Source organism: Paenibacillus sp. FSL E2-0201 (assembly GCF_037963325.1).
In the GTDB taxonomy this organism is placed as follows: Bacteria; Bacillota; Bacilli; order Paenibacillales; family Paenibacillaceae; genus Paenibacillus_AQ.
On sequence record NZ_CP150154.1, the window covers coordinates 6168832 to 6226502 of the forward strand.

General features: G+C 41.9%; 39 protein-coding genes, 1 tRNA gene and 3 rRNA genes (1 of these 43 running past the window's edge). 4 read left to right on the forward strand and 39 right to left on the reverse strand.

Features of this window, described 5'->3' with window-relative positions:
• The 10 genes from radA to NSU15_RS28005 all read right to left on the reverse strand — a co-directional run.
• Nucleotides 1-1229, reverse strand: the 5' portion of a protein-coding gene (radA, locus tag NSU15_RS27960) for a DNA repair protein RadA (RefSeq protein WP_076121175.1). It extends 139 nt beyond the left edge of the window; only the first 1229 of its 1368 coding nucleotides appear in the window; the start codon lies at nucleotides 1227-1229; the stop codon falls past the left edge of the window.
• 292 nt (nucleotides 1230-1521) lie between these two features.
• Complete coding sequence (gene clpC / locus NSU15_RS27965) at nucleotides 1522-3990, reverse strand: ATP-dependent protease ATP-binding subunit ClpC (protein ID WP_042131248.1); 2469 nt, start codon at nucleotides 3988-3990, stop codon at nucleotides 1522-1524.
• 35 nt (nucleotides 3991-4025) lie between these two features.
• On the reverse strand, nucleotides 4026-5090 hold the full coding sequence (locus NSU15_RS27970; RefSeq protein ID WP_042131249.1) for a protein arginine kinase: 1065 nt from the start codon (nucleotides 5088-5090) through the stop codon (nucleotides 4026-4028).
• 28 nt (nucleotides 5091-5118) lie between these two features.
• Nucleotides 5119-5643: a UvrB/UvrC motif-containing protein gene (locus NSU15_RS27975; RefSeq protein WP_076121176.1), complete on the reverse strand. Its 525-nt coding sequence runs from the start codon at nucleotides 5641-5643 to the stop codon at nucleotides 5119-5121.
• A gap of 30 nt (nucleotides 5644-5673) precedes the next feature.
• Entirely contained in the window at nucleotides 5674-6135 is a 462-nt protein-coding gene (locus NSU15_RS27980; RefSeq protein WP_042131251.1) for a CtsR family transcriptional regulator, read from the reverse strand.
• Between the two features lie 290 nt (nucleotides 6136-6425).
• Complete coding sequence (locus NSU15_RS27985) at nucleotides 6426-7598, reverse strand: GNAT family N-acetyltransferase (protein WP_339288297.1); 1173 nt, start codon at nucleotides 7596-7598, stop codon at nucleotides 6426-6428.
• Nucleotides 7599-8018: 420 nt separating this feature from the next.
• Nucleotides 8019-8135 (reverse strand): 5S ribosomal RNA (rrf, locus tag NSU15_RS27990).
• A gap of 133 nt (nucleotides 8136-8268) precedes the next feature.
• Nucleotides 8269-11197: ribosomal RNA gene (locus NSU15_RS27995) — 23S ribosomal RNA — on the reverse strand.
• 177 nt (nucleotides 11198-11374) lie between these two features.
• Nucleotides 11375-11450: transfer RNA gene (locus NSU15_RS28000), tRNA-Ala, on the reverse strand.
• Between the two features lie 101 nt (nucleotides 11451-11551).
• Nucleotides 11552-13109, reverse strand: a 16S ribosomal RNA gene (locus tag NSU15_RS28005).
• The 16S, 23S and 5S rRNA genes sit together here with 1 tRNA gene alongside, the layout of an rRNA operon.
• A gap of 414 nt (nucleotides 13110-13523) precedes the next feature.
• Between NSU15_RS28005 and NSU15_RS28010 the strand changes: the two genes are divergently transcribed.
• Complete coding sequence (locus NSU15_RS28010) at nucleotides 13524-14780, forward strand: MFS transporter (RefSeq protein ID WP_052414753.1); 1257 nt, start codon at nucleotides 13524-13526, stop codon at nucleotides 14778-14780.
• A 20-nt stretch (nucleotides 14781-14800) separates the two neighbouring features.
• Here NSU15_RS28010 and NSU15_RS28015 read toward each other — a convergent pair whose 3' ends face one another.
• The 24 genes from NSU15_RS28015 to NSU15_RS28130 all read right to left on the reverse strand — a co-directional run bounded on the left by NSU15_RS28015 (nucleotide 14801) and on the right by NSU15_RS28130 (nucleotide 44588).
• Entirely contained in the window at nucleotides 14801-16708 is a 1908-nt protein-coding gene (locus NSU15_RS28015) for a PBP1A family penicillin-binding protein (protein WP_339288299.1), read from the reverse strand.
• Nucleotides 16705-17304, reverse strand: a complete 600-nt coding sequence (locus NSU15_RS28020; RefSeq protein ID WP_339288301.1) for a hypothetical protein — start codon at nucleotides 17302-17304, stop codon at nucleotides 16705-16707. Before NSU15_RS28020 ends, NSU15_RS28015 begins: the two co-directional genes overlap by 4 nt.
• 64 nt (nucleotides 17305-17368) lie before the next feature.
• Entirely contained in the window at nucleotides 17369-18481 is a 1113-nt protein-coding gene (locus NSU15_RS28025; protein WP_042131254.1) for a HAMP domain-containing sensor histidine kinase, read from the reverse strand.
• Between the two features lie 19 nt (nucleotides 18482-18500).
• Complete coding sequence (locus tag NSU15_RS28030; RefSeq protein WP_042131255.1) at nucleotides 18501-19208, reverse strand: response regulator transcription factor; 708 nt, start codon at nucleotides 19206-19208, stop codon at nucleotides 18501-18503.
• Nucleotides 19209-19409: 201 nt separating this feature from the next.
• Nucleotides 19410-21422, reverse strand: a complete 2013-nt coding sequence (ligA, locus tag NSU15_RS28035) for an NAD-dependent DNA ligase LigA (protein WP_339288303.1) — start codon at nucleotides 21420-21422, stop codon at nucleotides 19410-19412.
• Nucleotides 21423-21499: 77 nt separating this feature from the next.
• Entirely contained in the window at nucleotides 21500-23839 is a 2340-nt protein-coding gene (gene pcrA / locus NSU15_RS28040) for a DNA helicase PcrA (protein WP_339288305.1), read from the reverse strand.
• Nucleotides 23840-23999: 160 nt separating this feature from the next.
• Nucleotides 24000-24719, reverse strand: a complete 720-nt coding sequence (locus NSU15_RS28045; RefSeq protein WP_231573963.1) for a heptaprenylglyceryl phosphate synthase — start codon at nucleotides 24717-24719, stop codon at nucleotides 24000-24002.
• A gap of 228 nt (nucleotides 24720-24947) precedes the next feature.
• On the reverse strand, nucleotides 24948-25814 hold the full coding sequence (locus tag NSU15_RS28050) for a phosphatidylinositol-specific phospholipase C/glycerophosphodiester phosphodiesterase family protein (protein ID WP_042131259.1): 867 nt from the start codon (nucleotides 25812-25814) through the stop codon (nucleotides 24948-24950).
• Between the two features lie 122 nt (nucleotides 25815-25936).
• On the reverse strand, nucleotides 25937-27343 hold the full coding sequence (locus NSU15_RS28055; RefSeq protein ID WP_042131261.1) for an undecaprenyl-phosphate glucose phosphotransferase: 1407 nt from the start codon (nucleotides 27341-27343) through the stop codon (nucleotides 25937-25939).
• Nucleotides 27340-28293 carry a glycosyltransferase family 2 protein gene (locus tag NSU15_RS28060; protein ID WP_081954207.1) on the reverse strand — a complete coding sequence of 318 codons (954 nt, stop codon included), beginning with the start codon at nucleotides 28291-28293 and terminating at the stop codon, nucleotides 27340-27342. Before NSU15_RS28060 ends, NSU15_RS28055 begins: the two co-directional genes overlap by 4 nt.
• Nucleotides 28294-28396: 103 nt before the next feature.
• Nucleotides 28397-29419: a glycosyltransferase family 2 protein gene (locus NSU15_RS28065; protein WP_339288306.1), complete on the reverse strand. Its 1023-nt coding sequence runs from the start codon at nucleotides 29417-29419 to the stop codon at nucleotides 28397-28399.
• 212 nt (nucleotides 29420-29631) lie between these two features.
• On the reverse strand, nucleotides 29632-30495 hold the full coding sequence (gene rfbD, locus NSU15_RS28070; protein ID WP_339291496.1) for a dTDP-4-dehydrorhamnose reductase: 864 nt from the start codon (nucleotides 30493-30495) through the stop codon (nucleotides 29632-29634).
• Between the two features lie 8 nt (nucleotides 30496-30503).
• On the reverse strand, nucleotides 30504-31526 hold the full coding sequence (gene rfbB, locus NSU15_RS28075) for a dTDP-glucose 4,6-dehydratase (RefSeq protein WP_339288308.1): 1023 nt from the start codon (nucleotides 31524-31526) through the stop codon (nucleotides 30504-30506).
• 290 nt (nucleotides 31527-31816) lie between these two features.
• Nucleotides 31817-32827 (reverse strand): glycosyltransferase family 2 protein, encoded by a 1011-nt coding sequence (locus tag NSU15_RS28080; RefSeq protein ID WP_042131264.1) that lies wholly within the window; start codon nucleotides 32825-32827, stop codon nucleotides 31817-31819.
• A complete protein-coding gene (locus NSU15_RS28085; protein ID WP_081389837.1) occupies nucleotides 32820-33806 on the reverse strand; it encodes a lysylphosphatidylglycerol synthase transmembrane domain-containing protein in 987 nt (328 codons plus the stop codon). Before NSU15_RS28085 ends, NSU15_RS28080 begins: the two co-directional genes overlap by 8 nt.
• Complete coding sequence (locus tag NSU15_RS28090) at nucleotides 33763-34170, reverse strand: DUF2304 domain-containing protein (protein WP_042131266.1); 408 nt, start codon at nucleotides 34168-34170, stop codon at nucleotides 33763-33765. The genes NSU15_RS28085 and NSU15_RS28090 overlap by 44 nt, the downstream gene beginning before the upstream one ends.
• A gap of 12 nt (nucleotides 34171-34182) precedes the next feature.
• Nucleotides 34183-34884, reverse strand: coding sequence for a glycosyltransferase family 2 protein (locus tag NSU15_RS28095; protein ID WP_042131267.1), 702 nt, complete (start codon nucleotides 34882-34884; stop codon nucleotides 34183-34185).
• Between the two features lie 54 nt (nucleotides 34885-34938).
• A complete protein-coding gene (locus tag NSU15_RS28100) occupies nucleotides 34939-36972 on the reverse strand; it encodes a DUF2142 domain-containing protein (protein WP_042131268.1) in 2034 nt (677 codons plus the stop codon).
• Nucleotides 36973-37185: 213 nt separating this feature from the next.
• Nucleotides 37186-38859: a rhamnan synthesis F family protein gene (locus NSU15_RS28105; protein ID WP_042131269.1), complete on the reverse strand. Its 1674-nt coding sequence runs from the start codon at nucleotides 38857-38859 to the stop codon at nucleotides 37186-37188.
• A gap of 6 nt (nucleotides 38860-38865) precedes the next feature.
• Nucleotides 38866-40170, reverse strand: a complete 1305-nt coding sequence (locus NSU15_RS28110) for a glycoside hydrolase family 99-like domain-containing protein (RefSeq protein ID WP_052414754.1) — start codon at nucleotides 40168-40170, stop codon at nucleotides 38866-38868.
• 176 nt (nucleotides 40171-40346) lie between these two features.
• Nucleotides 40347-41570, reverse strand: coding sequence for a class I SAM-dependent methyltransferase (locus NSU15_RS28115; RefSeq protein ID WP_052414755.1), 1224 nt, complete (start codon nucleotides 41568-41570; stop codon nucleotides 40347-40349).
• Between the two features lie 21 nt (nucleotides 41571-41591).
• Nucleotides 41592-42902, reverse strand: a complete 1311-nt coding sequence (locus tag NSU15_RS28120) for an ABC transporter ATP-binding protein (RefSeq protein ID WP_042131270.1) — start codon at nucleotides 42900-42902, stop codon at nucleotides 41592-41594.
• An 11-nt stretch (nucleotides 42903-42913) separates the two neighbouring features.
• On the reverse strand, nucleotides 42914-43666 hold the full coding sequence (locus NSU15_RS28125) for an ABC transporter permease (RefSeq protein WP_339288310.1): 753 nt from the start codon (nucleotides 43664-43666) through the stop codon (nucleotides 42914-42916).
• Between the two features lie 52 nt (nucleotides 43667-43718).
• Nucleotides 43719-44588: a hypothetical protein gene (locus NSU15_RS28130; RefSeq protein ID WP_042131272.1), complete on the reverse strand. Its 870-nt coding sequence runs from the start codon at nucleotides 44586-44588 to the stop codon at nucleotides 43719-43721.
• 622 nt (nucleotides 44589-45210) lie between these two features.
• Here NSU15_RS28130 and rfbA point away from each other — a divergent pair.
• The 3 genes from rfbA (at nucleotide 45211) to NSU15_RS28145 (ending at nucleotide 49636) form a co-directional block, all read left to right on the forward strand.
• Nucleotides 45211-46089 (forward strand): glucose-1-phosphate thymidylyltransferase RfbA, encoded by an 879-nt coding sequence (rfbA, locus tag NSU15_RS28135; RefSeq protein ID WP_042131273.1) that lies wholly within the window; start codon nucleotides 45211-45213, stop codon nucleotides 46087-46089.
• A gap of 21 nt (nucleotides 46090-46110) precedes the next feature.
• Complete coding sequence (gene rfbC, locus NSU15_RS28140; RefSeq protein WP_042131274.1) at nucleotides 46111-46674, forward strand: dTDP-4-dehydrorhamnose 3,5-epimerase; 564 nt, start codon at nucleotides 46111-46113, stop codon at nucleotides 46672-46674.
• A 208-nt stretch (nucleotides 46675-46882) separates the two neighbouring features.
• Nucleotides 46883-49636 carry an O-antigen ligase family protein gene (locus NSU15_RS28145; RefSeq protein ID WP_042131275.1) on the forward strand — a complete coding sequence of 918 codons (2754 nt, stop codon included), beginning with the start codon at nucleotides 46883-46885 and terminating at the stop codon, nucleotides 49634-49636.
• Between the two features lie 72 nt (nucleotides 49637-49708).
• Here the strand turns inward: NSU15_RS28145 and galU are convergent, their stop codons facing one another.
• The 5 genes from galU to NSU15_RS28170 form a co-directional block, all read right to left on the reverse strand.
• Entirely contained in the window at nucleotides 49709-50596 is an 888-nt protein-coding gene (galU, locus tag NSU15_RS28150; RefSeq protein WP_042131276.1) for a UTP--glucose-1-phosphate uridylyltransferase GalU, read from the reverse strand.
• Nucleotides 50597-50909: 313 nt separating this feature from the next.
• On the reverse strand, nucleotides 50910-53432 hold the full coding sequence (locus NSU15_RS28155; RefSeq protein WP_339288313.1) for a U32 family peptidase: 2523 nt from the start codon (nucleotides 53430-53432) through the stop codon (nucleotides 50910-50912).
• Nucleotides 53433-53638: 206 nt separating this feature from the next.
• A complete protein-coding gene (locus NSU15_RS28160) occupies nucleotides 53639-55552 on the reverse strand; it encodes a stalk domain-containing protein (protein WP_076119157.1) in 1914 nt (637 codons plus the stop codon).
• 28 nt (nucleotides 55553-55580) lie between these two features.
• Nucleotides 55581-56690, reverse strand: a complete 1110-nt coding sequence (locus NSU15_RS28165; protein WP_249923521.1) for a trypsin-like peptidase domain-containing protein — start codon at nucleotides 56688-56690, stop codon at nucleotides 55581-55583.
• Nucleotides 56691-56840: 150 nt separating this feature from the next.
• The gene (locus NSU15_RS28170) at nucleotides 56841-57050 is read right to left on the reverse strand and encodes a DUF2759 family protein (RefSeq protein ID WP_042131279.1); all 210 of its coding nucleotides are present in this window, start codon (nucleotides 57048-57050) and stop codon (nucleotides 56841-56843) included.
• Nucleotides 57051-57671 lie beyond the last annotated feature (621 nt).

Sequence of the window (57671 nt, forward strand, 5' to 3'; positions counted from 1 at the left end):
CGCATTTCCGCGCGTGAAACACCTCTTACTTCACCTGTAAGTCCTACTTCACCGAAGAAAACATCGTAAGGTTTTGTTGAAATATCACGAAAGCTGGAAGCGATACTAATAGCTACTGCTAAGTCAATCGCAGGTTCATCCAACTTTACTCCTCCAGCCACGTTAAGGTATGCATCCTGATTCTGTAGGAACATGCCCATTCGCTTCTCCAGTACAGCGATGATGAGTGCCATCCGTTGATGATCCATACCTGTGCACACCCGGCGCGGGGAGGGGAAATGAGTAGCAGCGACAAGAGCCTGAAGCTCAACAAGCACCGGTCTAGTCCCTTCCATACTGGCCACGACGGTGGATCCGGCTACACCGAGTGGACGTTCCGACAAGAAGAGCTCAGACGGATTTTCTACTTCTGTTAAGCCCACTTCACCCATTTCGAAAATGCCGATTTCATTCGTTGAACCGAAGCGATTCTTTACAGCCCGCAGAAGTCTATACGTATGATGCCGCTCTCCCTCAAAATACAGCACACAATCCACCATATGTTCAAGCATCCGTGGGCCTGCAATAGCGCCTTCCTTGGTGACATGCCCAACGAGAACTGTTGCAATTCCCCGAATCTTAGCGATACGCATAAATCTTGTCGTACATTCCCGAACCTGAGTCACACTGCCTGGCGCACTCGTCACTTCTGGCATAAATACAGTCTGAATCGAATCGATCACAAGAAATTGCGGCTGAATTTGTTCAATCGCTTCTTCTATGCTTTCCATATTCGTCTCACATAGTACATATAGCTCAGCTGACAACGCACCGAGGCGATCCGCACGTAGCTTAGTTTGCCTTACCGATTCTTCGCCCGAGATGTACAGCACTCGCAATCCCTGAGTTGTTAGAGCATGCGATGTCTGTAATAAGAGCGTAGATTTACCGATTCCTGGGTCTCCCCCTACTAATACCAGCGATCCTGGCACGATCCCCCCACCGAGAACACGGTTAAGCTCACCTATACCTGTCAGTATGCGCGGTTCCTTGTCACTTTCTATACTTATGATCGATTGTGCTTTTTCTTTACTATGAAAAATAGGGGCATTCATTCCCTGTGTTTTGACTACGCTTTCCGTTTCCTCCACCATGGAGTTCCAAGCTTGGCACCCGGGACATTTACCGAACCATTTTGGCGATTCGTATCCACAATCAGTGCAAAAAAATTTAGTTTTAGGTTTAGCCATTTGTTCTCCTTACGGTCCGAACTTTTAAATTGCGGATATTTTCTTCTAATGAAAGTTTACCATTTCTGCCTCTTTAACGAAAGGTCATTCGGCATTTGTACTAAATGTATATTTTTAAGTGAAAAATTTACAACAAGTATAAGCGCCTTCAGCGTCCTTATAAGGACAATAAGCGTTTAAGCAAGAGATATAAGAAATAAAGTATTGATTCAAACTTATACTTTCTTATATTAAAAAAAGCTCCCACCCCTCTAAAAAACTGAGGAGCGGAAGCCTTATTTATTCCGTTTTTTTATTCGGATTCTACTTCTTTTTCAAGCAATGGCGCTACTGGAGCATCCACTTTATTCACTACAAGTTCTCCGCCAACTTCATCAATGTTGAGGGAATCACCCTTTTGGATATTTCCTCGGAGCAATTCCTCGGAAAGACGGTCTTCAATATGCTTCTGTATCGCACGACGCAACGGACGTGCACCAAAGGCTGGGTCGTAACCTTCCTTAGCTAGGAAAGCCTTCGCTGCATCCGTGAGTACAAAATCAACATCATATTCACGCAGCCGCTTGCGCAGCTCATCAGACATCAACGTAACGATTTCAGCAATATGCTTCTCATCGAGGGAATGGAAGACGATGATTTCGTCAATCCGGTTCAAGAACTCAGGACGGAAGCTCTTCTTAAGCTCTTCCATAACCTTGCCCTTCATATTACCGTATTCTGCTCCAGCATCTTGCACAGCTGTGAATCCAAGTGTCGAATTCTTCTTGATCGCTTGTGCGCCTACGTTAGAAGTCAGAATAATTAATGTATTACGGAAATCAACTACCCGTCCTTTAGAGTCAGTCAAACGACCGTCTTCAAGAACCTGCAGTAGAATATTGAATACTTCTGGATGCGCTTTTTCAATTTCATCAAGCAGCACTACAGAATAAGGTTTACGGCGTACCTTCTCGGTTAATTGGCCGCCTTCTTCATAGCCAACATATCCAGGAGGGGCTCCGACTAAGCGGGACGTGGAGTGCTTCTCCATATATTCCGACATATCAATACGGATGACCGCATTCTCATCGCCGAACATAGCCTCAGCCAATGCACGAGCCAACTCCGTTTTACCTACACCTGTAGGACCGAGGAAGATAAAGGAACCCATTGGACGTTTCGGATCTTTAAGACCCGCACGCGCACGGCGTAGTGCCCGGCTAACTGCCTTAACAGCTTCGTCCTGACCGATCACTCGTTCATGCAGTAAAGCCTCCATGTTAAGTAGACGGTCGGTCTCCTCTTCCTTCAGCTTGCTTACAGGTATACCCGTCCAGCTAGCTACAACCTGTGCGATGTCTTCAGGTGTAACCTCTGAATCCGTGCGACCCTGTTTTTCTTTCCATTGGTTCTTAGTGGTATCAAGCTCTTCACGGATCTTTTGCTCTGTATCACGCAAGGCAGCCGCTTTTTCAAACTCTTGACTCTGCACTGCGGAATCTTTCTCTTTGCGGATATCATCCAAGCGCATTTCAAGTTCCTTCAGATTTGGCGGGATGGTGTAAGAGTGAAGCCTTACTTTAGATCCTGCTTCATCGATAAGATCAATCGCTTTATCTGGCAGGAAACGGTCCGGAATGTAACGATCGGACAACTTCACTGCTTCCACAATAGCTTCATCCGTAATCTTTACACGGTGATGTGCTTCATAACGATCGCGAAGTCCGAATAGAATTTGGACCGCTTCCTCTGGAGAAGGCTGATCCACCGTAATCGGTTGGAAACGTCGTTCGAGCGCTGCATCTTTTTCAATATATTTACGATATTCGTCAAGCGTAGTAGCGCCTATGCACTGAAGTTCTCCACGGGCCAAAGCCGGCTTAAGAATGTTAGATGCATCAATCGCACCTTCAGCGCCGCCAGCACCGATCAGCGTATGAAGCTCATCGATAAAGAGCACGATATTACCTGCTTGGCGAATCTCATCCATGATTTTCTTGAGGCGGTCTTCAAATTCACCGCGATATTTTGTTCCAGCCACTACTGAGCCCATGTCGAGCGTCATGACGCGTTTGTCGCGAAGTGTTTCTGGGATTTCATTGTTGATAATCTTTTGTGCAAGTCCTTCAGCGATAGCTGTCTTACCAACACCAGGTTCACCGATCAGTACCGGGTTATTCTTAGTCCGGCGACTCAGTACCTGAATAACACGTTCAATCTCCTTGCTACGGCCGATAACCGGGTCTAGATTGCCCTCCTTAGCATAGGCGGTCAAATCGCGCGCAAGACCATCTAGAGTCGGTGTGCTGACATTAGCCGGAGTTCCACTATGACTAGAGGCAGCCTCGCTGCTTCCCAGGAGCTGCAGCACTTGCTGACGAGCTTTATTCAAGCTGATGCCGAGGTTATTAAGCACACGTGCCGCGACACCTTCCCCTTCACGGATAAGTCCAAGCAAAATATGCTCAGTGCCGACATACGTATGTCCCAGCTTACGGGCTTCATCCATCGACAACTCAATCACTTTTTTAGCGCGAGGAGTATAAGCAATGTTCGTAGGCTGTTCTTGACCTCTGCCAATCAGTGTCTCCACTTCGTCCTGGATTTTTTCAAGACCTAGCCCTAAAGCAATTAATGCCTTAGCAGCAATGCCGTCTCCTTCACGAATAAGTCCGAGCAAAATATGTTCTGTGCCAATATTGTTGTGTCCTAAACGAACAGCTTCTTCCTGCGCCAGCGCTAGCACTTTTTGTGCGCGTTCCGTAAATCTTCCAAACATCATATCTCCTGCACCTCCATGAATAGTAAATATCTATATTAATGTTGTGTTCCCAGTGTCTCTCGGAGCAGTTTTGCCCGATACATATCTCGTTCAGTGGCGTTTAACTCATCGCCGAACATCTTTTGCAGAAATCCTGGCTGTGTCTTAACGTTAAGTTCATTTAGCACTGAAATCGAAAGACCTTCCAGAATGCCAAGATCAACCCCAAGTCTCACATCAGACAGACGTTGTGCAGATTCTTTAAGCTCCATAAGAGCTGCATAACATAAAATCCCATAAGAACGCTTCACTCGGTCGGTTATTCTCAGTGCGGAATCAACAAGCAACCGTTCACGGGCATTTCGCTCATGCTCTATGATCTGCGTAACTACACTGTGAAGGTTCTCTATAATTTCACTCTCCGTTTGACCGAGGGTGATCTGATTGGATATTTGAAAGATGTTCCCTACTGCTTCGCTGCCCTCACCGTAAATTCCTCTTACAGTCAAGCCCACTTGGTTCACTGCAGACAATATGCGATTGATCTGATGCGTCATTACAAGTGCTGGCAGATGCAGCATTACGGAAGCACGAAGCCCTGTACCCACATTAGTGGGGCAACTGGTCAAGTATCCTCTTTTATCATCAAAAGCGTAATTGACAGCTGCTTCAAATATATCATCGATCGCCGTCGCACGTTCCCATGCTTCTCTAACCTGAAGACCAGGAAACAGACATTGGATTCGCAGATGGTCCTCTTCGTTAATCATGATGCTGACCGACTCATCTTCATTTAACAAGACAGCCGCGCTGCGCGAATCATTAGCCAAGTTAGGACTGATTAGATGTTTCTCAACCAGTACCTTTTTGTCCAGTTCATTCACTTCATCAAGCTTTAGGAGTTGAAAAGATCCGAAATCTGCAGCTGCTTCCTCATGAAACACAGGAGCCAGCAGCTCTAACACTTCTTCCGATTGCTCTAAGGAAGCCAGCATTGGAAACGGAAGATGCTCTAGATTACGGGCAATACGCATACGACTGCTAATTACAATCTCGGAGTGACTACCTCCAGAGCGCATCCAATCACTAAGTGCTTGTTCAGTAAATCGGAGACTTGACATGTCATATCCCCCCTATATATCAAAGACTTTACTCTTGTGCTATTTCTTTTTCAAGTTTACGAATCTGATCCCGCAGCTCCGCTGCTTTCTCGAATTCTTCTTGCGTAATACTCTGCTGTAATTCCTGCTTGAGTTCATCAATTTGGCGTCTAAATACAATCTGAGCTCCTGCACGTTTCGGAATCTTACCTACATGTGAAGTACTGCCATGCACTCGCTTAAAAAGCGGGTCAAGTGCGCTGTTAAAATATTTATAACAGGAGCTACAGCCAAAACGGCCTAACTTGCTAAACTGGGAGTACGTCATCCCACAATTCTCACATTGCAGACTCTGCGTTGTCTTCGTTGCAGCCGACTTCTCCTTGCCGGCACCCTCTAGATCAAGCAGACCTGACAGCAGACTGTGGATCGAGAACCCTCCAGCCGTTCCGGGAATGAGTTCCCCCTTCTCCCGTGCACAGCTCTCGCAGATATGAAACTCCGTCTTCTCTCCATTCACGATCTTAGTGAAGTGGAGTGTTGCCGGCTTGACGCCACATTCCTGGCATTGCATAAGCGAAAGCCCCTCCCTTATGGTTGACAATTATTTGCCTAACAAAGAGATTAACATCGCCTTCATAATCTTGGCACGAATCTCATCCCGGTATGGAATCTTAACCGTTAGGCATTCCCGAGAAACAGCAGCGCGCATAAGGCACGCTTCACGCTTACTTAGAAAACCGGCTTCCTCCAGCTGATAAATCAGCCCTTCAGCAGCGTTCTGATCAATCCCGCCACCTATAGTATGGTTTAAATGGGCATGCAGTGCCACGTTTGGTGGCAATTCAAAACGTTGAATACGAATATATCCCCCGCCACCACGCTTACTTTCCACCACATAACCTTTTTCCAAAGTAAAGCGTGTACTGATGACATAATTGATCTGTGACGGTACGCATGAGAACTGGTCCGCCAGGTCATTTCGCTGGATTTCCACCGTACCTTCGGGACTTTCATGCAAAATATTCTTCAGATATTGTTCGATAATATCAGAGATATTGCGCATCACTCATCCTCCAGTGCTTAAATCTTTATAATACCGATTGCAACTTGCATTCCTAATGACAATGGTCTTTAATTGAACTTAAACATTTGTGGATAATTCCACGTATTCAGAGGATCGGATCAATGTCATTAAGTTTCGTTGACTTTGACTTTCTTTGACTTTTTAATATTATAACATATTCTGTGCTAATTCCAAGTGGATTCTCTTATTTTTCACTTTTTTCAGCGAATGTATTCGGAAATAAAGAGCCCTCCCAACATCTTTCGAAGGGGAGAGCCCGAATTTTTATTTTAAAAATGATCAAATAATGCAGTTTCTGCTTGCGGTAAGATTTCTTCAAACCATTCCAGTGCAGCTGAATGACCTGAGATGCGTCCATAACGAGCTAACTCTGCCGGACGTTTATATCCAAGCATTAATGCCGTCAATGTGCCGATATCACAGTTTAAGTCTGCTTCTGCCGGTTTCCCTTCCCCGCGTGTAAAAGTTGCCGATCCCTCATTAGAAATATTCCATTCCCACAATCCATCATTCCAAGGTGCGTATTTATCTTCTATATAAATAAGCTGTTTCTTTTGGCTGCTGTTTCCTCTGAAGGTATAACCTTCAATGAATGTCTTAGCATTCACAATACGACCCATAAAATAAGGATAATTCTCCTGTTCTATACGCGGATCTGGCAGCAAGAAGGGTAACATGTCGTCCGAAGGCACCAGCTTCAACGATGCACCGGTCACCATCGAATCATGGTTCGCAAGAAATGTCCACAGCCCCTGCCGAGCTTGTTCATTCAAAAAAACAAATTCATCAATGACCAGTTCTCTGTTCTCTACCTTATACAGCACGTATCCCTCTGGTTCACCACTTTTAGAGTAAAACACTGCACTTTTTCCTTCGTCATCTAAAACAGAATTCTCCCACCAGTCCAAATCACGCTTAAGTGTCCCGTTATATCTGACAGCGAATTGATTGTATAAGCCATCCAATACTTCGATATCTTTAATGTCCCGTTTAACTTTGCCCTCAACTTCAACCTTCTTGGGAAACTTCGCTACAGGAATGGAGTATTTCTTATATTCACAATAAACTTCCCAACCAAATTTACGATAAAAGGGAATCAGGAACGGATGCAGAAAAGAGAGCCTTTGACCCGCTTCATTCATCGTTTGCAGTGCATGTGTTAAAAGCTTTGCCACATGCCCTTGTCTGCGGTTCTCTGGCCATGTTGCTACTCCAGCGATACCACCCATAGGCACCACTTTCCCTTGTATGTACACTTGGAATGGCAGAAGCGTCAATTTTGCTTCGAGTGTCCCGTCTTCAAAGGCACCCCATACCCGTTCCGGCTTGAAACTTTTTTGAGCACTTTCCCGTTTGTCGCTAGGTAACTTGTATTGAAAAGCATATTCTGACAAGTTCATGCTTGCATCGAACTCATCTGGGCGTAACTGTCTTATTACCACAAACTCACCTCATCCTTTATAAAATTACTTTTAGGATAAGTATAACAAGAGCATCAATTGTGCGCTAATCTATTGCATTATTTATAACTTTATTTTTAGTTATCCACAGCTCTATGCAGTTTTAAAAATAGTCTTGAAATCTTGTCACATCCAAGTTAAAATAGTTATCCACTTATCAATAGCTCTATCCACATAATCCCGGCTATATCCACAGCAACCCGTGTACTACTTAGGTTTTCTGTTGACAGATCCATATAAATATGTATTTAATCCACACTATTTAGGGATTATTTCTCTTTCAATCATCTATCCACATGTGCGTAACTTTTCTGCAAATTCAAAATATTATCCACAAGTTTTCCACAGTCTATAATAAACGCAAAAAAGCCACTGTCGATGACTCAACAGTGGTCTAATTGTGCTTGGCAACGTCCTACTCTCCCAGGACCCTTCGGTCCAAGTACCATCGGCGCTGGAGGGCTTAACGGTCGTGTTCGGGATGGGTACGCGTGGAACCCCTCCGCTATCGCCACCAAACATGATTTTTCGAAGCTTTCGCTTCTCGAAATCGCTGCGAGAAAATATCAGTCCTTATAAAGGACATGCAGCTTATTGGTTACAGGCTTAATCGCCTGAAAACTGAATCCGAATTGAATTTGCATTTTAAGTATAGGATAAGCCCTCGACCGATTAGTATTGGTCAGCTCCATGCATTACTGCACTTCCACCTCCAACCTATCTACCTCGTCGTCTTCAAGGGGTCTTACTAATTGGGAAATCTCATCTTGAGGGGGGCTTCACGCTTAGATGCTTTCAGCGCTTATCCCGTCCGTACGTAGCTACCCAGCCATGCTTCTGGCGAAACAACTGGTGCACCAGCGGTACGTCCATCCCGGTCCTCTCGTACTAAGGACAGCTCCTCTCAAATTTCCTGCGCCCACGACAGATAGGGACCGAACTGTCTCACGACGTTCTGAACCCAGCTCGCGTACCGCTTTAATGGGCGAACAGCCCAACCCTTGGGACCTACTTCAGCCCCAGGATGCGATGAGCCGACATCGAGGTGCCAAACCTCCCCGTCGATGTGGACTCTTGGGGGAGATAAGCCTGTTATCCCCAGGGTAGCTTTTATCCGTTGAGCGATGGCCCTTCCATGCGGTACCACCGGATCACTAAGTCCGACTTTCGTCCCTGCTCGACTTGTAGGTCTCGCAGTCAAGCTCCCTTATGCCTTTGCACTCTTCGAATGATTTCCAACCATTCTGAGGGAACCTTGGAACGCCTCCGTTACTCTTTAGGAGGCGACCGCCCCAGTCAAACTGCCCGCCTGACACGGTCCCCGTACCCGATTAGGGCACTAGGTTAGAACCTAGATACGATCAGGGTGGTATCCCAACGGCGCCTCCACCGAAGCTTGCGCTCCGATTTCTACGGCTCCCACCTATCCTGTACAGATCGTACCCAAATTCAATATCAAGCTGCAGTAAAGCTCCATGGGGTCTTTCCGTCTTGTCGCGGGTAACCTGCATCTTCACAGGTATTAAAATTTCACCGGATCTCTCGTTGAGACAGCGCCCAAGTCGTTACGCCATTCGTGCGGGTCAGAATTTACCTGACAAGGAATTTCGCTACCTTAGGACCGTTATAGTTACGGCCGCCGTTTACTGGGGCTTCGGTTCATAGCTTCGGGTTACCCCTAACCACTCCCCTTAACCTTCCAGCACCGGGCAGGCGTCAGCCCGTATACTTCGCCTTGCGGCTTCGCACAGACCTGTGTTTTTGCTAAACAGTCGCTTGGGCCTTTTCACTGCGGCCCCCTCGTGCTATTCACACTACCGGGGCACCCCTTCTCCCGAAGTTACGGGGTCATTTTGCCGAGTTCCTTAACGAGAGTTCTTCCGCGCGCCTTAGAATTCTCTTCTCGCCTACCTGTGTCGGTTTGCGGTACGGGCACCTTCTCCTGGCTAGAGGCTTTTCTTGGCAGTGTGAGATCATGACCTTCGCTACTACAATTTTCGCTCCCCATCACAGCCCAGCCTTAACGATGTGCGGATTTGCCTACACATCAGCCTCACTGCTTAGACGGACATATCCATCAGTCCGCGTCACTACCCTCCTGCGTCACCCCATCGCTCATAGCGGATTACGGTGGTACAGTAATTTCAAACTGTTGTCCTTCGACTACGCCTTTCGGCCTCGCCTTAGGTCCCGACTTACCCTGAGCGGACGAGCCTTCCTCAGGAAACCTTGGGCTTTCGGCGGATCAGATTCTCACTGATCTTTTCGTTACTCATACCGGCATTCTCACTTGTATGCTGTCCAGCGCTCCTTACGGTACACCTTCAACCCACATACAACGCTCCCCTACCCCAGATACATTCGTATCTAGCCATAGCTTCGGTGGTGTGTTTAGCCCCGTTACATTTTCGGCGCAGAGTCACTCGACCAGTGAGCTATTACGCACTCTTTCAATGGTGGCTGCTTCTAAGCCAACATCCTGGTTGTCTGTGCAACTCCACATCCTTTCCCACTTAACACACACTTGGGGACCTTAGCTGATGGTCTGGGCTGTTTCCCTTTTGACAATGGATCTTAGCACTCACTGTCTGACTCCCGGCAATAAGTATATGGCATTCGGAGTTTGACTGAGCTTGGTAATCCTTGCGGACCCCGCACCCAATCAGTGCTCTACCTCCACTACTCTTATACCGAGGCTAGCCCTAAAGCTATTTCGGGGAGAACCAGCTATCTCCGAGTTCGATTGGAATTTCTCCGCTACCCCCACCTCATCCCCGCACTTTTCAACGTGCGTGGGTTCGGGCCTCCAGTGCGTGTTACCGCACCTTCACCCTGGACAGGGGTAGATCACACGGTTTCGGGTCTACGTCCACATACTGAGTCGCCCTATTCAGACTCGCTTTCGCTGCGGCTCCGTCTTCTCGACTTAACCTTGCATGTTAAACGTAACTCGCCGGTTCATTCTACAAAAGGCACGCCATCACCCATAAATAGGGCTCTGACTTTTTGTAAGCACACGGTTTCAGGTTCTATTTCACTCCCCTTCCGGGGTGCTTTTCACCTTTCCCTCACGGTACTGTTTCACTATCGGTCGCCAGGTAGTATTTAGCCTTAGCAGATGGTCCTGCTGGATTCATACGGGGTTTCACGTGCCCCGCACTACTCGGGATCCGTCTCGGAGAGAACACAGTTTAGGCTACAGGGCTTTTACCTCTATCGCGGGCCTTTCCAGACCTCTTCACCTACCATATTCCTTTGTAACTCCATGTGAGACGTCCCACAACCCCTAAGAGCAAGCTCTTAGGTTTAGGCTGTTCCGCGTTCGCTCGCCGCTACTGACGGAATCACTATTGTTTTCTCTTCCTCAGGGTACTTAGATGTTTCAGTTCCCCTGGTCTGCCTCTACATACCCTATGTATTCAGGTATGAGTAACTGCGAATTACCACAGCTGGGTTTCCCCATTCGGACACCCCCGGATCAAAGCTTGCTTACAGCTCCCCGAGGCAGTTTCGTTGTTCGCCACGTCCTTCGTCGGCTCCTGGCGCCTAGGCATCCTCCGTGTGCTCTTATTAGCTTAACCATGATTTTTCCGCAGGAAAATATCATACGATATCTCTCTTGGAATCATCTCACTAATAACATTTACTTGTTTGCACAAGTTGCTAAAAGATGTTCTAAAACGCAAATTCGTTTCGGTATCCAGTTTTCAAGGATCAAGATAAAACTATTCTAGACATAACAAATAGATGAAGTTTGTTGGTGGAGCCAAGCGGGATCGAACCGCTGACCTCCTGCTTGCAAGGCAGGCGCTCTCCCAGCTGAGCTATGGCCCCGCAAATTCCATCAAAACCGAACAAATGGATACGCGTTAAATAATTGTGGAAGTTTAACTTCCGATTTGAATGTCTTCATTGCAGAAGACGATTCTCCATAGAAAGGAGGTGATCCAGCCGCACCTTCCGATACGGCTACCTTGTTACGACTTCACCCCAATCATCTACCCCACCTTCGGCGGCTGGCTCCCTTGCGGGTTACCCCACCGACTTCGGGTGTTGTAAACTCTCGTGGTGTGACGGGCGGTGTGTACAAGACCCGGGAACGTATTCACCGCGGCATGCTGATCCGCGATTACTAGCAATTCCGACTTCATGCAGGCGAGTTGCAGCCTGCAATCCGAACTGAGACCGGCTTTGATGGGATTGGCTCCACCTCGCGGCTTCGCTTCCCGTTGTACCGGCCATTGTAGTACGTGTGTAGCCCAGGTCATAAGGGGCATGATGATTTGACGTCATCCCCACCTTCCTCCGGTTTGTCACCGGCAGTCACTCTAGAGTGCCCAACATTACTTGCTGGCAACTAAAGTTAAGGGTTGCGCTCGTTGCGGGACTTAACCCAACATCTCACGACACGAGCTGACGACAACCATGCACCACCTGTCTCCTCTGTCCCGAAGGCCGCTGCTATCTCTAGCAGATTCAGAGGGATGTCAAGACCTGGTAAGGTTCTTCGCGTTGCTTCGAATTAAACCACATACTCCACTGCTTGTGCGGGTCCCCGTCAATTCCTTTGAGTTTCAGTCTTGCGACCGTACTCCCCAGGCGGAGTGCTTACTGTGTTAACTTCGGCACCAAGGGTATCGAAACCCCTAACACCTAGCACTCATCGTTTACGGCGTGGACTACCAGGGTATCTAATCCTGTTTGCTCCCCACGCTTTCGCGCCTCAGCGTCAGTTACAGCCCAGAAAGTCGCCTTCGCCACTGGTGTTCCTCCACATATCTACGCATTTCACCGCTACACGTGGAATTCCACTTTCCTCTTCTGTACTCAAGTCACCCAGTTTCCAGTGCGACCTTAGGTTGAGCCCAAGGTTTAAACACCAGACTTAAATGACCGCCTGCGCGCGCTTTACGCCCAATAATTCCGGACAACGCTTGCCCCCTACGTATTACCGCGGCTGCTGGCACGTAGTTAGCCGGGGCTTTCTTCTCAGGTACCGTCACTCCGGTAGCAGTTACTCTACCGGACGTTCTTCCCTGGCAACAGAGCTTTACGATCCGAAAACCTTCATCACTCACGCGGCGTTGCTCCGTCAGACTTTCGTCCATTGCGGAAGATTCCCTACTGCTGCCTCCCGTAGGAGTCTGGGCCGTGTCTCAGTCCCAGTGTGGCCGTTCACCCTCTCAGGTCGGCTACGCATCGTCGCCTTGGTGGGCCGTTACCCCACCAACTAGCTAATGCGCCGCAGGCCCATCCCCAAGTGACAGATTGCTCCGTCTTTCATTCTTCCTTCAGGAGAAAAAAGAAATTATCCGGTATTAGCTACCGTTTCCGGTAGTTATCCCAGTCTAAGGGGCAGGTTGCCTACGTGTTACTCACCCGTCCGCCGCTAAGTCATTTTGAAAGCAAGCTTTCAAAATGACTCCGCTCGACTTGCATGTATTAGGCACGCCGCCAGCGTTCGTCCTGAGCCAGGATCAAACTCTCCAATTAGTATTGAAAAGAGCGATATGCTCATTTTGAAACTGACGATTCATTAAATGAATCTTTTAAAAATTAACGCGTTCCATTTGTTCAGTTTTCAAAGAACTTGCTCCCAGCATTTCGACATTCAATGTCTCTTGCACAGGAATTTGAGTATATCATGTTTTCGTATTTCTTGTCAACTTATTTTTTCATCGTTTGTGTTTCATTTGTTCGATGCGTCATAAGCACAAGAGATAATATACCATGCGGTTCTTATGTTTGCAAGCTTTTTTTGAAATAAAAAATTATCGACGCATAAATACTTTCAAACCAGCACAAACCAACACAAATTGATTCCAATCATCCGTTATCTGTGGCTAAATAGAACTTATCGCAATCCCATATATTAACTTCGAATGATACGTACAGAGAGGAGTCTAAATGAAAAACCAACCATCTAGTGCTGCGACCCCAACAAACACTAAGGACAAGGAGCAGCGTAATCTGCAGCAAGCAACAATCTATAAGATTTTGCTGGCAGTCAGCTTTGTTCATTTATTTAATGATTCTATTCAGGCAGTTATCCCTGCAATCTTCCCTATTCTCAAAGATAACTTATTGCTCTCCTTTGCTCAGATCGGATGGATCTCCTTTGCCCTAAATATGACGTCCTCAGTTATCCAACCAGTCATCGGGTATGCTGCTGACCGCAAGCCTCGTCCTATATTATTACCACTAGGCATGTGCAGCACATTTTTAGGCGTACTTTTATTGGCTTTTGCCAACAACTATATCCTTGTATTGTTTTCCGTCATGCTAATCGGCTTTGGATCAGCTACTTTTCATCCGGAAGGCATGCGTGTAGCTCATATGGCTGCCGGGCAGCGGAAAGGCCTTTCGCAATCCATTTTTCAAGTCGGCGGTAATGCTGGGCAATCTTTAGGTCCAATGCTCACGAAATGGATATTCATCCCCTTTGGGCAGATTGGGGCACTTGGTTTCACTATCGTCGCAGCTGCCGGTATCGTCGTCCAGACTTACGTTGCTCGCTGGTATCGGGAGATGCTGGATGCGGGATATACATTTCATAAGAAATCAACAGCTCGTGCAATCGATCCTGCCCGCCGCAAAAGTATTCGAACAGCAACAATTATCCTTGTCTTCCTAGTCTTTGTAAGGTCATGGTACGGCGCTTCTATCGGCAGTTACTACGCTTTCTATTTAATGGACAAATACCAAATGACACTTGATAAAGCCCAAATCTACATTTTCATGTATTTAGCGGCTGGTGCCATTGGTACATTCTTTGGAGGCCCCTTGGCGGACCGCTTCGGACGGCGTAATCTCATTCTTCTCTCTATGGTCGGAACAGTACCCTTCGCGCTGGCTCTCCCCTTTGTGAACCAAATGTGGGCCGCTATACTCCTACTGATTGGCGGTTTCATCCTTTTGTCCAGCTTCTCTGTTACTGTAATCTATGCTCAGATGCTTTATCCAGGGAATATCGGAACAGTCTCAGGGTTAATCACCGGTCTTGCTTTTGGTCTCGGGGGAATTGGCTCCTTGGTACTCGGCAATCTGATTGACAGCATTGGGATTTCAAAAGTGTTTATAGCTTGTGGCTTCCTGCCTCTTCTCGGTTTCCTCGCTCTCCTGCTTCCTAGAGATGAGAAACTAGAAGAATGGGCCGCTCAATAAACATCAATAACATCATAGAATCAATAATTACTTAGCGCTTTACTCATCACTGTAGAAAATAGAGCGGCAGCCTTCCCGCTGCCCTCTGTCATATAATTATCCTTATTTGTACGATCAAACCCCATCCACACTGCAGCTGTCCATTCCGAAGTATAACCAACAAACCATAGATCCCGATTTGCTTTCTTGCTCACACCTGGCAGGTCCAATTGAGTTGTTCCGGTTTTCCCTGCTACGGGTCTGTTCATTTGTGCCTTTTTGCCGGTTCCTTCATTGACAACACTACGCAGCATATTCGTCATTGCATCTGCTGTTCGTTGCGATATTACCTGACGTGATACAGTGGGATGTGTATATACGACTTTCCCTCCTGCATTAGTTATCGAGCGCACCATATGAGCCTCATTGAATTTACCTCCATTAGCAAAGACACCGTAGGCCTGTGTCATTTTAAGTGGAGATACCCCTTTATGAAGCCCTCCTAAAGCTATTGATAAATGGTTGTCCTCTTCCGTCAGTACTATTCCTAATTTCGCGGCAAATTGCCGTGCAGAAGAGATTCCAACCTGCTTCAAAAGCCAAACGGCTGGCGCATTCACGGATTTTTGCAGCGCTCTACTCATTGTAATTTGACCTTGATACACACCATTCAAATTCTCAGGTACATAGTTGCCATAAGCATATTTATGATCAGACAGTATACTATTTGGGCTATACTTCCCGCTCTCTAGCGCGGGTCCATAATCAATGATCGGCTTGAAGCTGGAGCCTGGCTGCCGCGCATCAATTGTAGCTCTGTTCAAGCTCCCCTCGTTTTGTTCACGCCCACCAATCAGTGCCACCACTTCACCTGTACGATGATCCATGATGGTCATAGCTGCTTCCACCTGTTGATCTTTTCCATCGGGTGGGAAAGAAGACGCCTTAAGAAAAGCCTGTTCAAGCGCCTGCTGCGCTTTAATATTCAACCCTGTAACGATAGTGTAGCCTCCCGTTCGAAGCTCTTCTACAGACTTTCCAGTGATCTGAGACGCTTCCTTAAGCGCAGCATCCACATAATGCACGCCAATGACTTCTACTTTGTTCGCAGCCGGAGGTTGATACTGTTTATCTCTGGCCTCCATCATTTGTTCAGTAGTGATCAGTCCTTGATCTAGCATGATCTGTAGAACGAGATCCCTTCTTGTTTTGGATAATGTACTATTGTCTACCGGATTATAAATAGACGGTCCTTTAGGAATTCCCGCAAGGGTGGCTATTTGCCATATCTCTAGTTTTTTCAAATCAGATACACCGAAGTAACGCTCGGCAGCTGCTTTCACTCCATACTGTCCTCGTCCCATATAAATTTGATTGAGATAAAGTCCCAGAATTTCATGTTTAGATAGCTGCCGCTCCAAAGCAAGCGCAATGGATGCTTCGTTCAGCTTACGTATGACATTCTTGTTCCTGTTCAAATAAAGATTGCGAGCAAGCTGCTGAGTGATGCTGCTTCCGCCCTCGGAGAGATCCATATCCACAACATTATTCAAAAAGGCGCGAGATATCCCTTTGTAATCTATTCCCTGATGGCTATAGAAACGACGGTCCTCCACTGCTAAAAATGTATTTATCAATAATGCAGGCATCTCCTCCAGCTCTGCTAGATATCTATACCCAGAGCCTGGTAAAGGGATCATTCTTAATGTCGTCCCATCCGAGGTCTTAATGATACTCGATTCCGGCAGTTGAAGTTTATCCTCTTGTTGTTTAACCACTTGTCCGCCGTATTGAAATAAGTAAAGCAAACCCACAAGCGCTATTATTATTCCAATGACACTCGCATCAAAAAATAAATATCCCAGACGGAGTATCCGAGTACGCACGATCCATCTGCCCTCTTTGTCAGAATGGCGTTCACTTAGTTTTTTTTCGGTAACGGCACTCATGATTCTACAATCAGGTTCTCTAGGAACCGCTCCATACTACGGGCTTCAACATTTGCCGCTTCAAGAAGTGCGTGCGCTTCTGCCCCATCATCTGTAATGTCAGCCTCTTCTACCTCACGGAGAGTACGGAGAATTGCCCGAGTTCTAATCAATAAAGCTACAGCTGGTGTATCTTGCATCGTTTCTGGTGCTAAACCTCTATTCGGAACTTCAATTCTTTGCATACGATTCAGGTTAGCGGCGATTTGGCCTAATTCTCCTCCAGAGAGGACCTTAATTTCTTTTGTTGCTCCCTTGTCTGCCAACTCTGAGGTCCCAACCAATACGGTGTGCAAATCATCGGAAATTTTCTGTGAACGTAGAATAAACAGACCGCTGAAGAGCAGAACAAATAGAATAACAGCACAGGGGATTTTTCCAATATGATTAATGACCCAGTGGGTAAGACGGACAAAAAAAGCGCCTGATTGCCCCGAATAATGAGCATACAACAAAGCAACACCCCGCTGGACAACAAAAAGAAAGGCAGCACTCAAAAGAGCACTCCCTATAAAAATATAAAGATAGTGAATACGAATCGTCTGAAGTTTGTGCATAGTAATCCCCTCCTTGTGCTAACAAGGATATCTTCCAAATCTTAAGAACCCGCCAAGAGTTTTCTTAAGATTCTCTGAAGAATGGGAAATGGGTAATGAAATCCGTTCTAAGGGGGGAGCTTTCTACATAAATAACGCCATTATGGCGTTCAATGATACTTTTTGAAATGGCAAGACCTAGGCCCGAACCACCTGTATGCTGTGAACGGGACTTCTCTGCCCGATAGAATCGTTCAAAAATATAAGGGATATCACTCTCTGCAATCATCTCTCCAAAGTTACTAATGCGAACAACCGCTTCATTCCCCTTTTTACTGAAACCAATCTCCACTTTTCCGCCGCTTCTACCGTAACGGATCGCGTTCGTAATCAAATTCTCATAAGCACGAACTAACTCTTTAGGGGAAGCTTCTATCCATAACTCATCTGCTTGGTCATCGATCTCATAGGTCATTTCAGCCTTTGTTAGTTCGGGAACGGATTCCTCCGCTAACTGCCGTATAAAGGCTTTTAAATCTAATCTCTCCAGAACCAGAGGGTATTCTCCACTATTAACACGTGTATATTCAAAAAGATCGTCGATCAGTTTACGCAGCACAAGCGATTTGTTGTAGGCTATACTCACGTAATAACGTATTTCTACTTCTTCCTGACATCGATCCTGCTCGATATACTCCAGAAAACCGAGGACAGAGGTAAGCGGGGTTCTTAAATCATGTGAAACACCAGTGATCAAATCATTTTTCGCGTTCACAGCTTTACGTTCCTCCTCCACGGAGTGCTGCAAACGTTCAGCCATTTCATTAATATTCTCAGCCAGCACTCCCAGCTCGTCCGTGGTTCTAACTTCAATTCGGTGCGACATCCCAGAGCTTGTGATTTCCCGAATCCCTTTGGTGATCTCCTCCAGATAAAGTACTACTTTACGAGTATAGATAAAAAAGAATAGCAAAAAGCTGATAATACCAGCGGCGGTCAGCAGTGGCATAGAACCAATATGATTAATGATCCAGCGTAAGATACGTGAATAGGGAGCCGACTCTGACGCTGGATTCAAATAGATCATGAAATTAACGAGCTGGTAACCTGCAAACAGCAGTAATCCACCGGAAAGCACACTAAGCAAAAAGGCGTATATAAACTTCCAACGAATCGTAGTTATATATTTGGAATTCAAGAAGCCTCACCTAATCCTTTCAGGAAGGTCCATCTAATTTATACCCAACTCCCCAGACGGTTTGTATATAACGCGGGCGCTTCGAATCCACTTCGATTTTGTCGCGGAGGTTACGAATATGTACCATAACAGTATTACCCCCATCTAAAAATGGTTCGTTCCAAACCTTATCGTATATCTGCTCTAAGCTGAGCACTTGACCTTGGTGCCTTGCCAAAAGCTCTAAAATAGAAAATTCCCGAGGAGTCAGCTTAATCTTCTGCTGGTCTATATGTACCTCATGCTTAGACGTATCTATAGTTAAATCTTCAAAGCTCAGTTTGTTGTCAGTTCCCAAGCTATTACTTTCTTTATTGAAGGCGTGGTAACGACGTAGCTGTGACTTCACTCTAGCTACAATCTCCAAAGGATTAAACGGCTTGCCCACGTAGTCGTCCGCTCCTATGCTGAGTCCTGAGATTTTGTCCATATCGGTATTTTTGGCTGAAAGAATGATAATTGGCATCTTCCGCTCTTCACGGATCTTCATACACGCAACTAGTCCATCCATCTTAGGCATCATGACATCAAGAATGATTAAATCTACTTCTTCCTTCTGCAGACACGCCAGCGCTTCCATTCCATCATAGGCTTTAAGCAGCCGATAACCCTCATTACAGAGGTATATCGATAATAGCTCGACTATTTCCTTCTCATCATCTACTAACAATATCGTCTCTCTCTTCACGGAAGGGGTTTCCTTTCAATTATAGTAATAATATCTATAGCTTCTATATTAGCAGATCAATCGAACGATTTTCCTCGAAAATAGAAACATGTACTTACAATCGCATGACAATAAAGTAGGTTACGCAAAAAAGGGCACCCGCTCCTCTCGTACTTAAACGAAATGGAACGGGTACCCTTTTAGGATCTATTGAAAATATGCTTACATCTCCAGCAATCGAATCAGCTCATCCTCATCTTCAATGACTTGAATGCCTAACTGCTGTGCCTTGGCCAGTTTACTGCCTGCCTTCTCTCCGGCAATAACCAAATCGGTCTTCTTGGATACACTTCCGGATACCTTTGCTCCAAGCGCTTCTAAGCGCTCAGCCGCTTCGTCACGTGTAAGCTTTTGTAATGAACCGGTCAACACTACAGTTTTTCCACTAAAGAAGGAATCGGTATTAACAGAACGCGGTGCTTCAGGGGCCTTTGCTTCAACACCCAAAGCTCGCAAGCGAGCAACATTTGCCACCACAACAGGATCTGCGAAGAAATTAACAATACTCTCGGCGACAATCCCACCAATGTCCGGTAACTCGGCGAGTTCCTCCGCTTTAGCCTGCATTACAGCATCCAGATCGCGGAAATGATCAGCCAGCATCTTGGTTGTTGCTTTACCTGTGTTAGGGATTCCTAACGCAAATAAGAATGACGCGAGATCGCGCCCTTTACTATCCTCTAACGCTTGCAGCAAATTCTGCGCTTTTTTCTCCCCAAAACGGTTCAACTGTACAAGCTGTTCAAAAGACAATTCATACAGATCCGCAGAGTCATGTACATTAAGCTCGTCGTAGAGCTGACCTGCCGTCTTCTCACTAAACGTCTCAATATCCATCGCATCACGAGAAGCGAAATGGGTGATCCGACTAATAATTTGCGGTCTACAGTTCAGCTTATTATTACAGAAAAGATGCGCACCGCGCATTTCTAGCGGATATCCGCAAGCCGGGCAGTCCTCAGGAAAAATAATTTCTCCTCCGTCATTCTCCTCTGTTACCTTACCGAGAATTTCCGGGATAACATCATTAGAACGCCGAATAAACACTCGAGCGCCTAAGGCGAATTTCAAGTTTTTGCGCTCAATATCGCCTACATTATTTAATGTGCAATTTTGTACGGTAACTCCAGCAAGTTCTACGGCTTCAACACGAGCCAGCGGAGTCACTTTGCCTGTACGTCCTACATTCCAGCTAACAGACTCAAGCACGGTCGTTGTTTCTTCAGCCTCAAATTTATAAGCCACTGCCCAGCGGGGGAACTTATCAGTGTAACCAAGAACTTCTCGAATACGGAAATCAGTCACCTTGATTACAGCTCCATCAATGAGGTAATCAAGACTCGAACGACTCTCCTCGATTCCAGCAAGCTGTTCGGTCACATCATCGAAATCATTACAGTAAGTCAAATAAGGATTTACTTTGAATTTGTTATTCCGCAGAAAATCCATCATCTCCTGATGATCGGCGAATTCTACACCTTCTGCAAAACCTACATTATAGAAATATGCATTCAAACGACGTTCTGCAGTAGTCTTCGGGTTTAGATTGCGCAGTGCACCTGCTGCTGCATTACGCGCATTCTTCAGCGGCTCTGCAGCCCGTGTATTATAATCAGCTAGCACAGACAGATTCATAATCCCTTCACCTTGAACCTCAATGACCCCTTCTTTAAAAGGAATCGTTAATGGAACAGACTTAATGGTCTTCACCTGCGCAAGGATTCCTTCACCAATGACACCATTACCACGCGTCGATGCCTGTTCAAGAACGCCATTTCGATAGGTTAAATTCAGCGTTAAGCCATCGAACTTCAGCTCTACTGCATAACAAGGATCAGGAAGAGGGTTGTCTGGATTCTTAAGATTGTACTCATTCACTAACCGGAGTACCCGCGTATTCCAGCTCCGCAGCTGTTCAATATTCTGTGCTTTATCGAGACTCCAAAGCGGAGCCAGATGCCGATGCGGCGTGAAGCCCTTAAGCAGCTCTCCACCTACACGTTGTGTAGGTGAATCCGGTAGTACGAAGCCACTCTCAGCCTCCAGCGCTACAAGCTTGTCGTATAAAACATCGTATTCCTTATCACTGACTAGCGGAGCATCCAGCGTGTAGTAGTGGTAATTATAATTATTTAACTCCGCAACAAGCTCTTCCATCACATGCATAGCATCCATGCAGGTACATCCCTCCGTCAATAAGTTTCCTAATGTTAGCGTGGTCTAAATATCCGTTCGTTAATCGTTTCCTACTATTATTCCACCCTGGTAATCGGTGCAAACCCTGCAAGCAGTCGTTTTACACCCACTGGTGCCGGGAAAGCAATCTGCAGCTCCGTGTCATTCCCGGTGCCCTTAACAGCCACAACGGTACCGGTGCCCCATTTGCCGTGTGAAACCTTATCACCCGCTTTGTATTCGCCAGCTGCTGCAGCACCTGATCCAGTAGCGCGCTGAGCGCCTCCTGAGGTTACGGTCACGCTGCTTTTGCTTGTCGCTGCGGACGCTGTGCTTCCGCTGCCAATCGGTGCCGCACCAGCGGCTCCACTTCGGCCGCCGAAGTTCCCACGACTGCCGCCACTGAAGCCGCGTCCACCGTAAGCACCGCCTACCTCCGAGCCTCCACGTTGGAAACGGTCCTGCGTCTTAGCGGTATCTTCCTTCAGTTCCTCTGGAATCTCTTCAATGAAGCGGGACGGCTGATTCGCCGTCGTCCGCCCAAAGAGCGTACGCATCCGCGCGCAAGAGAGAAACAATTGTTTCTCGGCGCGGGTGATTCCTACATACGCAAGGCGGCGTTCCTCTTCAAGCTCGTCGTTATCTTGGAAAGCACGGCTGTGCGGGAACACGCCTTCTTCCATCCCGACAATAAACACCGTTGGGAACTCCAGACCTTTGGCGCTGTGCATCGTCATCAGGACTACAGCGTCACTACGGTCCTCTTCATCATCATTTACACTATCAATATCTGCGATAAGCGCGAGATCCGTGAGGAAGGAGACAAGCGACTTGTCCTCGTTATTCTTTTCAAACTCCATCGTCACCGACAGGAACTCATCGATGTTCTCTAGTCGCGAGCGAGATTCGAGTGTGTTTTCATTTTGCAGCTCCAAACGATACTGCGACATCTCTAGTATTTTTTCCGTCAGTTCGGTTACGGACAAGAACTCCACCATACGATGCAGAGCTTCAATCATATCGTAGAACTCTACTAGCATATTCCGCGTCCGCCCAGCAAAGCCCAAATCATCTACAGTTTGCAGTACGCGGAAAATAGAAACACCACGCTCAGCAGCCGCAGCTGCCAGCTTGCCAACCGTTGTATCCCCTAATCCCCGCTTAGGTACATTAATAATACGCGTCAGGCTGATATCATCATCAGGATTTGACAGCAGGCGTAAATAAGCGAGCAGATCCTTGATTTCTTTACGATCATAGAACTTAATCCCGCCTACGATTTGATATGGAATATCAGATTTAATTAGAATTTCCTCGATTACCCGTGACTGGGCATTTGTACGATACAGTATCGCATGATTCTGATAGGCCTGACCCTGTTTCACATTTTTGCTGATTTCTCCGGTTACAAAGTAACCTTCATCATGCTCGGAGTCCGCCCGGTACACCTTAATCTTGGCGCCTTCCTCGGAATCGGTCCACAGCTTCTTCGGCTTACGTCCACTATTGAGTGCGATCACACCATTGGCTGCATTCAGGATATTAGCAGTTGAACGGTAGTTCTGCTCAAGAAGAATGGTCTTCGCTTCTGGATAGTCCTCTTCAAAATTAAGAATGTTTGTAATATCCGCTCCGCGCCAGCGATAAATCGACTGATCACTATCCCCTACCACACAAATCCGGTGGTGGCTGTCAGCGAGCATACGGCACAACATATACTGTGCTCTGTTCGTATCCTGATACTCATCCACGTGGATGTATTTGAATTTCTTTTGGTAGAAATCAAGGACCTCGGGAACTTCCTTAAACAGTTCAATGGTCTTCATAATTAAATCATCAAAATCAAGCGAGTTATTGCTTCTTAGACGCCTTTGATACATCTTATATACCTTTGCAACTAAGCCTTCAAAATAATCGCCAACCTTCTGCTCATACTGCGCCGGAGTGATCAGCTCATTCTTCGATGCGCTAATGATGGCCTGCACAGCTTTTGGTTCGAATTTCTTCGTATCAATATTCAGTTCCTTCATACAGTTACGTATTACGGATAGCTGATCTGTAGAGTCCAGAATGGAGAAGTTGGAGGTAAAACCAATCCGCTCGATATCCTTCCGCAAAATCCGAACACACATAGAGTGAAAGGTGGATACCCAGATATCTCTTCCCTCAGGTCCGACAAGCTTAGATACACGTTCCTGCATTTCCCGCGCAGCTTTATTCGTAAACGTAATCGCCAAAATCGCCCAAGGCGGCGCCTTTCGATTGGCAATCAGCCAGGCAATTCTGTGAGTCAACACTCTCGTCTTCCCACTGCCCGCACCAGCCATAATCAAAAGTGGTCCTTCAGTAGTTTCGACAGCCTGTCTTTGTGGAGGATTCAGTCGACTTACTGCGTCTTGTATGCTAATAAGTTGCATGTGTAACATGCTCCTTTCTAAATATAAAATCACAAATCAAAAGTAGTCCTAAAAATAACCACTAAGCATAATCACCTTCGACGTCCTTATAAGGACGGTAAGTGTTTATACGAAAAATATAAAGATAATGTATAACGTGAAACTTATACTTTCTTATATTTTAATCAAATTGCTCTTGTACTGTCTTCTTCACAGCCGCAACTGTTAGCAGTGCCTGCTGTACATCGCTATAAATAATATTGCCGACCACTACTGTATCACATAGAGCTGCTGCTTGCTCGGCCTCTGCCTCACAAGTAATGCCCCCTCCATAAAAAAGCTGAGCCTGCTCCACCATTTCACGCACCGTCCGCACGGTCTCCATATCCCCGAACCTACCGCTGTATTCAAGATAAACAATCGGCAGTGACATCAGCCTGTCCGCAACCTGGGCATATGCAGCCGCTTCTTCAGCATCAATGGCCGTCTCAGCCCCTGTTATCCGTGCAACTGAAGAGTCACTATTCAACACAATATAACCTTCCGTTAGAAGCGAATCCCATGGAATCATAAATCCATAGCGTTCAATAGCTCGGCGATGATGGCCTACAATCCAGGCTGTATCAGGCGTATTAAGCACCATAGGAATCATATAAAGATCAAATCCGGGTACAGCAGCTTCAAGTTCGGATACCTCGAGTGCACAGGGTAACTCAAAATGCCTCACTTTTGATAAGAGATCCACTGTATTCTCATAGGTTACTCCTGTAGAGCCCCCTATCAGTATGGCATCCGTGCCTGATAAGCAAACAGCCTCCAAATCCTCATCCGAAATCATCCGGTCAGGGTCTAGCTTAAACACATGCCGCCAAGGTTTGATCATTTGCTGCACTGCTTTCATGAGAATCATCCTTAATAGTCATTTGGGCAAGACAAAGACACTCCTGCCGCCGCAAAAGATATAGATCTAGTCTATGCCAGCACAGCAGGTGTGTCAATTTAAAGCGAACAAAAATGCGAACATTTTTTCGTATATAAATTTTGGAACTCCCGCAAAGCACCTGAATACACATCTATGGAAAGCACCACTTTTTAGAGATATATTAATGGTAATACGTAGTCAAAGATTTCAACGTACACCTGAGATGTTAATCAAATCCTCTTCCGGCACAAAATCAGTGTAAAAACCATCCACGCCCATACGGGATAACTCCCGAATTTCATCTTCTTCATTCACTGTATGAACATATACACGAGCGCCAGCCTTCTTCAGCTTTTTAATAAAGCTCTTGTTGGCCCGGCTAACCGGCATGGTAATATCCACACCTGTTTTATTAACAAACTCAATAACTTGTTCATCCGTATCCTTGGACTGGTACAGGGTGTAAAGCACTTCCGGAAAAGAATAAACCTTATTGATATCATCAAGCATCGTCTGATTGTATATTTGTGGAATAATTCGATCTAATATGGCTGGATCCCGGCGCTGCGCCGCTTCTACCAACAATGTAAATTGTTTATTTATAAGTTCAGATTTGATCTCTTTCGTATCCGTCACGATATAGGCATCTGGATAATGCTGCATCAGATCAAGCAACCTCTCAACATCGATTGGGGAGTAGATATTCAGAATTGGACTATCCATGAATTCTTTATAATCTAGTACAACCCCTTGTTTATTAGCAGGAAGCACATCCAACTGTCCTAAGAGCTTACTCATATTCCCTGACCACTCATGCCGACCAACTAGCTGATCATCAGCCGATAATAACAAGTCTACTTCAAATACGCGAGTTCCTTGTGCATAATTAGCTACAAACGCTTCAAAAGCATTGGTGTATGTATGACCGTTAATGCCACCCATGGCATGTGCCACGACCTTGTGAGCTTCAAAGCCGCTTACAGGCTGCTCGTCTTCATTACTAAAAGCGATTACAAGTAGAGTTATAAGAGCCCCAATTACAATTACGGTTGCAACAATCCTTTTTTTATCCATAGTTGAGAGTTTCCTTTGCGAAGTTTAGATTATAAAACCAATAGAAAAACAATACCCCGCTCTACCATAGGTAGAAACGGGGATCCAATTAAAGTTTTAGCAAATCTGAATCAGTGCAGGAATCAATAAGCATTTTTGTTGACGAAGCCGTTGCGAATCGTTTTGAAAATAATTCGAATATCGAACAGTAAAGACCAGTTCTCAATGTAGAAAATATCGTGTTTGATCCGCTCCTCGATGGAAGTGTCACCGCGGAGTCCATTGCTCTGTGCCCAGCCTGTGATTCCAGGGCGTACATGGTGTTTTACCATATACTTTGGAATTTCATCACGGAACTGTTCCACATAATACGGGCGTTCTGGTCGAGGTCCAACCACGCTCATATGTCCCAGCAACACATTAAAAAATTGCGGAAGCTCATCCAGACTTGTCTTACGGATAAAGGTCCCAAATCTAGTTCTACGAGGATCTTCTGGTGTACTCCAGCCTGTATCCTCTTCGCCGTCCTGCTGCATCTTCATCGAGCGGAACTTATACATCATAAAATTACGTCGATTTAATCCCACTCGTTCCTGCCGGAATATAATCGGTCCCGGAGAAGTAAGTCGGACACCAAGGGCTACGATGAGCATTACAGGAGATATCATAATGATTGCGAACAAGGAGAACACAATATCAAACAATCGCTTTGCCATCTTATTACCCGTCATATCTAGTGGAATATCACGAACATTAATCATTGGCATGCCTGCAAAGTTATCAAAGTACGGCCGCGCTGGTAAGTAGTCAAAAAAGTCAGGGATAATTAATGTGCGCACGCCTGCTTTTTCACAGGCTGCAATAATTGAAGGATACTTCGAATGCGCATCGAGCGGCAACGCAAGTATAACTTCATCCACAGGCAACATCTCTAGCATACCGGACAACTGGTCAACTGTTCCCAGGATCGGCTTATAGCGTTGTTCTTCAATTCCATCCCAAGTGTGATAGTCATCCAAGAAACCAATCGCTTCGTACCCGAGCTCAGGGTATTGCTCTAAATTATTATAGAATCTTTTGCCTAACGTACCTGCACCGATGATAAGTACAAACTGTCGGTTGAAGCCCTTTTCGCGAAAAGATTTAAGCATCTTCTTCAGCACATAACGGTACAGCATAATAGAAAAAACATTAAATCCCATATAAATAGCAAGGTAAGTACGAGAGATATCGATTTCTTTCACAAAAAACATCAGACCGAGCAGGATGAAAATGCTCATGATGTGTACTTGGAAGATCTTAATAAATTCATCGACAAAACGTTTCTTCCGCTTAGGCAAATACAGTGACAATAATATCCCGATTAACACTGCAATTCCGCCATAAATCATACTCCAGTAAGCGTACGACTCTACAGGCAGCGTATTATAAGATTCCATCCATCCACTCTTGAACTTGATCCACCAAGCCGCTAAAAAGGACAGCTGGATGACAATAAAGTCAGCAACCATATAGAGCTGTGTCAAAAATTTCTGATTACGCCGAATCATAAATTCACCTCAGTATTCTTTTCGTTACGTACACCTGTTTCATTAGCAGAGTTAAGACTCTGAGCAGGTGATGTGACCGTTTTAGGAGAGGTTAAGGCATTCCGCAAAAGCGAAAGTGCGAACTTCACACCTACGCCGGCATATACTGTTCCATTTATCATACTGTTGTACTTCTTACTATAATGCTTACGATGAAATAAAATCATTGCCCTGTGGAATTCATAGACGATCTTGAACGGCCTACGTCTAGCGCTGCCGCCTTTAAGATGTACGATAGAGGTCTTCGGATAATAATAAATCCCCCAACCAGCCTCTTTAATTCGATAGCACCAGTCTAAATCCTCACCGTACATAAAGAATTCTTCATCTAATCCGCCCACCTGATCAATCGTCTCCCGCCGCAGCAACATAAACGCACCCACCAGACAATCTATCGGGTAATCAAGATCCGGGTCCAGATAACCTAATTGGTAACCGTTAAACCTCGGGCGGTCTGGAAATAGTTTGCTAAATCCAAAAGCATAATAGAAGGAAGCTGACGGTGTAGGGAATCCACGCTTACACGCTTTATCCAGCGAACCATCCGGTAAAATAATCTTACATCCTGACGCCCCAACATCGGGTCGACTGTCCATAAAGGAGATCATTGTCTCCAGCGTATCCTTACGTACTACCGTATCTGAGTTGAGCAGAAGCACATACCTTCCGGATGAAGCTTCCATCCCCTGATTATTAGCACGGGCAAAACCAACATTGTCGTTATTGGCGATCAACATTACACCTGGAAACTCTCTACTAATCTTCTCTACTGATTCATCACGGGAATTGTTGTCTATCAAAATAATCTCATAGGAATAGTTCGTTTCTGAGTCATACACCGACCTGAGACAGTCCATCGTCAGGCGACAAGTGTTGTAATTGACAATAAGTATGCTTACATCTACATTCACTACGTAACGCTCCTGACAAATATAGTAATCTACCGACAATTATTATAACATAAAACCTCCCTGAGAGGAGGTGACGTTTCAGGGAGGTTTTTCCAGTTTCGGTTTAGTTTTTGTGTTGTTTTCTCTCTTTTATCGCGGCTTGTATATACTCCCGCTTCTTTTTTAATGCAGGGCGCTGAGAGAAAAAGGAATTCCATGCTGTAATTAACTGTGGCTCTCTAAGCAGCATATAGCCTTGAGCTGCAATTTCATAGGGAAGAGAAATGAAGATTGTTTTCAGCATAGTTCGAGCTGGTTCATTCTTGTAGATCATTTTGTAGCGGTTAATGTAAGATATTCGTCGGATAAACATCGGCTTGGTGTTACGACCAGATGTTTTCCAACCACGTTCGTGATATCCGATCGCTTCAGCATCATAATATCCCTGCCAGCCGAATAACTGGCCTCTCCAAGCCACATCCACATCTTCCTTATACGCGAAAAAGTCAGCATCAAAAAATTCACCATCAACACTAATATCATCGATCATCCGCCGAGAGTACATCGCAGCCGCTCCAGATACACCGAATACCGGACCCGACTGTGTCCATTGATCAGCTGGCTCGCCTGCACCGCGATCAAACGCACGGCGTGCTCTGTTCATACGGAGACCTGTGCTGTCTACCAGCCTATGATCACCCTTAAGCAAAAGCTTGCCTGTCGCGCTGCCGATCTGCGGGTTGGCTTCCATGTGTGCAATGAGTCTAGAAACATAGTCAGGAGCCAGCGTTAGGTCAGGGTTAAGAACGAGCACGTAATCCGTATCAGTCGCGGCAATGGCCTGATTATGGGCTGGGGCGAAGCCTGTGTTGTTTTGGTTTTGGATGAGTACTAAGTTGGTGAATATTTCCTCGTTCTTTGGTATATTTGGCAGATCAATACCCTCAAGTGAATGAGTTAGAGAAGCTTTAGGGATTGTGCTGCGAAAAGTGCTCACTCTCTCAGCACAACCATCAGAAGAGGCATTGTCTACAACGACAATTTTCTCAATAGGATAATCCTGTGCCATTACTGCCTCTAAGCAATCTATAATGTCATCCGCGCTGTTGTAGGTGACGATATGTACACTTACTGTTTTGTTATTCATGAGTATCCTCGACTTCGTAATTTCTTATTAACTAATTACTCCCTTCTTATTATAGCGAAAGAATCAAGAAGAAACGATGTTGTCGTCTTTTAAAAATGATAAACATTTCTCGTAGAAATATAAGGATATTAGTGAAACTTATAAATTCTTGTATTCAACAAAAAAACTCCCGCATCGTTATGAACGATTTGGGAGTCTCCATTGTAGTTATGCTATTCTTTTAGCTCCAGAAGGAAATCTCTTAGTCCCTCACGCCAAGGTCGAATATCCCGAAAACCGTTCGTACGTATCGATAAATGCTCCATTACCGAATTACGAGGACGTGGTGCAGGGCGTGGGAACTGTTCTGTAGCACATGGTTCAAGCTTGGCAGTAAATTTCAGGCCCAGAATATCCTCAGCCTCCGCAAAGATCGCCTGTGTAAATTCAAACCAAGTGCAAGAGTCGCTATTTGAAGCATGGTATACACCATACTTCTCAGTTTGAATAAGTTCAAGCAAGAATCGAGCTAAATCGACTGTATAGGTAGGCGAACCTTTTTGGTCATCTACAACTTGAAGCATTGGCTTTTCTTGGCCAAGCTTTAGCATTGTTTTGACAAAATTATTTCCGTATTTACCATACACCCATGATGTGCGTACGATAAAATACTTAGAGGAAAGAGATTGAACGAGCACTTCACCCGCACGTTTCGATTTACCGTATATACTCTTAGGATCTGTATTATCATACTCATGGTAAGGCTGTGATCCTAAACCATCAAATACATAATCTGTACTGATATATACCAGCTTAGCCCCAGCTTTTTCAGAAGCTATCGCTACGTTTCGACTTCCAGTGGCATTAATTAAATAAGCAGCATCAATGTCACTTTCTGCCGCGTCCACAGCCGTGTGTGCAGCACAGTGAATGACAGCATCCGGTCCAAACTCACCAATAACCTGGACACACTGATCGAGATCAGTAATATCCATCTCTTGGCGGTCGCAGCCCATCACTTGGTGACCTTGTTGCTGGAGTAGTAAAACCACATCCTGACCCAGTTGTCCAGCTGCGCCTGTAACAAGTACCTTCAGTCGAGCCATTATAGAGATTCTCCCAAACGATCGCCATATTGTAATTCAGCGTACTTCTGGTATTCCCCAGATTGAATGCGAGTCCACCATTCCCGGTTATTGAGATACCATTGGATGGTTTCTTTAATACCTGTTTCAAACGTATGTTTCGGCTTCCATCCCAGTTCGTTCATAATCTTAGTTGGATCTATACCATAGCGGCGATCATGACCAGGACGGTCTTGAACATAAGTAATCAGTGAATCAGGTTTGCCTAGTTCCTGCAATACCGTCTTTACAATATGCACATTCGTACGCTCGTTATTACCACCAATGTTGTAAACTTCGCCATTCACACCCTCATGAATGACTAAATCAATCGCGCTGCAATGATCCTCAACATACAACCAGTCGCGGATATTCATCCCATCGCCATAAACAGGCAACGCTTGGTCCGCAAGCGCGCGAGAGATCATCAACGGAATTAGTTTTTCAGGGAATTGATACGGACCATAATTGTTCGAGCAGCGGGTAATGTTTACTGGCAGACCAAATGTTTCATGGTAAGCACGAACAAGCAAATCCCCACCTGCTTTACTTGCAGAATAAGGACTGTTCGGAGTCAAAGGAGTTTCTTCAGTAAACAACCCAGTTGCTCCAAGTGATCCATACACCTCATCCGTAGAAACTTGAACGAACTTAGTAACACTGTATTTTTTCGCCGCATCCAAAAGCACTTGTGTTCCAAGCACATTCGTCTTCACAAACACTTCCGGCTCCAAAATACTCCGATCCACATGCGATTCAGCAGCAAAATTCACCACCACATCCACACCTTGGCTAAACAAAGCATCCATTGCCTGTACATCTGTAATGTCTGCTTTTACGAACTTGTGGTTCGGATGATTTTCAATTGATTTCAAATTCTCCAAATTACCTGCATACGTCAACGCGTCTACGTTAACGATTTGGTAATCAGGATGTTGTTGCAGCATGTATAATACAAAGTTGCTGCCGATAAATCCGGCTCCGCCGGTGATTAGAAGCTTCATTTATAGCCCACCTTTTATTCAAATAAATGTTGTGTTTATAATTCGAAATTAAGTTCAGCATCCTTCATTACGGGTGGCACTGATCTTTATCCGATAATATCAGATTCGAAACAGGTTAATCAACATCAAGGATCGAATCACTTTATAATATTCCAAAAGTATTCTTAAGGGAATAAAATTCATACACCTTATAAATACTTGGGTGCTCGAATGCAATGTCCATAAGTGCTTCAGTATACTTAAGGACTTACCCCTATATTATTATCTATTTAGTTACGTTCGTAGAATAATTAAGATTTAAACAGATCCGAAAACGATATATGATACTGTTTAAACCACTCTTTAATTAGTCTATTATCCACTTTTTTTAATTTATTAATGTCAGATCTTTTTTTCATCATTACAAAGAACTTGCTCCAGACATCCCTATGTGCTCTCAGTATAGTTAAAGCTAATTTCCTCTTAGAGTAATTATTCATCAACTCGTTAGTCGCACCCTTTTCTTTATACATACTATAGATTTGGAATAGATATAGTCTTAATGTATATATTGGATTCATTAGTATCAAAGAGGCTGGATAGTTCTTAATAACAAACCAATAATGGTTGCGTTCAATTAAATACGTTTTAAAAAGCGAATACTTTCCCGCTGATGAAGAATATCGGTGATAAACAATTGCTTCACTTACATAAAGACATTTCCATCCTGCAAGTTGAAGACGGAAGCCTAAATCAGTATCTTCGCAATAACAAAAAAAGTCTTCGTCAAATAGTCCAACTTCATCAAGTGCTTTTTTTCTATACAAAGCAGCACATCCGCTAGGAATTAGAATATGTTCTGAAACATCGTATTTTTGAACACTTTCATTCCTACCTCGGGTTCGAGACATTCCTGATACATTAATTAAAAGACCCGTTGAATCAAGAAGTTGCTGATCGAAATAGGAGATAATCTTGCACCCACAACTCCCGAGTTCCTCATTTTGATCAAGCGCATTGGCCATCTGTTCTAACCAAGAGGCTTTAGCAGTCGCATCATTATTTAATAATGCGATATATTCTCCTTTCGCCTCTTTTATCGCTAGATTGTTGCCTTTAGCAAAGCCATGGTTCTTTTCGGACTTAATCAAATGAACCGAGGGATATTCTCGGATGATATCAATTGAATTATCAGTAGAGTTATTATCTAATACAATAATTTCAAAATTATTGTAAGTCTGATTAATTAATGAATCCAGACAATCACCTATATAATCCGCGCCATTGAAATTGACTATAATGACAGATATCAACCTATTCATTATTCACCTTCTTTCTAACACTGTGTTTCCTTTGTTTTAGAACAGATACACTATAGGGGAGAAGGGGTAAAGCATACATTGCCAATATAAAGTATGTTAAGAACTTACTCGCCAAGATCGGAGTGATCACACTAAGTGTTGTGTAACCCCAAAAATGCAAAACTGCCAACATTGTTACTTCAGTACTACCCTGACCTCCCGGTATCATACTTAAGACACCAACAATCATACCTAAAGAGTGTACAAGAATTACTTTTGCTATTGTAATTTCAATATTAAACGCATGAAAAATAAAATATAAATAAAAATATTCAGTAATAATGGTGAGCAAGGATGTCACAATAATTATAATACCTAACTTTGGATTCTTAATGGGAATTAGCAGGCTTTGTTTTATATTTAATAGTACTTTCTTTAGTTTTGGACCTAAAATTTTATATACTATTAATAACGAAAAAAGTACAAATATCATAACAATAGATATCAGTAGATAATTATCCTTAATCCCTGTAAAACTATCATTTAAAAAAGAAAGCAATCCTTCACTTATTACAAAAACTGCACATAATGAGTATAACAAGACACAAAATAATTCTATAATTTTATCTAGGAATAAAATAGGTAGAATTTTCGATATATCAACTGTGTACTTAAGCTTCAGATAAGCTGATACTAGAATTTCCCCAGCTCGTCCTGGGATAAAAGCACCCATTAACTGACTAGAAGCCGTTAATGAAACAGTTTCCTTGAAGCTTATGTTCGTATAAACTTTCATTATTTTATTAAGTTTAAAAGACCTCAAAAAAAGTACAACAGAGTATACAAGGATACTTACTATAAAATACATATAGTTTATATCGTTAAATCTATTGTTAAAAAACACTAAGAGTAATAGAAAAACTATTGCCCCCAATACGATATATAGAATCTTCTTCTTATTCACCTCGCACCATTCTTCTCTCCGTTGAGTTTTCTTCATCTAATTTATGCATGTTGATTTTCATGTTATTTAATTCTTGTTTCATCAATCCAATTTCTTGAGACATTTGGCGTACTTTTATTGATGATTTTGAAATTGATACCGTCAGACTGAAAATAATAACTAGTCCAGAGAGAATCCCCACTAAAAACACGAAATTCGAAGGTGCTTGAAAACCAAATATACCTGTAAAATAAAACGCAATTTGCGGAATCACTGAAATAACTAGCATAATAATTACAACCAAAATCCAAAGAAGCGCATATCTTAATTGTAGCTCGTACCTTTTAATCATATTAATTAAAAGAAAGAGTAAGATCAAACATAATAAAATAAGAGAGATCTGTAATTTAAAAGGAAACATATAACCCCATCCTTATGTAACTTGATGTTTTCTAGTAAAGTCTATAATGATAGCCAGAGTAACTTTTATCATATAATAAATTGACTTTAGCGATTTAATAGATGATGTTCCCCCATTACGCTCTCTCATTTGGACAGGTATTTCTGCTATTTTGTATCCATTTCTACTAAGAGCCATTATTGACTCCGGTTCAGGATAATCTGTTGGATAGCTATTAGCAAAAAAATCTATCACTTTCTTGTTACATGCTCTAAATCCTGAAGTAGGGTCGCTTACTTTTCGTTTTGCAAGTAGCTTTAATAAGCCAGAAAAATAAATAATTCCAACTCTTCTTGTAATAGAAGATTGAAACCCTTCCTTTTCAATAAATCTTGAGCCGATCACGAAATCAAGTCCATCTTTCACTATGGGTTCTATTAAACTTTTAATATAGGCAGGGTTATGTTGCCCATCACCATCAATCTGAATAGCTATGTCATAATTATTCTTTTTTGCATAGATATATCCCGTCTGAACTGCGCCTCCGATACCTAAATTACACGGAAGATTTATAACATTGGCATTGTTCTTGTCGCAGATGACAGAGGTCAAATCAGTCGAATAGTCATTAATAATTACAAAATCTAAAATATCAGAATAATCAGATAACTCTTTAATTAAAGATTCAATATTCTCCTCTTCATTAAAACATGGAATTATCCCAAGTACTTTCATTGAATTTTACTCCTTATAACATATTTTTTTAAATTATCAATTCATTGAATGATTTTAAAAAGGGATAACTCCATTGACTTTTAAAATATAATTAAGCAATAGTGAAAACAATAGAACACATAAAGACATCATTAAATATTTATCAATCTTTTTATCTTTGATAATAACGCTGCTAGAAGCAAACAATAAGAAAAACAAGGGGGATACAGGAAGAAAATATCTACCTTGTATACCATTAATAATGGAACCTCCAACTGGCGTGAAACCTGTATATAAAGCAGTATACGTTAAAACAAGCACACAGGATATGATTGCCATAAAAATAATTTTCTGACTAACTTTTACTTGCATTCTTTCTTCTTCTAAATAGCTCCTATTCGGTATAGCCATAAAGAACAACAAAAAAATAAACCCAAAAATAAGAACCGGTGATAACCCATATCCATAGTTGGTCACTGTCTTACCAAGCATAGCCAAAAATTGTTGACTTCCAAGATTCAAAAATGTATCAAATATAACTTTAATATAACGAAATGGATGAGTTAAAACAAAATGTACTTGATCACTTGGCGAAACACTTTCTCCTCCTCGGAGATCGGGAACAGCAATATTCGTTAAACTCATAAGATTCCAAATAATCATGGGCAGTGTGCAACAAGTTAGTATTAAAAATATCTTTTTAAAATAATTTTTTTTTGCCCCAAACTTCTGATACGGTATGATAAAAATAAGAAGTAATAGTGGAACATAAACTGGTTTTGATATTGACATAAACATTCCAACCAGCACTAGTAAACAAATATCCTTAGTAGTTATTTTGGATACTTCCTTCGTATAGGTTAGTTTAAGTATTATAGAAATAAATAATATAGAGGAAGCAATTATAACAGCATCAGCTGATAGGGATGATGCTTGAATAAGAGACATTGGCAACAACGCTATAATCAGAATAAGCATCTTTTTAAAAGGTACTATTTTTAGTGAAAAATAGATAATGCTTATATAAGCAAGAAAATTAAATAGTCTACCTAAATAAAGCATAGTAATAGGGGCTGCGTTAAAAACCCTCGACACAATGATACCTAATGCTTGAGGTATGTAAAGGACTGGAGAATATATAGACGCATAGTTTCTATAGAAAGTCCGCTCATCTGGATTTAATTTCATAGAAAAAGCTTCGTCTACTATTTTATATTGAAATCCAGTTTGATGAATGTATCTAACCTTGTCCACTGTTGAAATTAAACTGTATGGAATATAGTTTCCTATTTGTCCATCTACTGTTTGATTAATGAACTTTCCTTCAGAAACTTCATAGGCTCTATAATAATGTTCTAACTCATCCAAATGATCAAATGGAGGAAATAAAAACACCATAATGATCCCAATCGATAATGACAGAACCACGAAAACCTTTGCTATATTATCCCTTAATCTAATTACAACAATGATTATAGCTATAAAAAAAACTGTGAAAGCTACCAGTAATAGATAAAAGCTCTTTGCACTCATGAGTGCTTTCGTACTTATTCCCGATAAATTGAAGTATATACTTCCTTGTTGTTCCTGGTCATTGACTGTTAAATAGCCTACGTTATTGTCTCTGCTTTTCCACAAAGTAACGGAGTTACCTTCATACAATCCTTTACTACTGATTAAAAATTCTAATTTTCTATATTTCTGATCACTGTTTGGAATTTTCATAGTAATATTTTGTCCATCAGAAAGACTAGAAACATCAAGAATTTCTTGATGCAATAATTGACCATTCTCTTTAATATCAAAAATGAGTTCTCCAGTGTTTATTCTTTCAAAAGTCCCAAACGGTATAGCAATTTCTAAATTAGTTTTATCATTCACTTCAAATTTCTGTTTAATCAACGTCCCATCTTGTATTTCCCCAATAATATCTCCTGAGTTTTCTTGACTTATAATCATTTTTTTATCCTGAGAGATGGTTATAAAAAAATCTTTATGTTCAAAAATCACAATTGAAAAATATATTGCGGAAATGAGAATGAAAAGAATAATAAAGAGCCTTTTTGAAAGAAAATTCCATAGTTCTTTTCTATGAACAAATGTCTCCATCGGAAGAAATCCCCACTTCAAGTTATTTTCAGATATCTTATAAGGAGCACCTATTCGCCATGACTTATTTCATTTGATAAAATTCCTAAAAGTTCATTTTGAAACTGTAGCTCGAATAATTCTTCTTTTATACCTTATTTCCACCTAATTATTAAGAAATTAGAGCATAACTTGGTTAACATACTGGTAGTTGAATTTTTATCATTAAATAACTTATAGTACTGGAATTTTCCGATTATTATAATTCTCATCTTCTAATTCTGTTTCTAAATATTCAACAGTTGAAATTTTATAATTATGGTGTCTAGCAAATAATACAAACACTCTTTCAATTGCATGAGCTAATGTTCCATCTTGTAAGCCCTTTTCCGAATCAAAATCATCAATAGTAATCCGTAATTCTTTTATAGAAATAATGGCTCTTGGATTAAACCAGAACATAGTACCAGCAAAAAATCCCAAAACAACATTTTCTTTCTCTATTCCGACTTTTAGACAAAGCTCTTGAACCTTATCTTTATTCGCTCCCCAGAATTCTTCATTAATCAAATATGATTGTTCCGGACCGATTAATCCCATATAAGGATCCTTTTCAAATCTATCCAATATAGACAAAACTCTAGTTGTATTACCTAATAGCTCATCGTATATTCGTTGTCTCCAATTAGTTCCTTGGTCGCTATATAAACTTTTCTTGGAATGAATTTTACAAACACTAGTGTATCTATCTAAAATACTGGTGTTAAGTAATGATATAAATGGCGCTACATCTCTTCCCTTATTCTCAACACAATAGACGTATACATTTGCATTTGTAAATCTTTTGAGTTTTTGCTCCACTTCAAACGCTGCAGATAGAGTCACTACTGATATATACAGATCAAACTTGACAGGAATAGATCTTAAATAAGAAATTATTTCATCTAATAACTCCAAATAAAACAAATGAACAATTACTGCGGTCTTATTTTTATTATTAGCAACTCGACTTAATAAATTTTCCGCAGAAAAGTATACTTGAGTTGGATTAGAACTTGTATTAATTAATATGTCATCTATTTTTTTATTTTTATAGAAAGGAGCTTTATTACTCAAATAATCTTTCACTTCGAGGACTTCATTTTCTCCATTTCTTTCAATATGTTTGAGCACTTCAGGATAATCACGAATAACTTCCCATTTACAAATAGAAAATTGATCATAAATATCTTTCCATAATAAATGACAGGCATTTCCTTCTCTTAGATACTTATAACTAAATAAACTGAGAAAAATCAATTTCCAATTTTTCTTTTTATAACTATTATTTAAAGCATGGATATAACTACTAAACGACCATTGAAAACAAGAACCTACTAACAAAGAATGACTCAATGCACTTTGAGACATTCCTATTTCGTACTTAAAAATGATGTCCACTTTTTTATCAAGTATTTGTACATTATTCCAAAAATTTTCGAACCATACACTTACTAAAGCCTCTTTCTTCAGAACAACAAAAAAACTTTGTACATGGTAATGGAACTGGTATGAATCAACCAAACCGCATATATCATAAATACTTTCGTCTACTATTCCTAAAATCTTATTAATATCAAATGATGAAGCTATAAAAAAGCTATCATTGATTAAGATTAGTTCATCATAGATATATATATTCTCAATCTTCCCTATTCCATATTTGTAACTATAGAAATCATATCCTAAATTGCCTCTAACATAACATTCCACTTTCGGAGACAGCAACTTCAGCTCATCAGAAAGTAAGTTTGTAGAGACCATTATTATACGATCACAGACCGTTTCAAGATGTGCTATGAGCTTTAATGTATTTGAAGACAACTTCGCATCTTTATCATAATGTGCTAAAACAGCAATTCTTTTCAATCAATATTACCTCCTAATTCTTGAGTATACAGATTTGGCAATATTAAATAACCTAGGATATCTACTTAATCTATGTTTTATCTTGTTTTTAGTGAAATATTTCCAAGCCGTTTCATTTTGCAGTTTTAAACTTAGAATTCTATTTTCATTCGCATAAAAAACAGACAAATTAATAACTTTGTTATATTCCTCAGTGAAAGCCTTCATTTCACTATCAGTAAGGGTTGCAAGTTCAGTAACTTCATTCAATTCAAAGTCTTGTTTTTGTAAGGCTTTAGAAGTCGCTTCAAGATAAGCATGTCCGTACTTTAGATCAGGCTCAAGGTGACAGCCTTCTCCCCATTCATTCCATGCATTAATAAATATAAACTGATTGTTCTCTGAATGAGTACTTTCAGAATATTCAACAATATACCTAAACCAGTATCTATAAAGGGCTGGAGTAGAATTGATTATCGCATGCGGATTGTTTTGCCTCCGCGCTGTATTGTCCCATGACGGAAGAATCCCCCTATACCACGTATACTCTTTAGACTTAGCCTGAATTGCCTGCGCAACAACCTTAGGATAATCTACTATACCACCAGAAAAATCAGGATTGGTAATACTTGGCATGTTCGATGGTCTGTTCTCAGGAGTGAAAAACTTGTGTGGAGGGAACTCAATCGCTGAATCGAAGCCCCATTCTGTGGGATCATCTATGCCATAAAACTGTACAGCAGCCAAATGAATATCTTCAAAACCAGCCTTCTTCGCTTCTTCTCTCCAAATACGTGTAGTGTTTTTGATGTCCGGGAATAAATCCACTCTATAGACTATAAACATTGGTTTACCGTCAACTTTGATATAGCGATCATCTTTAAATATAGGAATTAAGTATCTAATCAGATCTCGATCATCTTCAGGAGTATGATTTTGTTCTAAGAGCACCTCTTTATCCAATCCGTCCCAAGTACGTGTCCAATTTTCATTAGCCCAACAAAAGCAAAATGGAAAATCTATATTTGAATTGAAATATTGATCAAGTGGTTTTTCAAGTATCCTTCTACCATTAAACCAGTAAAAATAAAAGCAAAATCCGAAAACTCCATACAACTCAGCCATTTTTGCTTGTTCTCTCATCACTTCTACATTGCTTAGATCATAAAATCCTAAGTCCTTAGGGACATGAGGTTGATAGTGATCAGGAAAATTGGGTTTTGCTTTTGCAACATTTGTCCATTCCGTAAAACCCTTTCCCCACCATTCAGAATTTTCTTTCACATGATGATATTGAGGTAAATAAAATGCTATTGGTTTTACTTTACTCATTTAATCCTCCGGTAAACTGTAATTTTAAATTCATATTAAAGCACAACGAAGTGCCTAAAAACAAAATAATAAAGCATTTCGTTAATCGTCTCAAAGTATAGTTAAAAAACAATAAAGAATGATCACTGAAGAACTAAATCCCCCGTGGTCACTCTGGTGAACTCAAAAAGTCTACATTAATCCATAGTTGGATTCTCGGCATGATTAATTTCACCGCTTTGATCTGATGAACCCCGCAAGTTAAGTAAATAACTATTAATTTCATCCAGGCAAACACCGTAATCAAAATCTCTAATTTTAACATCGATATAAATCGATGTATTACCTTGGCTTTCTTCAATTGAGTTTTCCAATAATAATTGCGGGTCATTTGACATAGAGATGAAGCCCATTGTTTCATTATTATCCTGTAATTGCACCAAACCTATAGAATCGGATATACGTATTTTATTAAGAGACACTCCATCCCCATTTTTGAAGATCATTTCTTTTTTTAGTTGAATGCTACCTGGCTTATTGCCTAAATCCAGCCTTATTTTTCCGTCAGAACGACTTGGAATAGTAAAACAAAGTGTTTGGAAATCACCACTATATTTGCATGTAGCCTTTATAGAGTTTGACTCTGTAAACCCTTTAGATTCACCCTCCCAATAAAGCTGTAAGAAATCTTCTTCATCACTTACAACGACTTCTTTTTTTGTTTTATTCTCATATATCGAATTAATGGAAATATCCTTCGATATTTCTTCATTACTACATATTGCAATTATAAATCTACCTTCTTTTAATGAATCTTCACCGTTTATTAACTTAATACCTTCTCTTAAGTTATCATTACGTTTCACAATCAAACCGTAATTCCCAACATTCTGGTTATAAAAGTCAACATATTTGAAGTTTTTCTCCAAAAAATCTTTGTATTCCGAATAGTAAAATTCCTTTATGTGGTATGGATTTCTGTGATTCGGCAAATCTGTATATAAATATTTATCTGGAGTTGATATTACCAAAATCCCATTCTTTTTTAATACCCGACTTGCTTCTTTCAAAAATTTATCTTGTACCAATTCATCAACATGTTCTATCGTTTCAAATGAAACTATCATATCAAAAAGATCATCATCAAAATCTAAAGATTCGACTGATCCCTGCTTGTATTTCAAGTTATATTTTTCATACTTCTGCCTAGCATAAGCGATAGCTTCATCACTAATGTCAACCCCCCAGACACTTGCTGCCTTTCTAGCTAAAATGGCCGTACCAAATCCTTCACCGCATGCGATATCCAGCACATTTTTACCACTGGCCAGCTCAAGAACTGCGTTATATCTATGCAAATGTTCCGTTTCAATTTCCCCATCTGCTTTTCCGAGAACAAATCTCTCTCCAGTAAATTCCATGAAATGACACTCCCTTTTACATTATTCAAAAACTACATGTTCGCTTTTGTGCTTATATAAAGTCGAATTAGCTTCAATTTCAACTAGTGAAAGATTATAACTTGAATTGCTAACTTCTACTTTTTTCACATTTGTCAGCCAGGTAAGAGTAACATGATTATCTTGAGTTCCTTGTGCTATTGCTGGGCTTAACAGATAATCACCTTTCATTATTCTAGGTAATTTAAATTCAAAAATTATTTCAATAACTTCACCTTTTCTAGCATTAAAATTAACACTATTCTCCATATACGTGTTAATAGCAAATAAAGAGACACCTCTATTACTTTCCCATACGAACCCTGCGATCAAATGATCTAAATCTTCTTTCAAATTAGCAACAATATGACAACTGTAAGTATTATCGACTTCCAATTCCTCAGTGATTTTACCATTACTCTCAGTAATAAAAAAGGAGAGCATTTCAATACTATCTGAAAAAACGCTATTTTCCTTTGGGACAATTTTTGGAAAACTAACTAATTGAGTATCCGCTTCATTTAATTTAATACTCTTATATTCGAACTGGTCAATTAATTTACTGTTCATTTCGTTATTTTCAGAAAATCTTTTGTTAAGGTATTGCGCACAAACCACTTCTTTATCGTCATACGTAATTTGTGTTGATGAATCTAACCACAAAACTCTACTACACATCTGCCTTATACTGCCAATATCATGTGAAACAAAAATTATTGTTGTGTTTTTCTCTTTAAGTTCATCAAACTTTTTAAAACATTTATTTTGAAAAAAAATATCCCCCACACTTAATGCTTCATCAACTATTAATATGTCAGGCTCGACATTAATGGCAACTGCAAATGCTAGTCTTGCGAACATTCCACTAGAGTAAGTTTTTACAGGTTGGTTAATAAAATCACCAATATCAGCAAATTCAATTATTGCCGGGATTTTCTTCTCTATCTCTTCATTTGAATATCCCATCATCGTTCCATTTAAGTAAATATTCTGTATTCCCGTATACTCAAGATTAAAACCTGCACCTAATTCTAGTAATGCTGAGATTCTACCGTTAACAGTAACTTCTCCAGAAGATGGAGATAAAACCCCAGTAATTATTTTCAATAAAGTTGATTTACCTGATCCATTTTTTCCGATAATCCCTACGGTTTCTCCCTTTTTTACTTCAAATGATATATCCCTTAAAGCGTGAAAATCCCTATGATAACTTTTTTTAGAAAAACTTAATGATTCTTTTAATCTATCGATTGGCTTATCATACAACTTATAAACTTTATTGACATTTTTAATATTAATCGAGATATTGTTCATATTGAAACTCCTCACAATACATCCGAAAAATGCATCTTCAACTTTTTAAATACTATAAATCCTATTACAAAGTAAATCAGCGTCAAATTCCAAAACCATAATGTTTCGTTTCCTTTTTCCCAAAACCAAACATGATTGAACATGGCATCTCTGTATCCTTCGACAACATAGTATATAGGATTAATTTTAAAAACCCACCGCCAGTTTTCAGATACCATTTTATAATTCCACATAATTGGAGTAACCCATATTCCAAATTGTAGTACTATCCCAACTATTTGCCCAAAATCTTTAACAAAAACAACTATTGAAGATGTTATATAACTCAAAGCTATGGTTATCGCTACAAGGCACCCCATATAATAAATTAACTGAAGCGAATATACAGTAGGATATACCCCGTAAATCGCAAATATCAGCAGCATAACTGCTACGAAAAAGATGTGAACAAAAAATGCTGATAGTATTTTTACAATAGGTAGAATACTTATTTTAAATAAGACTTTTTTCACTAAGTAACTATATTCAAAGAAGCAATTTGTAGCGCTTGTCATAGCTTCGTAATGAAAAAACCAAGGAATTAGCCCTGACATCAACCATAGAATAAACGGAACCTTTTCCACTTGACCTGAGCGAAACCCAACCTGGAAAACAGCCCAATATACTAAGATGGTAACAATCGGCTGTATAAATGCCCATACTATGCCTAAGTAAGATCCTGCATACTTCATTTTAAAATCATTCGTAGCTAAAGATGTGATCATTTTCCTACTATTATACATTTCTCCCGAAAACCTTCTTACACTAAACATTATTCTACTCACCTATACTTTCTTTTGACCAATATAAACCAGTCAGAGGACCATTTTTTATATAGATTCCAATTTGGAATTTACCTTTTCCAATACTTTCTTCACCTATCTTCGCTAAAAACCCACTACGATCCAAATCAGTTTTACCGCCAAAGTTTGCTGTCACATCCTTACGGATCTGTAGTTGCGTATCAAATACAAATAAACTCTCCCCCCTTTTTAAAACTATATAAGTTTGAGAAGTTTCAGGAGACCCATTTTCTAAAAATCCCCAGCCTTTTACCTTAAAGATGCCATTTTCTTTTTTCACTTCTTCAATATTAACCTGGACCTTATCTTTCGCTTTATCTAATATTAAATCAACTGTATTACTCAAATTTTCTTTAAAATCTATTTTGCTATTATTTTTCACTACAGCAATACCGGACAAAGAAAATTCCTTACGCGATCCATTTTCAATATAAAAGCCTATTTGATATGATCCAGCTACTATATCACTCGTATCAATTAAACCTTTAAATCCAGCATTCTCTATATTGTTTTCTTGGTCATTAAGTGCGCTGGGCAGATCTCCTCGGAAGACTTTTTCTGTATTATATATATATTGATTGTTTTCAGAAGTCAAAACTATAAATACATTTTGTTGATCGGCTCCAATATTATTAATGTACGCCCATCCTTCTATATCTATCAGTTTTTTAAACTTCGTCTTTCTCACATCAGATTTATCAATACCAGCATTTATATTCTTATCCTGTTTAGGCAAAGAAATAATTTGATTAGCGGAAGTTCCATATACATGAGTAATCTCGTAATATATCAGCGAAAATAATCCTAAAAACAATACAATTAATAATATTTTTCCATTTTTCATACTATAATCCTTCTCTTCCTCTCAATTTTACAACATGATAATTTTTTTATATTTTTAAGGAATGTATTAAAGAGCATCCCATTTTTTTTATTTTTGAGCATGTTCTAGTTCTCATAACTATGGGAAAAGGTAATAACGTTGTCGAATCCAGTATACGGTAAAAAAAGCTCGCAGTCGAGAAATGTTGAATGATGTTCAATATCATTTCAGGTGTTAATTCTTGACTTTATTCTATTTTTAAAATGGCCTAGGTTTCAAGTGGGATTATTTAACGTTATACGAATCTGCCACCAAACGTTCAAGCATAGCAACAACTTTGAAGACTTCCCCATAAAACCGGTATTTTTTACAATTAACTACATCTACAAAACATATCTATGTTATCATATTAGACTATGGGTCAACAAATATATGTTAGAGTAAGGTTGTTTTCTCCAGCCAAACCCTAATTTCTAAAAAAGCTATTTTGGCAATAAAATGGACAGGTCAGAAATAATTAGAGTAAAATTACTAATGGGTAAATGAAATATTATAAATACGTTTCAGTTCCTCAAACAACAAACTACCCATTTCATTAATAATAATATTAACATCAAATTACTTAGGGAGAGTTGAGTTAAGAATGAAAGGTATTATCTTAGCAGGTGGTAGCGGTACACGCTTATACCCCTTAACCATGGTTACAAGTAAACAATTGCTTCCAATTTACGACAAGCCAATGATTTACTATCCATTATCTACCTTAATGCTTGCAGGGATAAGAGATATCTTAATTATTTCCACCCCTGAAGATACACCGAGATTTTCAGATCTACTAGGTGATGGTTCGCAATTCGGAATTTCACTAAAATACATTGTTCAGCCGAATCCGGACGGCTTAGCCCAGGCCTTTATTCTAGGAGAGACATTTATTGGAGATGACTCCGTTGCTATGATTCTAGGTGACAATATCTATTATGGAAACGGAATTCGAAAAATGCTAAAACGAGCTTCTGATAAGGGAAAAGGAGCTACCGTTTTCGGCTATCATGTGCAGGACCCAGAGCGATTCGGTGTTGTAGAGTTTAATGAGAACGGTAAAGTTCTAAGTGTAGAGGAAAAACCTGAGAACCCTAAATCTAATTATGCGATAACAGGTCTCTATTTTTACGATAATCGCGTTGTGCAGATCGCAAAAAATGTAAAACCCTCCTCAAGAGGAGAACTAGAGATTACCTCAGTAAATGAAGAATACCTTAAACTAGGAGAGTTGGATGTAGAGCTTTTAGGTCGAGGATTTACATGGCTGGATACTGGAACTCATCAAAGTTTAGTCGATGCTACTAATTTTGTAAGAACAATTGAAGAACACCAAGGTATCAAAATCGCAGCTCCCGAGGAGATCGCATATATCAATGGATGGATCACAAAAGAACATCTCTTGAATTGTGGACATAAGTTAAGTAAAACCGGATATGGCCAATATCTCATTAAAGTCGCAACCGGAAAAATTCAATACTAAACTATAGAGAGTGTGGATGGAATGAAATTTACAGAAACAACATTGCCTGGCGTTCTAATTGTTGAACCAGCAATATTCGGTGATCATCGGGGTTGGTTCATGGAGACATATAGTGAGAAAAAGTTCAAAGAACAAGGGATCTCTTTTGACTTTGTCCAAGATAATCAATCGTATTCTGCCACTAAAGGGACTCTTCGTGGACTTCATTATCAGTTGAACACAAAAGCTCAAACTAAACTAGTTCGGTGTACACGAGGTTCAATATTTGATGTAGCTGTCGATTTACGCAAAGGAAGCCCGACTTACAGCCAATGGTTTGGAATTGAACTAAGTGCTGAAAACAAAAAACAATTACTCATTCCCAAAGGATTTGCTCATGGATTTATGACCTTGGTCGAAGATGTTGAAGTCCAATATAAAGTTGACGAATTATATTCACCTGAGTGTGACGGGGGAATTCTATGGAACGATCCTTCAATAGACATCAAGTGGCCGTTGGATGTTGTTATTCCTGTACTATCAGCTAAAGACGAGAAGGCACCACTTTTAGCAGATGCCGTCTTAAACTTCACTTATTCAGAATAAATGCAAAAAACTAGAAAAACACATACGAGATTACAAACTATTGGCCTGAGACCTTTAGATCCCTATGATCTAAAGGTCTCAGGCCAAATATTTACATTCATTAAAATACTGAGTAAACTTTTACGATATAACGCAATAAATAGAGAAGACTCTGTAAATACATTTATGCTAAAATATTGTCGTACCTACAGGAAAAGGAGATTATAACGTGTCGAAACCAGTATACGGTAAAAACGCCGCTCAGTCGAGAAATGTTGAAAAGACAGCAAGTCCGATATGGGCCTTGGTTGTTGCTTTTATTTTATTTTTATGTTGGGCCCCATTTCAAGTGGGATTATTTAACGGACAGCAGTTAGACTTCGAGAAGCCTATATATGTGTCAGCACTAGTAAGTGGACTTTTGCTGCTAGTCTGCGTTGGCTTATACTTCAAAAAATTCAAACTAGATGAACAGAGGGATTTATTAGCTTCAGCTTCAATATTACTACCTCTTACTTATGCTCTATCATTGTTTGTCGCAGTTTCGCATTATATGGCGATGAATATGTTGTTTGTTCAGAGCATGTATGTAGCAGTCTTCATTATAGCCTTTTATCTCTTGAAGCAAAAGCAAGTAAATGTTGTCATTCAAAATGCCATTCTAGCAATTGCTTATTTCATAGTAGGGTTTGGACTACTAAATTGGTTGGGGAGTAACAAACTAGCGGGAGCTCTAGTGGGTTGGTTCTCAAACACCGTAAGAAATAATATTTACTTAGATGCAGTAATGACGGACTCTAATGGACTTCGTCTGACTTCGATCTTCCAATATGCAAATACCTACGCGGCCTTCTTAATGGCTTTTTTATTTGTAGCTGTATTCGCGCTTATTCGTTCTAAAAAATGGTACGGAACACTAACACATAGCTTTATGTTAGTTCCCATCATTGTTTCGATCTTATTAACTTTATCCCGCGGTGGTCTAGTATTACTTCCTGTTGTATTTATATTACTGCTCTTATTCTTAAAACCTGCACAGCAAATCCTTTGGATTATACATCTTGGTGTGGCCGGTATTGTTTCGTTGGTGATAACGACTCCTGTGACTAACCTAGGATTAGAATTAAATACGAACTTCACTTCTGCTGGCGCCTTGAAAGGCTGGGGATACCTGCTTGGAGCTTCAATCGCTGTAGCTGTAGTATCTTGGGTCATTCAGAGGTTTGTCGCCCCTTGGCTGGAGAAAAAACTCAGTAATTGGTCGTCACGTAAACTAACAGGTCTATGGATCCCACTTGGTTCTGTTGCACTCGTTGGAATTGTAGCTTTCCTACTAATAGGTACAAGCGCAAAAAATATCTTACCTAGCAATATGGCAACTCGTCTTGAGAACATCAATTTCCAGCAACATAGTGTTCTTGAGCGGATTACTTTTTATAAAGATGCCATGAAGGTAGTTAAGGATTATCCGATTCTTGGTGCTGGTGGTGGTGGATGGTCCTCATTATATGAGCACTATCAAAACAACCCTTACACTAGCCGACAGGTGCATAACTTCTTTTTACAATATTTAATAGAAGTTGGGATCCTTGGTTTCATCGTATTTATGGGATTCATTTTGTATATTTTCTATAAATATATCCGAGGGTATGTGAAACGGGATAAAAATGATTTTGAGAATGGCTTCTTCTATCTCATTATTGCTCTATCTATTCTTGTGCACAGTCTACTAGATTTCAATATGAGTTATGCCTTTATGGGAATACTCGTCTTCCTTGGACTGGCAGGCATGGCAGTTGTCATGGATAGTAAACAGCTACGTAAAAGTTGGAATAAAACTGGTTTTCGGCTTGGATATTCCGCTGTTCTTACAGTAGGAACTGTATTCTTGATATTCCTCTCGATTAGCTATATTGGTTCCAGTAACGCAGCCCTAAAGGGTAAAAATCTAATCGGGGTTAGTAATTCTTACGAGGAAATTAAGAAACCATTAACTGAGGCTTTAAAAACACGTCCAGGTCATCCAGAATCAGTCTTATACCTATCCTCGTTAGATCTACAAGTTTTTAAGCAGAATCAGGATGAACAATTTCTAAATGAGGCTTATAGTGTACTGACTCGAGCACTAGAGGACGAACCATACAACAAAAATATTTTAACTCAGTTAGTAACCTATTATGACCTAAAAGGTCAAAATGATCTTGCATACGGTGTTTACCGTGATAATGCTGATAAGTTCAACTGGGATATTAGTTGGTATGATATTCTCATCAGCCGTTCCTTTGCATTAGGTCAGCAAGCCCTTAACCAAAAGGATGAGACAAAAAAACAAGCGTATTTCAATGAAGCTCAAGAAGCCTATGATCATGTTCTCACTGGTATAGAACATTTGAAGACTCTTCCACCAGAACAATTGCAAGGGCGTCCTTTCTCAGTAACACCAGCAATGGCTTTGAACGTCGGAAAAATGCAGCTATTATCTGGGCAAGAAGATGCAGCAAAGACAACTCTGAAGCTTAGTTCAGATGCTAATTACACGGATATTATGAATAGTGAAACTCCATGGAATATTGATTGGTACAGTTCACTCATCAGCCGTTCTTTTGATTTAGGACAAGCGGCTTACGCACAACAAGATAATGAAGATAGATTAGAAAATATGAAAGCTGGCTTTGCCGTTGGGCTTTTGGCCTACAATCATGTACTTGCGGATAATGAACTTTCCAAGACTCTTACTCCAGATGTGAAACTGAAGGTAGGGAAAATTCATTATATGTCTGGACAACTACAAAATGCAGTCTCCATCTTGAAACCAGCCATAAGCCAAGATTTCGCAGATGCAACGAATCGTGAAATTGCCCGTTGGTACCTTGCTGCATTGACGAAAACTGGTGGCGAAGATCAGGCGATATACAATTCACTGATCGCAGCTGATCCTGCGGAAGCAGCACAAATCGAGGCCATCGCAAATTCACAATTCTAAAACAGAAAGAAATCAAAAAAGCGTGCCGCTGTAATTACAGCGGCGCGCTTTTTTCAATGATATGAGTTCTATTTAAAGCCCAGCCTTAGCAACTTCACTATCTACAAGCTCTTTCATATAACGAAGTAAGTCATCTTTAAGCTCTTCATGCTGAAGTGCATAATGAATAGTGGTCTGAATGAAGCCCATCTTCTCACCTACATCATGGCGTTTACCTTCAAAGTCATAAGCAATAATCCGCTCCACTTCACTTAGACGAGAGATGGCATCCGTCAGTTGAATTTCTCCACCTACACCTACCTGCTGCTCACCAAGCATATCAAAGATGCGTGGAGTCAGGATATATCGCCCTAGAATTGCTAAATTAGAAGGAGCATCTTCTCTCTTCGGCTTCTCTACAAGGCGATTGGCCTTATAGACCCGCTCAGCCAACTCAGTTCCATCCACCAATCCATAGCGGGAAACTTCTTCCCAAGGCACAGGTTGGACACCCACAATAGAGGATTTGTACTGTTCATATACTTCCATCATTTGTTTGAGACAGGGTTTCTCCGACTCAACAATATCATCACCCAGCAGTACTGCAAACGGCTCGTTTCCAATAAATTTACGCGCACACCAAATCGCGTGTCCAAGACCTCTTGGCTCTTTTTGGCGAATGTAATGGATATCAGCCATTTCAGAGGATTTGCGAACGGACTCAAGAAGTTCCCACTTCTGCTTCTCTGCTAAATTAAACTCTAGTTCAAAAGAGTTATCAAAGTGGTCTTCAATCGCCCGTTTACCTTTCCCCGTCACGATAATAATATCCTCGATTCCGGAAGCAACGGCTTCTTCGACAATATATTGGATCGTCGGTTTATCTACTATCGGCAGCATTTCTTTAGGCATTGCTTTGGTTGCAGGCAAAAAACGGGTACCAAGACCTGCAGCGGGGATAATGGCTTTACGGATCTTCATCACATTAACTCCTTCTGTCGGTTACTCTTCCATCTAAAATACTCTGTATAGTAAAATGGCATATTTCCTTTAATTATAGCAGTTATAGCAGATTAATGTCAGATAGTTTGTTATATTTGTATATCAATTCCAATCAAACATGAAAGTGGGGAATTATTTTAGATGTTATACAAGATTAAACCCTTTGCTGACTCTCACGATACACTATCTAGTATATGCAAATCATGATAAGGACGAGATTATTTCTATAAAAAAGGGCCAAGCAACACCAGTATCTACTGGTAGTCACCTAGCCCTGTTTCTTTAACCTTTATTACTTCGCGTTAACCAATTGTCCCCGAGTAACCCCAAGCTGGTTGGTAGCCTTCAAGCTCTTCCATACCTGCGTACCAGAGATTTCGCCACGAAGTGCGCGGCTGTATAGGCTAATTACCTCAGCCACTTGCTCTGGTGTCTCTTCCAGGAACTCCACTCGGTACGAGGATACACCTAGATCACGGAAATTGTTCAAATACTCCGCACCGGACTGCTCAACAGCATTATAGACGGTATTGCGGCAGCCTTCATCCACACGAACTGGATGGGACATTCCAATACGGTCTTGCAGGGAAGCACGATGCTCTTCACACGGACGGCCACAGTTCGTATAGTCTGTGCCTTCACTCATGAAGGTACAGTATACACAGTGCTCTGTGTGGAACATCGGCAAATGCTGATGGATTACAATCTCCATACGAGAAGTATTGCTGTGCTCAAGCAGGTCGACCATCTGTTGAATGTTCAAGTCATAGGATGGTGTTACCATGTCACAGCCTGCCTCAAGGAACAGATCCACTGCCTTATGATTGGCAATGTTCAGTGAGAAATCGCCGATCAAGCGTGGATGCACGGCATCCGGCTGTTCTTGGCGGCGGCGCAGATAATAATACAGCGCGCCGGTATTGCGTACTAACACAGCATCCGGCTGCAGGCGCAGAATATTGGCGTGGTAGCCGTTCTCGCCCGGCATATGAATGCGCGGTGTGGCCAGCGCGATGCTGGCCCCTGCAGCCCGTACCGCATCTACCGCTGCCGGGAACTGCTTGATAAACTCGAAGTCGGCGTAGATGTTTCTCACGCCGGCCTCGAGTGCAGCCTGCACCTGCGGCAGGCTGCGGCACAGCGCGGTGAGCTCCGCTTCACCAGCGCGCTGCGGAGCGACGCCCCTACGGGTAGCGTCGCCATAGACCTCGATCGCCCGTTTCACGTACACGGGCGGTTTCGGGCGCTCGCCCGCAAGCAGCTCCACCGCTTGGCGGCGGATGCTGTTCAGCTCGCGCATAGGGACGATCACGTCGCCTTGCAGATGCGACTCTAGCGCGTCAAGCTGGAACACGGTCCCGCCCAGGCGGCCGAATTGTTCTTCCAGCAGCGCGGCATCCATCGGACGCTTTTGCGCCGCTTCCAGCGCGAGCTCCGAGTCCACACGGACGGTAACGTTCTTCTGAACATCCGTCCACCATGTGGTCAGCTTCTCGCCTACGCAGCCCTGCACTCGCACATGTACCGGGAATACCCGGTATGGCTTCTCGGTTTCATAAGTCTGGCGCAGCGCCTTGTCTAATGCAGGGTCATTCGTCTTCCAAATGCGGTCACCGACATTTAGACGACGCAGGTCCACATCGTTACGTCCTGCTACGATGTCGACGATCCAGCCTTCCCCGGCTTCGCCTTCAAGTTTCACACCTTTACGACGAAGATCATATACACGTCCGCCTTCTTCTTTTTTCGTCGGATCCCCTGCATCAAACACGATGCCATCGCCACGCTTCAGCGGTGCATGAATACGGCAGACAACGCCATCGCGAAGAATTTGTTCAACTGTTCCGAGATATACACCACGGCTTTTCGGGAAAGTGCCGTCTACGAGCTTCTTATTGTTTGTTCCGTCAAGGAAACCATGTGTGAAACCGCGGGAGAAGCTCTGTTGCAGTTCACGAACTTCTTCCTTCGATGGTTTGGACAGATCGCCATCAAAATACCGATCAATTGCCTTACGGTACTTACTGACTACATTCGCAACGTATTCCGGGCTCTTGAGGCGGCCTTCGATTTTGAAAGAAGTTACACCCGCCTCGATCAGCTCAGGCATAAGATCAATAGCTGCCAAATCCTTAGGGGAGAGCAAATAAGTCACATCACCCATTGGTTTAACTTCTCCATCCACCATCAGATCATAAGGCAGACGACAAGCTTGAGCACATTCTCCACGGTTGGCGGAACGTCCACCCCACATTTCCGAAGTTAGACATTGACCCGAATAAGAGACACATAAGGCTCCGTGCACGAATACTTCCATCGGCAGGCGGGCTTGTTCCCCAATCGTCTTAATTTGCTTCAGATTGTTCTCACGACCGAGTACCACGCGTTCCAAACTAAAAGGCTTAGTAAACTCAACCGCTTCCGGTGAAGTGATCGTCATTTGTGTCGAACCATGAATCGGGAAATCCGGTGAGATTTCACGGATCATTTTGACCAAACCTAAATCCTGTACAATCACCGCGTCCACGCCAGCATCTACACAAGCGTCAATCAGTTCTTTCGCATCAGATAATTCATTTTCAAAAACCAGTATATTAAAGGTCAGGAAACCCTTCACACCATAGCTATGCAAAAACGCCATAATTTCCGTCAGCTCGTCCATGCGAAAGTTATTCGCTCTCGCCCGTGCATTAAACTTCTCTACGCCAAAAAAGATAGCATCGGCTCCGTTTGCTACCGCCGCACGCATGCAGTCCCAGTCACCTGCAGGTGCCAACAGCTCCACGTCTTCTCTGCGTATTTGTTGCTCTTTCATTTATATCCTCCCAAACCGCCAGGTGGCGGGTCATTTCTAGTTGATTAACTTGATAATTGTATCAAATATCACATCACAGCGCCATGTGTTTACCAACATTTATATAAAGAAAAGAACGTCCCACGCCATTTTGGCTATAAGGACGTTCTCACCTAATTGAATTACACTCTACTATCAGTTAATCATGAACTCCAATCACCTCTAAACTATTCATTCCCCGTAAACCGAAACGATTGCAGTGTTTTATCCAGCAGCGCTTGCTGTTCTGTAGTAGCATTGGCATCATTTAGCACAACAGTAATCGTATAGACCACCTCATTTTTGCCAAAAACAACTTGCTTACTTCGGAGAGGAACACCATTCTTGATTTGATTCACAGTAAGGATCGTAGCAGGAACACCTGCAAAGGTAGATTCCACTATACTTTCAATGCGGGGGCCTTTAGGATCATTATTTTTATTTTGATAAGAATCCTTGAGTACATTAACCGTATAATCCACGGAGCCCTCAGGTTTTGAACTGATCTGGAAGCGTCCTCCGATGAACCGATACTCCACTGACTGAGTCTCGAATACATCTTGATTAGGCGTCCACAAGCGTGGAATATCGATGGCATAGCCGTATCTTTTGGATACTTTGGTTATCGTTTTATTCTTGAGTGTCTTATAATCATCGCTAGCGAGTCGCCCGAAGTTCTCCTTCATGTGATCAAAATCAAAATCAATTGAGGCTATAATGGCTTTAAATTTGGCCTTATCGTCTTCTTGTCCAGCAAATGTCACATATTCAAAATAGTATCGGAACCCATTCTTGAGCACGATTACCTGATATTCTGTCGTCCACCCGTTGCCGAAATTCAACTGTGTCTCACTTATTTGCGCAGGTACACCGGAGATTTCAGACTTCTTGATATCCTTAAAAATATAAGCATCCGCTACAAAGTTCTCCTGCGTTTTTGTCTTCAACTCTTCAGCCCAGCTCTCTAGTGTAGAACCAGCAGGTGCCGATGTAATCGCCACACTCAAATGACTTCCTTGTTTGCTTTCATAATAAAAATGCTGGTCATCCTTAGTCCAAGCAACAGGAACCTGTAGTGAAATGCCGTAGTCCTCATTGTAGGCTTCGCTCAGACCGTTTTTTACAGTAGATAGATCACGGATCTTGTTATCCTTGGTGTCAAAAGAGGGTCGAAAGGAGCTCAGCAAACCCGAATACTTAGCTAAGTCTTTATAATTAACGGCTTTTTCATCCGTCAAATAAATCTCATAAAGTCTACCTTCTGCATAGATCAATCTGCTTTCCCAGAGCGCTCCGCTAGAATCTTTACTGACCAATCGCGCATAGGGCACAGAGGCTTTGGGGAACGACTCCCGATCTAATATCAATTCCCCACCTTCCTCGACTTCCCCAACTAGTTGTTCCAGAAGCCCATCTGCATCCAGCGAAACCGCCTGATCAATTGCATGAATCTCCAAATAATAAAGATTGTCAGCACTCGAAAAGGTAGCCACGCTCTCATCTCCACCGCTATTTCCAGTAATCAGTCCAGACGGATAATTTAGTGTCCATTGATAGTAGCTGTTCCCAATTCGCGTCTTCCCCACATCACTATCAATACCTGTATCCACTGGTACATCTCCTTCATTGTCTGCAGGAACTAGGGTAATTATTAGCTCACCGCCGTTCCCTTGGGAGAGAGTTGCACCCAGTACATTCGCCACAAAACGCAGCGGCACCATTAGCACACCTGAAACCATCCGAGGCGCGGAGCCGAGTCTAACTTTAGTCTCATCCTTCCAGGCGCTAGTACTACCCATTGTCATCAACCCTGTATGAGAGCCGTACGTTACTTTCACTACATCATTTCCCTCTAAGGAAACCGTACTGCCAAATGTCTTTTTAAAAACCCCAAGCGGAACCATAACCGTTCCATTCTCTATAAAAGGTCGCTCAATAGCCACCTTTTTTCCATTCACCGTAGCTGATGTACTACCAACTTTAAGGCTCAGCTGTAGTTTCTTTGCTTCTGCTGCCCGTGCTGTTTGTAGGGGTAATATAGAAAATAATAATAGTAAGGCCAGTATCACACACAATCCTTGTTTTAACACTTTAAAGCCCATTTACCGTCCCCCTCACGAGTTTCCCTGATTATTCTTCCGTATGCTCGTCCCCATCTGTTCCTGAACCTTCTTCACTTAACAGGGGATCACCCTGAGTGAGCACGACCTTACGGATAATGATATCCCCTTCACTTTGCATAACCAGTCGTACCGTCATACCTGGAGAATAGCTTTTGAACAATTCATTAATATCAACTAGTGAGACCACACGGTGACCGTCAATGCTGTACAAGACATCGTCTTCGGCAACACCCGCCTTAAGTGCTTCAGGAGAAACCACCTTGGTTACGGTCAGTGGATCAAACGTTGGCAAGCCCACAATGGAGGACCAACTCGCTTCTAACTCCAGTCCAAGACTCGGATGCTTTACTTCACCGTACTTAAAAAGCTGGTTCATAATATACTGCACGGTGTCTGCCGGAATAGAGAAGCCCATATTCTCCACACCCACCGCTGAGTATTTCAAGCTGTTTATTCCGAGCACCTCACCCTTCATATTCACTAGCGGACCTCCGCTATTTCCGGGATTAATCGCTGTGTCACTCTGAATCAGACGATAAGCCGCATCTACTTCACGGTTAAGACCACTTATAACCCCTACAGTCGCAGAATTCCTTAGTGAAAAACTGATCGGTGTGCCGATGGCGACTACCTTCTCACCAACTACTGTTTTGCCGGTCGATGGAATAAACTTTGCAGGTTTAAGGGAGGTGGCATTGATTTTGATCAGTGCCAGATCACTTACTTCATCGAGATACGTTTCTTTAATGCTGTAGGTTTTGGAATCCGACGTCACTACCACGGCGTTCTGCAGATCCTTGATGACATGTGCATTAGTTACAATCCAGCCGTTCGATTTCACAATAATGCCAGAACCATGCGTCAGATTGTACCGATCATCCGGTCCGCTATTCCCAGCACTATCGTCTTTGCCGATAATGCCCACTACGGAAGGGGTAACATTTTTAATAATCCCTGGTATGAGGTCTTCTGCTGCTGTCGAATTTTTAATTTTGCTTCTCTGGGCTGTCGACGCCGTGCTAACCGTCTTTGCCGCACTACCAAACGCATAAACCGACTCACTCCATACTCCTGACAGCAACACACCGCACAGCAGCAGGCCCAATCCTTTCTTCACCAGCTTCTCCCCAATCCTCATCGACCTTCACCAGACCCTCTCTGCACATGGATAAATTTTACAATATATAATTTGAAAAAAGACGCCTTCAATGCGCCCACGGCGTTAAAGGAGTCTTTTGGTGCAAAGCTGTTCAGTTTAGTTCTTTCGTTAACTTAACCAATGCATCACCATGGCATAGTCAGAGATTATAAAAACCAGCAAACTAACCGCTCCGAAACCAATGGCGAACTTGTTCTTCTGCGGAGCTCTCAGCAACCGAATGACTCCGACCAAAATTAGGATGGTGAATAAAATCATAAAAACATCAAAGGTATGAAATTTAGACGGTCCTTGCGCGGCAACTTCTGCAAGTAGCATTACCTTACCTCCTCAAAAATGTTGTCAAGCAAGATCCAGTATTCCCCATATCCTCTTCTATGTTATCGCTACCATTTGGGCGATGCAATAGGTTTTGTAGAAAAATTATGTATTTGTCACAAAAAATATCTTTTATTACTGCAAAATCGGATAAATTAATGATTTTGTTCATTGACGTTTGGTGTTTTATTGTGTGGACAACGCAGACTGGACAGATTGTGTTCTGCTCTATAAAGGTAATTAAATGAAGTTGGTTAGTGTCTTTGAAATGATTTAACAGCATAGAAATGAGATAAAGATTATTAATTTGAACTTCAATCTTAGCTTTCGGAGCTTAGAGCTTTTATGGATTAGGGAATTGCTCCTTAAAAATCATGAGAATACTATCTTATTGAACAAATCCTCCCGATCAAAAGGGGATTTTCCCTAATTTGAGCTTAAAAGCTGCAAACATCAAGTTTTTTAGGGAGGTTTTCCTCAATCTAGTAGCCGGAGCTTTTGATAGAGCTAATTGTATAATTTTTTCAAAGAACCGTTGGACCTGCTGTTATTCTATTACCCATTAAGTATACTTACAGCAACAGCATGCTCCTCACTAAATCTTACGACGGACATGCTCTA

Excerpts from the sequence above, each read along its gene's own strand:
- clpC (WP_042131248.1), bottom strand. The coding sequence starts at position 3,990 with ATGATGTTTGGAAGATTTACGGAACGCGCACAAAAAGTGCTAGCGCTG.
- NSU15_RS27970 (WP_042131249.1), bottom strand. The coding sequence starts at position 5,090 with ATGTCAAGTCTCCGATTTACTGAACAAGCACTTAGTGATTGGATGCGC.
- NSU15_RS27975 (WP_076121176.1), bottom strand. The coding sequence starts at position 5,643 with ATGCAATGCCAGGAATGTGGCGTCAAGCCGGCAACACTCCACTTCACT.
- NSU15_RS27980 (WP_042131251.1), bottom strand. The coding sequence starts at position 6,135 with ATGCGCAATATCTCTGATATTATCGAACAATATCTGAAGAATATTTTG.
- NSU15_RS28010 (WP_052414753.1), top strand. The coding sequence starts at position 13,524 with ATGAAAAACCAACCATCTAGTGCTGCGACCCCAACAAACACTAAGGAC.
- NSU15_RS28015 (WP_339288299.1), bottom strand. The coding sequence starts at position 16,708 with ATGAGTGCCGTTACCGAAAAAAAACTAAGTGAACGCCATTCTGACAAA.
- NSU15_RS28020 (WP_339288301.1), bottom strand. The coding sequence starts at position 17,304 with ATGCACAAACTTCAGACGATTCGTATTCACTATCTTTATATTTTTATA.
- ligA (WP_339288303.1), bottom strand. The coding sequence starts at position 21,422 with ATGGATGCTATGCATGTGATGGAAGAGCTTGTTGCGGAGTTAAATAAT.
- pcrA (WP_339288305.1), bottom strand. The coding sequence starts at position 23,839 with ATGCAACTTATTAGCATACAAGACGCAGTAAGTCGACTGAATCCTCCA.
- NSU15_RS28045 (WP_231573963.1), bottom strand. The coding sequence starts at position 24,719 with ATGAAAGCAGTGCAGCAAATGATCAAACCTTGGCGGCATGTGTTTAAG.
- NSU15_RS28050 (WP_042131259.1), bottom strand. The coding sequence starts at position 25,814 with ATGGATAAAAAAAGGATTGTTGCAACCGTAATTGTAATTGGGGCTCTT.
- NSU15_RS28055 (WP_042131261.1), bottom strand. The coding sequence starts at position 27,343 with ATGATTCGGCGTAATCAGAAATTTTTGACACAGCTCTATATGGTTGCT.
- NSU15_RS28065 (WP_339288306.1), bottom strand. The coding sequence starts at position 29,419 with ATGAATAACAAAACAGTAAGTGTACATATCGTCACCTACAACAGCGCG.
- rfbB (WP_339288308.1), bottom strand. The coding sequence starts at position 31,526 with ATGAAGCTTCTAATCACCGGCGGAGCCGGATTTATCGGCAGCAACTTT.
- NSU15_RS28080 (WP_042131264.1), bottom strand. The coding sequence starts at position 32,827 with ATGAATAGGTTGATATCTGTCATTATAGTCAATTTCAATGGCGCGGAT.
- NSU15_RS28085 (WP_081389837.1), bottom strand. The coding sequence starts at position 33,806 with ATGAAGAAAACTCAACGGAGAGAAGAATGGTGCGAGGTGAATAAGAAG.
- NSU15_RS28090 (WP_042131266.1), bottom strand. The coding sequence starts at position 34,170 with ATGTTTCCTTTTAAATTACAGATCTCTCTTATTTTATTATGTTTGATC.
- NSU15_RS28095 (WP_042131267.1), bottom strand. The coding sequence starts at position 34,884 with ATGAAAGTACTTGGGATAATTCCATGTTTTAATGAAGAGGAGAATATT.
- NSU15_RS28100 (WP_042131268.1), bottom strand. The coding sequence starts at position 36,972 with ATGGAGACATTTGTTCATAGAAAAGAACTATGGAATTTTCTTTCAAAA.
- NSU15_RS28110 (WP_052414754.1), bottom strand. The coding sequence starts at position 40,170 with ATGAGTAAAGTAAAACCAATAGCATTTTATTTACCTCAATATCATCAT.
- NSU15_RS28115 (WP_052414755.1), bottom strand. The coding sequence starts at position 41,570 with ATGGAATTTACTGGAGAGAGATTTGTTCTCGGAAAAGCAGATGGGGAA.
- NSU15_RS28120 (WP_042131270.1), bottom strand. The coding sequence starts at position 42,902 with ATGAACAATATCTCGATTAATATTAAAAATGTCAATAAAGTTTATAAG.
- NSU15_RS28125 (WP_339288310.1), bottom strand. The coding sequence starts at position 43,666 with ATGATCACATCTTTAGCTACGAATGATTTTAAAATGAAGTATGCAGGA.
- NSU15_RS28130 (WP_042131272.1), bottom strand. The coding sequence starts at position 44,588 with ATGAAAAATGGAAAAATATTATTAATTGTATTGTTTTTAGGATTATTT.
- rfbA (WP_042131273.1), top strand. The coding sequence starts at position 45,211 with ATGAAAGGTATTATCTTAGCAGGTGGTAGCGGTACACGCTTATACCCC.
- rfbC (WP_042131274.1), top strand. The coding sequence starts at position 46,111 with ATGAAATTTACAGAAACAACATTGCCTGGCGTTCTAATTGTTGAACCA.
- galU (WP_042131276.1), bottom strand. The coding sequence starts at position 50,596 with ATGAAGATCCGTAAAGCCATTATCCCCGCTGCAGGTCTTGGTACCCGT.
- NSU15_RS28155 (WP_339288313.1), bottom strand. The coding sequence starts at position 53,432 with ATGAAAGAGCAACAAATACGCAGAGAAGACGTGGAGCTGTTGGCACCT.
- NSU15_RS28160 (WP_076119157.1), bottom strand. The coding sequence starts at position 55,552 with ATGGGCTTTAAAGTGTTAAAACAAGGATTGTGTGTGATACTGGCCTTA.
- NSU15_RS28170 (WP_042131279.1), bottom strand. The coding sequence starts at position 57,050 with ATGCTACTTGCAGAAGTTGCCGCGCAAGGACCGTCTAAATTTCATACC.